Raw genomic sequence first — 57,671 nt, 5'->3', positions numbered from 1 at the left:
ATTCCACTGTCACTGCTATTTGCCTTTATCATCATGGACATCCGTGGCGTTTCCGCCAACCTGATTTCGCTGGGGGCAGTGGACTTCGGGATTATTATCGACAGTGCTGTGGTGCTGGTAGAAGCCCTCATGGTGCGCCTGGCAGCCGCACAGATAGACAAGCTGCCACAACAAGCCACCTTTGGCTGGCGTTTGCACACACTCAAGCAAACCGCGATTGAAATGGGCAGGCCCATTCTCTTTTCCAAGGCCATCATCATCCTGGCCTTCCTGCCCATCTTCACTTTCCAGCGGGTGGAAGGCAAGATTTTCTCGCCCATGGCGTTTACCTTGAGCTTTGCCCTGCTGGGTGCCATCCTGCTCACACTGACCCTGGTGCCAGCCCTGCTCTCCTACACCATGCGCCGCGAGGATATGGCGGAAAAGCACAGCGGATGGATGCACAAGATCCAGGAAGGTTATCGCAGCCTGTTGCTGCGCACAGTCAATATTCGCTGGCCACTGGTTGCAGGTTCGGTGGGCTTATTGATTGCCTCCCTGCTGCTCGCCCCCAGGCTGGGTTCTGAGTTCCTGCCCAAGCTGGATGAAGGCAATATATGGCTAACCATCAGCCTGCCACCTTCCACTGGCCTGGCCAAAACCAAGGAAGTAGAACGCCATGTGCGTACCATTCTTGAAGGTTACAAAGAGGTCAATCTGGTCGTCAGCCATGTCGGGCGGCCTGATGATGGCACTGACCCTAAAGGACCGAACAATATTGAGATTCTGGCTGACCTCAAGCCGCGCTCGGAATGGAGCTTCGCCAACAAGGAAGCACTCATAGAAAGCATCTCCGGCAAGATACATACGATTCCGGGCATTCCCACCAACTTCTCGCAAGTGATACAGGACAGTGTGGAAGAAGCACTTTCAGGCGTTAAAGGGGAAATCTCGGTCAAGATTTTTGGCCCGGATCTCGCCATTCTGGAAGACAAGGCAGACCAGGTGGTCGATGTATTGAATAGCATCAAGGGCGCTACCGATGTTGCTGCCATCCGCATCTCCGGTAACTCAGAGCTGAATATTGCCCTGGATAGAACAAAACTTGCGCGTTACGGCATGACGGTCAATGATGTTAACACCACCATACAGACGGCCATGGCAGGCAATGCTGCCAACACATTTTATGATGGGGATCGTCGCTTTGACGTGACCTTGCGCCTGGATCGCCAATATCGCGATGGGGTGGATGACATCGCAGAATTGCCTGTGGCACTGCCTGATAATGCCGGCACCATTCCACTGGGTGAAGTCGCAGACATCAGCATCAAGCAGGGGGCCTCCCGCGTCAGTCGTGAGGGAGTCTCACGTATCGTCGCCATCAAGGCCAACCTGATCAATCGCGATCAGGGTAGCTTTGTGGCCGAAGCCATGGACAAGGTCAAGCAACAGGTCAAACTACCGCCTGGTTATACCATCACCTGGGGCGGGCAGTTCGAGAACCAGCAACGCGCCATGAAGCGCTTGGAAGTGATTGTACCGCTGTCATTGATGATGATATTCGTGCTGCTATTCATGGCCTTCAAGTCTATACGCAATGCCTTGCTGGTACTGATGATGATCCCCTTCACGCTGATCGGGGGCCTGGCAGCACTTGGCCTCGCGGGCTTGCATCTCTCAGTCTCCGCCGCCGTGGGATTCATTGCGCTGGCCGGGGTGTCGGTGCAGAACGGCGTCATCATGGTGGAACAGATCAAGTACCTGATGCGAGAAGGGTATGCACTCAAGAAAGCCGTCGTTGATGGCGCTGTCGCACGCCTGCGCCCGATCATGATGACTGCATTGATGGCAGGTCTGGGATTATTGCCTGCTGCACTTTCACACAGCATAGGCTCTGAAACCCAGAGGCCATTCGCCGTCGTGATTGTCGGTGGCCTGGTGTCAGCCACCCTCTTCACTTTGCTATTGCTACCCCTGTTGTTCCCTTACTTTTCTGATGAACGCAGAGGCGAATAAGCCGCTGACAACAAAAAGCCCGGCATGCCGGGCTTTTTATCCATTCGTAAACTCAGCACTCAAATCTGGTAACGCTGAATCAGGCATACGGCCTGCGCTGCAATCCCTTCACCACGCCCGGTAAACCCCAGCTTTTCGGTTGTGGTGGCCTTTACATTGACACTGTCATCAGGGAGGCCACAGTCGTTGGCAATATTGCGACACATCTCAGCAACATACGGTGCCATCTTGGGCGCTTCTGCCATGATAGTCGCATCAATATTCACAATAGAATAATGCTTGGTTTTTAACAGATTGACGACATGCCGCAATAACACCCGGGAATCAGCACCCTTGAAACGCTCATCGGTATCAGGGAAATGCTTGCCGATATCGCCCATCGCAGCAGCCCCCAGCAATGCATCACTCACTGCATGCAGCAGCACATCTGCATCTGAATGGCCTTTCAGGCCTTTGGCATAGGGAATATCTACGCCGCCTATGATACAAGGACGTCCTTCCACCAATTGGTGAACGTCAAATCCATTGCCTACTCTGATCATATTGCTTCATTCTCCTTGGCATCCGCCAGCAGGATTGCCTCGGCAATCTTCAAGTCTTGCGGGTATGTGATTTTCAGGTTGCGCAACTGGCCCACCACCAACCTGGGCTTCAAACCCAGCGCCTCAACGGCCTGCGCTTCGTCGGTCGGTGCGCCACCTGCCAGTTGCAGTGCACGTTGCAGTATTTCATAGCGGAACATCTGCGGGGTTTGTGCTTGCCACAAGCCATCGCGTGGCTCGGTAGTGGCTACCCGCTGCTGCTCATCCGCACGCTTGAGGGTATCTGCCAACGGAATCGCCAGCAAGCCGCCCACCTCATCATGCTCCAATGCATCCAGCAAGCTGGCGAGCAAGGCTTGGCTCAAGCCTGGGCGCGCAGCATCATGAACGAGTATCCAGTCATCAGCCCTCACTTGACCAGCCATGGCATACAGTCCGTTCAAGACCGTTGCAGCTCGTGTCGCCCCCCCACTGCGATGCACCTGCACTTTGTTGCCATAATCCACCGCATGCTCATCCCAGCACGCATCATCAGCGCTAACCACCACATGCACCGAGGCAATACGAGGTGCTTGCGCCAACATGGCCAGCACATGGTGAATCAGCGGTTTGCCCAGTAAAGGCAGATATTGCTTGGGTAACTCAGACCCCATGCGGCTGCCAGAACCGGCAGCAGGGATCAGCACATGGAAAGTTGACATGGGCGGCATTCTAACATGCGGCCATCACGACCAAGCAAACCGCCACGGCACGGCTTCTCAACATTGTTCTGGTTCAGGTCGCAACCATAGCCAAAGTCCAACAGACGCCATGGTCAGGCTCACTGCCCATTTGGACCAGACTGGCGCAGGCGTGAACCAGAGCATGGTACCGCTGCATGTCATCATGAAAATAGCAAAGCTCTTGGCCCGGCGGGACACTGCACCATGTTCACGCCATTGACGGATATGACAGCCGTATTTGGGATGGTTTAATAAATATTGCTCCAGCTGGGGCCAACCATGTCCGCCAGCCCAGGCGGCGACCAGCACAAAAGGCACCGTAGGCATGATGGGCAGAAATGCCCCGATCACGCCTAGGATCAGCGCAAGCACTGCGATGGTACGCCAGAGGAAAATTTTGGTTTGCTGTAGCATGATGATGAGTGAATCGACAACAGCTCAAAGATACCACGCCCCAAGGCTTACCGCACAGCGCAAGGTAGGTTATTAACTTTATATTTCTGCTTTTATGCCTATCAAATACTGGCAATACTCGACGCGTTAAAAGACAAAAGCAAAAAAATGGCTTACCTCTTTGTTTTCGAGGTAAGCCTAGTGTGCAGAATTCCGGGCTATTTTAACGGTCAGCCCTTACACATGCTCAGGATCAACCCACGTATCGCTTGATCCTGAAGCCATTCTTGGGATGGGTAACGTAGACAAAATGCTTACCCATATTGCGTTCAGCTTTTTCAGCTGTGGTATTGATGCGATTGATATTGAAGCCATATTTTGGATGAGGTCGATTATTCATTGCCCGCTCTGCATCCTTCTGGCTAATCATGGCGTGTGTTTCTGCCACCCGCCCATCAAAAGTGGCGTTAAGCGGAGAAATATTGGCTGCAGCCAACACATGTCCGTCCAGCATTGCCTCATTATTTTGCGCATAGGCGGAAACGCCTGCAGCCGATGACAATACAACCGTGATTATCGATAAAACCTGTTTCATCATCATCTCCTAGTAGATAGTTAATATTGAAATTGTATGGATATTGCCTTCACAAACATTATTGCCAGCCACCTCCAAGTGCTTTGTATAAATTAACCATTGCCATGATTTGTTTTTGTTTGGTTTCAATCAGGTCCATCCTGGCTTCCAATGCATCGCGCTGTGTCAATAACACTTCCATGTAATCGGCGCGTGCAGATTTGAAGAGCTGGTTTGAGATTTCGATGGAGCTGGTCAGTGTGTCAACCTGATGATTTTTCAGCGCGTAGTTTTTTTCCAGATTATCGATATTGGAAAGCTGGCTTGACACTTCAATGTAGGCCTTGATAATCGTCTGTTCATATTCAAATGCTGCCTGAATTTGCTCCGCGCTGGCATTCTTGTAGGTCGCAACAATGGCATTGCGATTGATCAATGGCGCCATTACATCGCCAGCAAACGAGGTGGCCACAGACTCAGGCATATTGAACAGATATCGTGGATTGAAGGCCTGGAACCCCAGGCCCGCCTTCAGTGCAAAGGAGGGATAGAAATTGGCTTTTGCAACGTCAATATTGAGCTTGGAAGCTTCCAGCTCAAGCTGCGCTTTACGTATATCTGGCCGGTTCTCCAGCAGTTCGGAGGGAACTCCTGCTTGCAGTATCTTGGGATTGATCTCCATAAAACCAGCAGAGGCGCGTTCAATCGGCTGGGGGATACGTCCCAGCAAAAAATTGATCCGGTTTTCAGTCTCGACAATCCGTTGTTTTACCTCATAGCGCTGGCTCTGGTTTTTGTTCACCTCGGCTTCAAAGCGCTTTACGGCTAACGATGTAGTCCTCGCATATTGCTGAAGCTGCCTCACCACTTCTAGCGCCTGTTGTTGAATCTCGATATTCTTGTCGAGATTATCAAGCTCGTTATCCAGTGCCAGCAGTTCATAATAGGAGTTGGCCACTTCTGCCACCAGGTTGGTCACCAGGAAATGCTTACCCTCAATAGACGCCATATACTCCATGGTCGCGACCTTGGTCGCATTCCTGAGCTTTTTCCAGACATCCAGCTCCCACGACGCTACCAGGCCAAATTGATAGTTGCCCAGATATTTGGGGAAGGACTTGCCTTCCTTGATATCAAGGTTTTCTTCCACCGCACCATTGCGCGTATAGCGAGCAGCCTTTTCCACTTCAGCACCAGCGCCCACCCCAACAAATGGCATGTACTCCCCTTTTCTTGCCAGTACCTCATTCTCGGCAATACTGATGCGCTGCATGAGGATATTGATTTCCTTGTTATTGGCAACGGCGGTATCTATCAGCCCAGATAAATAGGGATCCTCAAAGAAATCCTTCCAATTCATGGTGGCAGTGCTATTCATGCCGTCACTACCAAGAGTGGTGAATGTGTCAGGCAGGTGCACCTCAGGGTCTTTTTTTGTAATCGCTGGGATAGCGCAGGATTGCACCATCAAGGCCAGGCTTCCCAATACGATCAGTTGAATGGCTTTATTCTTGGTCATCATCATTCTTACTGTAGTGATAGATTTCAGTTAATGGCTCAAACTCTTCATTCTTGATCAGTGACTTACCTTCAGACAGCTTGGCAAACACATAATACAAACCAGGAATCAGGATGACGCCAAACACGGTACCGAACAGCATGCCACCCAAGGCAGATGTACCAATGGTCCTGTTGCCTACTGCGCCAGCTCCAGTGGCAACGACTAGGGGAATCAAGCCAGCGATGAACGCAAACGAGGTCATGAGGATGGGACGGAAACGCACTTTGGCACTCTCGATCGCCGCATCCTTGATCGACATCCCCTGCTCATGTTTCTGCACGGCATATTCCACGATCAGCACCGCATTTTTTCCAAGTAGCCCGACCAGCATGACGAGTCCAACCTGGGCATAAATATCGTTTGCCAAACCCAAAACCTTAAGAAGAAAGAACGAACCAAATACCCCTGCTGGCAGCGACAACAACACGACCAAGGGCAGGATGAAACTTTCATATTGAGCAGCCAGCACCATGTAAACGAAGACCAGCACAACGGCAAAGATAATGAGCGCCTCATTGCCTCGGTGAGCCTCATCAAATGACAAGCCTTCCCAGCCGATATCGTATCCCTTGGGCAATGTTGCCTTGGCCACTTGCTCTACTGCTTTGATAGCATCATCGGTTGTATAGCCTTGGGCAGGCATGGCACGAATGGTGGCTGAGTTATAAAGGTTATAGCGGGTAATCTCGTTGGGCCCCTGCATCTTCTTCAGCTTCATGAAAGCTGAGTACGGCACCATTTCACCCTCTTCGTTCTTCACGTAATAACTGAGGATATCGCTTGGATAGCGGCGGAACTCTGGGCCAGCCTGGGTATAGACTTTGAAGAAGTTGTTAAAGCGGATAAAGCCCTGCTCGTAGGTACTCCCAATCAGGATATCGAGGTTATCCATCGCCTTGGCAATAGACACTTTCTTCTGCATGGCAAGATTGTTATCAATCTGAATTTCATATTGCGGATAATTCGCCGCATAGAAAGTAAACAGGCCGGTCAGTTCTTTACGTTTACCTAATGCCTTCAGGAAGTCCTGATTGATCTTGTCAAACTCGTGATAATTCGTGTTATCGGTTTTATCAAGCAGACGTAGTGCCAAGCCAGAAGCCGCACCATAGCCAGGGACAGGAGGCGGTTCAAAGAACTCGATCACTGCACCAAAGTCTTTGGTTTTTTCTTCCAGTTCAGCAATCACCTGATGCACAGAATGCTTGCGTTGGGACCAGTCTTTGAGGTTGATGATACAAGTCCCGGCATTCGAGCCTCGCCCTTCGGTCAGTACCTCATAACCGGCCAGTGATGACACTGACTGCACTCCTTCAACCTTGGAGGCGATGGTCTGCAACTGACGGGCAATCTTGTTGGTGACTTCCAGAGTAGAGCCTGGCGGTGTCTGGATAATCGCATAGACCATCCCTTGATCTTCCCCTGGAATAAACCCTGCAGGCAGGGATTTATTGACCAGAAACGTACCCAATGCAAACAAGCCCAACATCAGAAATGTCAGGAATCTCCTAGTCACGACAACATCAAGCAGCTGGGTGTAGCGACCGGTGATTTTTTCAAAAATACGATTGAATGCATTGATGAACACACTGATGGGAGTACGGCGTTTAGGCTGACCATGATTGCTCTTCAACAACATGGCGCAGAGCACAGGCGTCAGGGATAAAGCTACTACGCCGGAAATAATGATAGAAGCTGCCATGGTGATTGAGAACTGGCGGTAGAACACTCCTACTGGCCCTGTCATGAAAGCAACTGGCACAAACACCGCTGTCATTACCAATGTGATAGCGACAATGGCACCGCCGATTTCACCCAAAACCTTCTTCGTTGCCGGATATGGAAGAAGATGCTCACTTTCCATTTTGGCATGCACAGCCTCAACCACAACGATGGCGTTATCCACCACGATCCCGATCGCCAGTACCAGGGCAAACAGGGTAATGAGGTTGATGGAAATCCCGAACATCTGCATCACAAAGAATGTGCCTATCAATGAGACCGGCACGGCAAGTATAGGGATGAGGGTAGATCGCCAATCACCCAGAAAAATAAACACCACCAAGGCCACCAAGATAAATGCCTCGATCAGGGTATGAATGACTTTTTCGATGGAAGCATCCAGGAATTTGGAAACATCGTAATTAACTTCATAATCCATGCCCTCGGGAAAGGCCGCCTTCAACTCCTGCATTTTCTCCTTCACATGCTCGATCACCTCTGTCGCATTACTGCCGTAATTCTGCTTGAGCACGATCGCGGCTGAAGGAAAGCCATCCTTATTGGAATAGATATCGTAGAACTCACTACTTAACTCCACCTTGGCAATATCCTTCAAGCGCAGGATTCCGCCTTCCGAATTGGAACGGATAATGATGTCTTCATATTGCTCGGGCTTGTTGTAACGCCCCTGATACAACAGCACATACTCCTTGGATTGCGCAGCAATCCCGGAGCTTTGACCTAGTCGCCCGGCACGGCCAATCACGCTTTGGCTATTGATAGCCTCCATGACCTCTTCGGTCGATACCTTATAGGCACGCATACGATCTGGATTAAGCCAAATGCGCATTGCGTATTGACGGCTTCCCAAAATCTTGGCTTGCGCAATCCCATTGACCCGTTGAATCTCAGGAATAACATTGACATTGGCATAGTTGAAGAGAAATTTCTCGTCCGCATTCTTGTCTTTGCTGAACAAGTTGATATACATCAGCATGCTCGGCTGCACCCGCTCAACTACCACCCCTTCCATCTGCACCAGTTGTGGCAAGCGGCTCATCACCTGATCGAGGCGGGTCTTGACGTTGATCATGGCCTGGTTAGGATCTATGCCCAAGTCAAAAATCACTTGGATCGTCGCCTCCCCCGCACTGGTGGCATCAGAAATAATGTACTTCATCCCTGGCACACCATTGATCGCACGCTCGATAGTGATCAACGAAGATTGCACCAACACATCAGCACTGGAACCGGGATATGCCAGGGACACGATGACGCGTGGAGGCGCAATGTCAGGAAACTGTGAAGTGGGTAGCGCCTTGATGGCGAGAAACCCCATGAACACAATCAATAGCGATAACACAATCGCCATGACTGGTCGTTTGATAAATATGTTTAGCATGTCATCATCACCTGTCTGGTTATTCAGCGTAAAGGCTTAAATCGGAAACAGCCTGTTCAGGTTGGATGAAATTGGCCTTAATAACCTGGCCATTCTGGACTTTTCTCAAGCCATCAATGAGTATCCTTTCCCCATCTTGTATCCCGGATTTAACGATAAATAGATGTGGTAATTCTGCATCAATCTGAATTAACCTCTGCTCCAGTTTGTTGTCTTTACTTACAACATACACATACGTTTTATCCAGAATTTCAAACGTAGAATTTTGTGGAATCAACATGGCATTTTTATAAGGAACCGTCATCAATACATTACCCGTCTGACCATGCCTTAAAATCTTATCTGGATTAGGTACGGTGGCTCTGAATTGAATATTTCCTGTCTTGTTATCAAAATCCGCTTCAATCGCTTCAACCACCCCTTCCTGATCAAAAATGTCTCCATTGGCCATTTTTAATTTCACTTTCTCATGTTCACGGTTTTTCTTGTTTTTCATGTAATCAATGTATTCTGATTCCGGAACATTAAAATACACCCACATCTTGCTGACATCCGATAGCGTAGTAAGCAAATCCCCTTCATCAATCAGGCTGCCATTACGCACTTCAAGATGATCCATAATCCCGGTAAATGGTGCACTTATATTGGTAAACCCCAAGTGGGTTTCTGCTGCTTTTACTTCAGCACTTGCTTTATTTAATTTGGCTTTTGATAATTCAAGTTCATTTAAGGAAACAATATTTTTATCTGCCAATGCTTGAGTATTCTTATACTCAATCAATGACATATCAGCTTCTGCTTTTGCCTTCTGCAGATCAGCCTGATAAATATTAGGCATGATCTTGAACATCATCTGCCCCTGATTCACTTGTTGCCCCTCATCCACATAAATACTTTGAAGATAACCTCTCTCTAATGCCCTGATCTCAATATGTCTAATTGCATGTATCTGAGAAACATACTCCTTGACAATCGATGTATCACGACGGATAGGAGTGGTTACCTTAAATTTCGCCACATCTTCATGTTCCGTGGTTTCAACTTCATGGCATCCACCCAATAGCAATGCCGTGAGGCTTAAAGCAAAATAAACAATTTTTAACATAAGATAAGAATGCCTTAGCAACGAAGAAGACTGTTAAACCACGTTTCTATATGACAGGCGCAGGTAAGCTCACTGCAATCCTCAGCAAGGATCATGGTGTCTGCCAGATACAGCAATGTAGTTTGATTTAACGCCGATTATTGAGAGGATAACAATCAGATATATTCGCTTGCCATCTCAAAAAAATAGAAGGCATAAGCAATTTTTTCATGACAATAAGCAAAGCTATTCGAGGTATGAACTGCTTAAAATTGGCCAGCACCAACGCTCGTATCTCGCCTTGTTATCAGCATTAATACATCAGGTTGTAGCACTCAAAATCGGAAAAATATAAAGATGACGCTTAGGTCAAGGAGGGAGGATCGCGGGGTCGGACGTGGGTTGAGAAGATTAATCTATATACAAAGTTTTTATTCGCTCTATCCCAGACAAGTAGCACATTACCGACTGAGAATATCGTAGCGGCAAGGAAAGTGGAGATGAATAGATCAAGGGAAGAAGCTGGAGGTTCTCCGTCGTCAGAAAGCGATTCAGCAATAACTTGAAGCGGGGCAGTATCCCCTAAATATAAATCACCATCCTGATAATGAAGGATATTAACAATACCAAAACTGGCCAATGCCAATACAACGGATAATAAAAATATCCGCATTTGTATAGTTGCATGGGTGATTTTGGAAGACATACGTTTAAATTACCTGGCCATCATGCGATGGATTGGTGTGACTTACCATTCAAAATAAGAGGTTTTGATCTTAGCATATGCTTTAGTTTTTTTACAATATATAAAACTTCACTTTAAAAGACATATTGATTAACAATTATCAAAAATAATATTCAAACATCCTATTGCTAGTAATTACACAATGAAAATCACCCTAGAAAATTATTACTGGTCAGAGTTGAGTTATGTATATTAAGTTCAATCAATTAATAAATATTTAGCACTGTGAATATTGATCAAAATATAGTCATTCATCATGCGCGATAGATCAATGTCATTATCATATTTTAACTCCATTTAACATAGACAAATTTCATCTATTGTAAGGATTAATTAACATTGAATTAATATAGATCTAAAGATCATCTTACGCATCAATTTCGAAGCGGTGTTAAATATCCTGATAATTTCACTGCACCTATATGGATGCAGTGAAATCTTTACAAATAACGCCTAACCAACAACATCACTTGTAACAAAGCAGCTATTCATCCTGTCCTGCTGCAAGATTTGGTGTTGCTGCGATCTTGTGGATTGAGAGATCAGCACCGTCATACTCTTCCTCCGCATCCAGGCGTATCCCGACCACCAGCTTGATCAGGCCATAGACTGTAAAGCCTCCAATTAGCGCAATGGTGATACCGAGAGTAGTGCCGATCAACTGAGACACAATATGCACACCTCCCAGACCGCCCAGAGCTGTAGTACCAAAAATACCGGCAGCGATCCCGCCCCAAGCCCCACAAATACCATGCAACGGCCAGACACCAAGCACATCGTCAATTTTCCAGCGATTTTGCGTCAGGGTGAAAGTCCAGACAAAGACACTACCTGCCACCAACCCGATCACTAACGCCCCAAGTGGATTCACAATATCTGACCCTGCACAAATAGCCACCAATCCAGCCAGTGGGCCATTATGTACAAATCCAGGGTCATTCTTTCCAGCCAGTAATGCCGCCAGTGTGCCGCCTACCATCGCCATCAGGGAGTTGAGTGCTACCAGGCCTGTCACTGCGTTGACAGTCTGAGCTGACATTACGTTAAAACCAAACCAGCCTACGGTGAGTATCCATGCCCCAAGTGCCAGAAAGGGAATGCTGGAAGGAGGGAAAGCATGCAATTTTCCATCCTTGCTATAGCGGCCAATACGCGGACCGAGCAATAGCACAGCGGCAAGCGCAATCCAGCCCCCCATGGCATGCACCACCACAGACCCGGCAAAGTCGTGATATTGCGCACCGAACGTGGCAGCCAGCCATTCCTGGATGCCGAATTGTCCATTCCACGCAATGCCTTCAAAAAATGGATAGACCAGGCCAACAATGGCAAACGTCGCTGCCAACTGTGGATTGAATTTAGCGCGCTCTGCAATGCCCCCAGAAATAATGGCTGGAATCGCTGCCGCAAACGTCAGCAGGAAAAAGAACTTCACCAACTGATAGCCATTTTGCGCCGAAAGTGCTTCCGCCCCTTGCATAAAACCAATGCCATAAGCCAGGCCATAGCCAATGAAGAAATAGGCAATGGTCGATACTGAGAAATCCACCATGATCTTGACCAAGGCATTCACCTGGTTCTTGCGACGCACCGTGCCAACTTCAAGAAAGGCAAATCCTGCATGCATCGCAAGCACCATAATGGCGCCGAGTAATATAAAAAATACGTCATTTCCTGACTGTGTTGAGTCCATATTGTCTCCTCCATCTATTTTTATAGCGCCAATTTATTAGCAAAAACTGCGCCATATCTCATATTGTTGATTTATAAAACATTTAATATCAGGAAGGAGAAGCTATGCACAAAATAGGAACATCATCAGGTGCATTGCACCAATTTTGTGCAAATTCAGATGAATGATGTCCCGATTAAAAAATCCATTTTTTGTGTAGGATCTGTAGGATCAATTTCAACTTGTCATTTTGTTACCATAAGCTGTCACAGTAGTTTTCATTTAAATCATATGGTTAGAAGAATGTTGTTACCATAAGCTGTCGCACTTTTGCAGCTCATCCTATTTTCGCTGTATTCATCCTATTTTTTTCCGTAAGGCTACAAACGATTAATCTCTTGGCATTTCAAACAAAAAAAAGGCCACCATCGCGACCTGAGTTATCTAGAATCTATACGACCTGTTAGTGAGGCATGCTGTAACTCTTATCCCAGAAGTAAATTAGCCACGTCCATCATGAAGTAGCCTTGTTGCTTTTTCTGCCTCTTGCTGTCACCTTTTTGGGCACGGTATTCCCATATTCAGCCCACCAAGCAGCCAATGCTTCCATCGTTGGCCCTAGTCCTTTTGCCTTAAATGTAATCTCATACTCAACACGCGGAGGCACCTCTGCAAATACAGTTCTTGTTACAAGTCCATCGTCCTCTAACTCACGTAATTGAGCAGTTAGCATGTGTTGAGTGATGCCGGGAATTGCTTTCCTCAGCTCTCCGAATCTGTATATCCGCTGATTCAACAGCCACATGATTTCAAGTTTCCACTTTCCAGAAAGTAAGGAAAATGCACGCCTCATCTCGTCATGCATATTAATTTCCTGCTCATTAGTCACATTTTCCATACTAGGCACCATTAATTCATCCTACTTGCGAGAATTGATATTAAACGACATTCTTACCCCAAGTCGATAATTTAATACAAATAAGGATATGTTGATGACAATGCATTACATCTACTGGGTCAGTACATTACTTTTGGTTTTGTTGTATCTGGCATCTGCCGCGCTCTATATATTGAAAAGCGATTTTGTACGCAAAACGCAAGCCGATATGGGTTACTCCGCAGGCCACCTATTACCATTTATGGTGGTAATTAAAATCCTAGGGCCATTGGCTATTCTGTCCCGGTTTAACGTTGGACTTAGTGATCTCGCATATGCAGGAATGCTGTATCACTTAATACTTTCGACAATGGCACACTTTGGCGTTCGCAAGCCATTAGGTGCTATCCCAGCCTTGGTTGGCCTCCTGCTTCTATCTGTGTCGTTCACAACTCAAAACGCTGTGCGGGACACTCCATCACCTTATGTAGTTATTACTTCATTAGCGCAACATTAATTCACTGAAAGGAAATCAAATGGGAAAACTAGACGGTAAGGTTGCCATAGTCACCGGCGCTGGCCGAGGTATTGGTCGCGCAACCGCAAAGCTATTAGCTGCTGAAGGGGCAAAAGTGGCAGTTGTATCGCTAACACCTGGAAACGTTGACAAGGTAGTCGCTGAGATTGAGTCGGTTGGGGGATCTGCCCTCGGCGTTGTATGTGATATTGGTGATCAAGAACAGATACAAGCTGCTATCAATAACGTTGCGGCGATTTTTGGTCGCATTGATATTCTTGTAAACAACGCATTCGACTCAAGCGCTCCATTTTCCTCCATCCTTGATCTATCGGCTGAGCAGTTGCAGCGCAATTTTGATCTTGGACCAATTGCTTACTTACGGACAATGCAGGCTGCTTACCCCTACCTAAAGGCAAGTGGTGAGGGCCGAGTCATCAACTTTGGCTCACTGGCCGGCGTAATTGGTTTAGTGGGTTACGGTCCTTACAACATGGCAAAAGAGGCAGTCCGAGCTTTGACTAGGACAGCTGCTCGCGAATGGGGCGTAGATAAAATCACCGTGAACAACATTTTGCCAGTAGCAGAAACCTGGGGGCCAGAAGCTAATGTACCTCCCCCTAGCAACCCACTTGGCCGATATGGCTCACCAGAAGATGACATTGCACCTGTCGTACTATTCCTGGCGAGTACAGATAGTCAGTTCATTACGGGTACTAGCCTCACACCGGATGGCGGTTCGATTATTGATAGTGCACGCTAATCTTCACTAGCTGCCCAAAGTTTAAGTGAGGCTTTCGTCCTCAACCAATAGGATACGGACAGCTTATGCCAACATTTTCTAGGATATGGACAGCTTATGGCAACAAAGGGGGACAACTTATGCCAAAAATTTTCTTATAACTTATTGATTTTATTATACCAAAAGTGCCAAATTTACCTACCCCCTACAGGATCAATTTCAACTTGTCATTTTGTTACCATAAGCTGTCATAGTAGTTTTCATTAAAATCATATAGTTACAATATTGTTGTTACCATAAGGTGTCGCACTTTTGCACTCCATCCTATTTTCGATGTGTTCATCCTATTTTTTAAGCCTAAAACTCTTCCTCATCAAGTAACTGTGGAATCCCTCAGGTAGTAGGGCCGATTCAAGCAGAACATTCTGATAATTTACAAAAGATTGTAGGGCTATTCAAAGAAGGCTTACCTGATACTTCTAAAACAAATCCTTATTTGGGTGACAACTTCGAAGATTTTTTGAAAGATGAAGGTATTTATGATGAGGTAACGGCTGCAGCAATTAGACAGGTGAGAGCAGAAATTTTGAAGCAAAGTCGCAAGAAAGAGCGATGAAGATGAAATGTCCAGAATGTGGGGGGGCCAACTTAATGCATGATGTACGTGATACGGCATACACATATAAAGATAAGACTACCCAATCCCGACATCTGTTGGATTAGCTAAAATGCAAACGCCGAGTTATGCATGAAAAGCATTGGGACAGGCCGATTATCGCAAATGACCATAGAAATGTCGTCATTTCTAAAAGTTTGACTTAATCGTAGGCGAACTGGTCAATCAACCCCAGACGTGGAACGATGGTGTTTGGCCTTAGTAGCGCGCCGGGAGAGATGACTGCGTTTGCCCCAATTTTGCAACCGTCACCGATTAAGGCACCGAATTTATTCACTCCTGTCTCAATCACACTGCCTTCAAAGCGGATTTTGATATCGGCACCATCCAGTTCGTTTCGGTAATTGGCAATGATGGCTCCTGCCTCAATATTTACGCCCTCGCCAATCAACGTATCGCCGATAAAATTGAAATGTGCCAGCTTGCTTCCACCAAGCATGAAGCTGCTTTTTATTTCGCAGCTTGGGCCAACAATGCAATTGCGGCCGAGATAAACCCCTCCACGTAGATGATCCTTCACCGATGATAATTGCACCTTTCAGTACAGCCCCCTGCTCCACAACAGCACTTTCGTGGATGGCACAATTTCCATGGCGTCGATAACCCTCACCAAGACTAGCCTGCAAGGCCAAAACTTGGTTTTCGCAGTCTTGAGAAACCAGCCAAGCGTGAGGGGTTTCCAAGCCCAGCGAGGGCCATTGAGCAATAAACGTACTGATATAAGGCTGTTTCATAGAATATTATTCCATTACAGGTAAGGTGCGAATAGATCCTCACTCGCTGACTCTAGGACAATGGAGTCCCCCGAAAATTCAAGTGCACTGAACGTGATCGACCAGGAGTATACATTGAGGCTCGCCCATTTATCGAAGCCTTTCAGGTGCTGATTGCGGCACTATTGGCATTAGCAATCAACCTCAGCATTAGCAAATCGATCAACCTTAATTAGACGTGGGAATGCAGGCTGGATATGGATGCCGGTATTAGTCATGGCTGGTGTTTTGCTATTTGTAATCAGCTCCAAAATTTCCTCGATATTTACTCAATTTACCCAGGTCGGGCCGGCATTACCTGTTTATTTAGATTTTTGGTCTTCGCTCCGATTGTCGGAAGCTCGACGGCAAGGCTAATAAACTCACGGCACCCAGGCGAGCATAATTCGATCACGGGCGTTCGCTTAGGTTGGAGCTGGTGGCTGAACTTCGCCCGGATCTCAGCCCCCATGGCTCCCCAAGCGAAGATGGCGGTTAAAGCCAAGGGATTCAAAGTGCGTTGAGCAAAAAATTCAATTAAACTCTCCAGTTAGCTTAAATTTAAGATGGATGTTTCCGCGCAAGTTGATGGGGTGCAGATCGCGCTGAAAAGCACTCGTTCAGGCAGAAATTTCGTCCAACCACTCCAGCATCGTGCGAGGCGTCAATGCTAGTTGGCCTTGTGCACTTGTTTTATGGGCAATCACGTTCGCGGAGGCTTTCGCTAGCATCTGATAAACAGCGACAATCCCTGCCGTCGCACCCGCACCAAACAAGGGGACGATCATATCGCCAAAAGCCGCCGGCGCTACGCTGCTGAAGACCACTGGGCGACCCAGGTAGCGGGCGAAGCCTTCGGCTAGGTCCTGCCCGGTGATACCGGGCGACTGTCCGACGCCAATAATGCCGGTCACGGATGTGTCCAACAGCAGGCGCTCGGCGACTGCGGCGACGTCCAGGTGGGAACTCCATGATACTGGGTAGTCCGCCCGCAGGGGATAGCGAAGAACGCCCTCCGACTTTACCGGCCCCAGCACGACAGGGTTGAGTAGGTTTTCGAAGAACAGGCGCGGCGCCACGACCGCCAACGAAACCCCGGTTTGCTGAACCTCGCGAATGAGCGTTGCTATCGCACTTTCAGAAGGGTTCTGCAACGGGGAGTTGGGCTCGTCAATCACCCATCCGCTGGTCGAGATCACCACTCGCTGCGGCTTGACGCGGGCGATAGCTTGCGCGATGTTGCGAGCGTACTGAAGCCGATCCGTTTCAGCCCCCATCGGTAGATGGATGAAGACACCCTTGGCGCCTTCATAGGCAGCAGCCAACAAATCCACCGAAGTATTATCTATCGCGACAGTAGGCATACCCTTAACGGCAGCCGTGTTGCGTACAGCGGCTACTGCGTGGTGGCCTGAGTCGATCAGACGAGCCAGAAGAGGGGCGCCTTGGGCGCCGGTGGCGCCATGGATCACATAAGTCATGTCAGTTCCTAATATTAGTGCAGTTAAAAGAGTAATGATGGTGTACTATTTAAATCAGTTACGTCAAATGCACTAATGGATGACTTTCAGTTATGAATAAAAAAAATACACCATGTTGCGGAGTCGCTCGGTTCTTAACGCTCCTTGACGGTCCGTGGGCCACACTGATCGTGCGCGAGTTGCTTCATTTTGGGCCACGAAGATTCACGCAATTGAGGCAGGCGCTTCCCGGCATCAGCGCCCACACACTCACGCACCGGCTCAAAGGCTTCGAACGACACGGGCTTGTCACACGCACCGCGTACGCCGAGACCCCGCCGCGTGTCGTTTACGAACTCACGCCTTTAGGCGAGGGCCTGCGCGATGTGCTTGAGGCGATGCGAAAGTGGGGAGACGCAGTGCCGGATGCGGATCCTGAGGAAATGACCAATCTACACACGGCGGATGCTGCTGATTTCGGTACGAGCGCGGAATGCCCGTACAGCCAGCTAAGCAAGGGCGCACCAAAGCGCTAAAACTGAACGCTCAAATGTCATACATGCTTTGCCTTATGAACTGTAGAAACTTTTGTCTTTTACATTTGATCTTGTGATGCTTGGTAGAGTATGGGCAATTCACCAAGCCTGAAATAGTCCTCAACCAAAGTTGCCGATATTCGCATTACAAGTTTCTTTGAGTAAATGGAACGGCTTTTTCTTTTGATATTGATATGCATCTGGCCGCTCATTATTGAATATCTGCGCGAACAGGATTCCAAGCTCTGGCAGAAGCTAGCTCAAGCCCGGCAACAAGAAAATGCCAAAGCAGAGCTGGAGGGATTGGTGATTACATTGCTTGATGCCATTGCAGACAAGGACTTCAAAGGGTTCGCCTCTATCAATGCCGGGGTAGAATTTCCTCAATCAGACAACCCCGTTAACCAAACCTCGAAAGAGTTCTCCCGGCAACTACGAGAGCAAATAACTGAACTGGCCACTAAAGCGGGTATACAGCATGCTGCTGCCTTGGGATTGCAATTGGCGTTGGTGATCGAAGGCGCATCGATTACTCAAAGGAATCATCAAGCCAGTGAGTCGATCGCCCATGCCAAAACATTGGTACGCACTTTGATTAATGCTGTAACTTAAATGCATCTGTGTATCTAATACCCTTCATGTGACCAGCTCCGTTCTGTTTTAGACATTATGATTTTTCTAGCAGAGCGGGTGAAGTCCACACTGCGTCAAACTACCGGCTTCCCTACACCATCTTTGACACTCAGCAGAAGTTTATGCACCATGACTTATACCCTTAGTGAACGGTAGACAGCGTATGTTTGAATCCGCAGAACTTGGCCACACCGTTGCCGATGATGATTATAAAAAAGCAGTTCCTGCATTGCGCCAGGCCCTGCTGGATGTGCAATACGATTTGGCCCAGGCCAAGAATTTGCCTGTGCTGATCCTGATTGGTGGGGTGGATGGCGCGGGTAAAGGCGAAACCGCCAACTTGCTGAATGAATGGATGGATCCAAGATTGATTCACACCTGTGCATTTGGCCCAGCCACCCAGGATGAAGCGGAGCGGCCCACCATGTGGCGCTTCTGGAAAGAGCTCCCACCCAAAGGCAAGATTGGTATCTTTTTTGGTTCCTGGTACACGACGCCTATTCTCGACAACATGGATGGCAAGATCCGCAAGAAACTGGATAGCACGCTCAATGACATTGTGCGTTTTGAGCGCATGTTGACTGATGAGGGCACCCTCATCATCAAGCTATGGTTCCACTTATCGAAAAAACAGCAAAAAACGCGGATTGCCGCGCTGGAAGAAAACCCCAAGACCAGCTGGCGTGTCACTGAGCAAGATAAAGAGCATCTCAAGCATTACAACGAATTTCGTACTGTAACGGGGCATATCCTGCGTGAAACCAGTACAGCCAACGCACCATGGATGGTCATAGAAGGCTTTGATGCCAATTACCGCAGCCTGACAACTGGTCAATATATTCTCGACGCCATCAGGAAAAACCTGGACATCAAGACTGCTCGCCCACGTAAGGCAACCGCCCCTGCTCTGCTCCCACCTGCGGATGGCCTCAATGTGCTGAATGCACTTGATTTGACCAAGTCTCTGGATAAGTCAGATTACGAGAGTGAACTAGAGGAGTATCAAGGCAAGCTCAACCTGCTGACCAGGCATGAAAAATTCAAGGATATTGCCGTGATTACGGCTTTTGAAGGGGTGGATGCAGCGGGTAAAGGAGGGGCCATCCGGCGCATTACCCAGGCGCTTGATGCCAGACATTACAGCACCATCCCGATTGCCGCACCCACGGATGAGGAGCGTGCACAGCCTTATCTGTGGCGTTTCTGGCGCCAATTACCGCGCCGAGGGCGCCTCACTATCTTTGATCGCACCTGGTATGGCCGGGTATTGGTGGAGCGGGTGGAAGGCTTTTGCAGCGAGCAAGACTGGATGCGGGCGTATGCAGAGATCAATCATTTTGAAGAACAGTTGATAGGCCACAATATTGTCCTGCTGAAATTCTGGCTGCATATTGACCAGGAAGAGCAGCTAAAACGCTTTGAAGAACGAGAGAAAACGGCTTTCAAACGCTACAAGATTACGCCTGAAGACTGGCGCAACCGTGAAAAATGGGATGAGTACCAGACAGCGGTCTGCGACATGATAGATCGCACCAGCACTGAGTTATCCCCCTGGACACTGGTGGAATCGAACGACAAGAAATACGCCCGGATCAAGATATTGAAAACTATCTGTAAACAGTTAGAGAAAAAACTGTCTTCACTCTAGGAATTTCGCTTTAAGAATTGAAGTGATCAAGCATTAGCATGGGAACGGCGGCAACGCCATGAAGCCAGTCATCAGGCGATGTTTTCTATACGCTCGATCTGTATATGGCTCATGGCTTCTGGGTCGCCTATCCAGAAATAGTAGTATTCCCGCACCACCGAAAGAAACAGGCGCTGTGTGGGCTTCATGGAAAACAGCGCCACCGTTGCATCCACCGCAATCCGATATACCTTGGTATCTCGCTCCGGTACATCCTTCAGTTTAAGCAATAGTAGCTTGACCAGCCTGACACGAGTATCTACCAATGTCTGCTCAGCGCCTTCTTGCCTTAAAGCATGGGTGTAGGCTTTCAATGGCCAGGTGTCAGCCACCCCGAACTTTTCCTTGTCCAGCATATGCCAGAGTGTTTTCAAGTCATGCTCAACCGGTTGCCATTGCATGGGTGCCAGCTCAAACGCATGCTCTGCATTCAATGCAGCAATGGCCTTGATATCCTGGATCCAGAAGGGAAAATATTCACGCACGATAGCCAGAAAGAATGGCCACTGAGCACGATCCACCTGCTCAATCAGGCTTTCCACCGCTTCACGGTATACCAGGCCATCTGCAGGCTGGCCTGCTATCACGGGCAATAATTGCAACAACCATTGCTCTCGCTGATTGAGACCATCCTCACTTGCGCCTTTGCTTCTCAAAAGCTTGAGATAAGCGCTAAGTGCTTCACGCTCACGGGTATCGTTCATTACGTTTAGGTAACTCGAGTCTGGTCAAATACGCATACCACTATAACCGAATTCATCTATTTTCGTACAATCGATCATGGACTAATTCCCGCCATGTGCAATCGTCAGTTGAAGATGCCTGGCATCCTGATTAAGATGATGCCTGCTTGATCAGTCTTCTTTTACTTTTCCGATCGGACTTGCATGAACCCGGAACAGGCTTTGGCCTATATGCACACCCTGCTGCGCTCCATGCTGGAGAAAAAAGCCTCGGATTTATTTATCTCGGCCGACTTTCCACCTGCCATGAAAATTGATGGAAAAATGACGCCCGTCACCCAGCAGAAACTCAGTGGTGAACATACACGCGCGTTTGCCGACGCCTTGATGAACGACAAGCAGCGCGGTGAGTTTGAGCGGGACAAGGAATGCAACTTTGCCATCTGGCCGAGGGATATTGGCCGCTTCCGCGTGAATGTCTTTATTCAACAGGACAAGGTCGGTATGGTGCTGCGTACCATCACCACCAACATCCCGCGTTTTGATGATCTGGCCCTGCCTCCTGTCCTCAAGGACGTCATCATGTCCAAGCGCGGACTGGTCATTCTGGTAGGCGGTACCGGTTCCGGCAAATCAACCACGCTGGCAGCGCTGATTGATTACCGCAATGAAAACAGCTATGGTCACATCATCACCGTGGAAGATCCGGTGGAGTATGTGCATCCCAGCAAGAACTGCCTGATTACGCATCGCGAAGTAGGCCGAGATACCAAGGATTGGTTCAGTGCACTCAAGAACACCCTGCGCCAGGCCCCCGATGTCATCCTGATTGGTGAAATCCGTGATCGGGAGACCATGGAGTTCGCCCTGGCGTTTGCCGAAACCGGCCATCTGTGTATGGCCACCCTGCATGCCAACAGCTCAAACCAGGCCATAGACCGTATCATCAACTTCTTCCCTGAAGAACGCCATGCCCAGCTACATATGGACCTCTCACTCAATCTGCGGGCATTTGTCTCGCAACGACTGGTGCCGAAAAAAGGCGGAGGTCGCTGTGCTGCAATAGAAATCTTGCTTAACTCTCCGCTGGTTGCTGACCTCATCCTCAAGGGAGAAACCGGCATGGTGAAGGAAGCCATGGCGAAATCCGTGGAGCTGGGGATGCAAACCTTTGACCAAGCACTTTTTACACTGTGTGAAGAAGGCCGTATCACCGAGGAAGATGCATTGCGTAACGCAGATTCCATCAATGAGCTACGGTTGCGTTTCAAACTACACGGCAAAAATGCCGCAGCCCAGGATTCATCCTCCCGCATTGACCATCTATCGCTGCATGAAGATGAGCCAGAAGAATCACCAACCGACCAGCCTAATTGAGTTCATGATGGAAATTTACCTGTTAATTATTGTAGTAATCGCAGCCTGGTATTGGGTTGATAGCATCTCGAGCCGTGAGCAAGCCATTGCCACAGGCCGTGAACTGGCTGAACGTTTCAGCCTGCAGTTACTGGATGAAACTGTCGCCTGCAACAAGGTATGGCTGGGACGCAACCGCCGTGGCCGTGTGCAGCTGCAACGCACTTATCAATTTGATGTCAGTGCCAATGGCAGCGACCGGCTGTCCTGCGAGTTGGTGTTGCTCGGCAGGCATCTGCAATCCTGGCATATTCCTCCCTACCTGCAACCGGTTTCCATTAATCCGCTGTATTGATATTGCTGAATTAGTGCATGTATAGAGGACGTTTCGCCCCCTCGCCCACCGGACCCTTGCATTTCGGTTCCCTGATTGCCGCAGTCGCGAGCTACCTTGAAGCCAAAGTCCATCAAGGCCAATGGCTACTCAGAATCGAAGACCTTGACCTGCCACGACAAGTCCCAGGTGCTGCTGACCTGATTCTTCATACAATGCAAGCGTATGGGTTTGAATGGGATGGAGAAGTGGTATATCAGAGCAAGCGTGATGCTCTCTATGCAGAAGCGCTATATCAGCTTGAACAAGCAGGACTGATCTACCCGTGTGGTTGCTCACGCAAGGAAATTGCCGACTCAGCCATCCATGGCGTGGATGGCCTGGTATACCCAGGCACTTGCCGTCATGGACTGGCGCCAGGCAAGCAGTCACGTGCCTGGCGAGTGCGCGTCAATACCGAGCCCACCTCGCTTGTAGACAATATTCAGGGGCCAATACAGCAATCCCTCACCCATGACATTGGTGACTTTGTACTGAAACGTGCAGATGGGCTGTTTGCTTATCAGCTAGCAGTGGTAGTTGATGACCAGAATCAAGACATCAGTCATATTGTGAGAGGTGCGGATTTGCTGGATTCCACCCCCAGGCAGATATTCCTGCAACAGGCCCTGGGTTTCACGCAGCCTGGATATGCCCATGTTCCAGTGGCGACCAATCTGCAAGGTGAAAAACTTAGCAAACAGACACTGGCAACACCGTTAAACCCGCAGCATAAAAATGAAGAACTCTGGCAAGTGCTGGACTTTCTCGGCCAGACGCCACCAGCAGAACTGCGCAACGCTGGGCATGGCCCATTATGGCAGTGGGCTCACCTGCACTGGCGCATGAGCAACATCGCCAGGCAGCGGACTATTGCGATTGTTTAGTAGTTTGACTTGATTGAAACAGAATCTTTGACCCATGCCACTTCCAGGCGGTTACGACCTTCTGCCTTGGCACGATAAAGAGCCTTGTCAGCCAGCCTGAGCAACTCATCGCCAGAGCTGCCGTGTTGGGGAAAGAATGCCAGTCCGAATGAAGCTGACACCTGCCCCAGTGCACGACCAAAATGCTGCAATTGCAGGGCAAATATCGCCTGGCGTATTTGCTCTGTGCGCTGCTCTACCACTTCAGGCGCAGTCTCAGGATAAATCAACACAAACTCCTCGCCACCAAAACGACAGGCAATATCACTGGCACGAGAATGTGCAGTCAGCAGCGCGCCGACCTCACGCAAGAGGAAATCACCCGCATCATGACCAAACGTATCGTTGAATGTCTTGAAGTGGTCGATATCCAGAATCACAATGCCCAATGGGCGATTCTTGCGTTGTGCCGTTACCAGCTCACGCTGCAGTGACTCTTCCATATAACGGCGATTGAACAAGCCTGTCAGTGGGTCACGCACCGAGAGATTACGCAGGGTTTCACGCAATCTCATACTCGCCATCGCCAGGGCAATCTGGCTGGCAAGGTTGATCGCCAGGCGGCGCTGCACTTCCGTCATCTCATTACCATGGTGATTTTCCAGGTGCAGGATACCCAGTACATTGCCCTGAGCCACAATCGGGATACACAGGCTGATTACTGCAGGCTCGTGATGCTGGTGCCTACACCTTAATGAGTTATGCAAGCCTCCAGACAAATGTGGCTCACCACGTCGCAAAGCCCAGCAATCATCAGGCTGGAATACCAGGTCACTTTTTGCCGGATTTCCCCAGCTGGTCTTTTCTTCAATCTGATTGCGTGATTCACGGAATAAATAAATCACCCCAGCATCGACGTTGAGCAAGCGGATAGAGAACTGGCGAATGACATCCAGTGATTCCTCAATGCTGGAACAGGCTTGTAACAAGCTGCCCAGCTCCCCCATCAAAGAAAGGTTATACACCGTCACTTCGTTCTGGGCCTGACTCTCAATCAGGCCAGCCTCAATCGTGCGACGCTGAGTAATTTCCCGATACATATGTGCGAGCAAAAAGGCGATGAGCGACACAAAGCTGACGCCCATGATCATCAATATCAGCTTGAGTTCATGCTGCCTGCGTTCGCTGTTTTGCAAACGAGTGCCAAGCAATGCCTGTTCATTGGCCTGCATTTCGCCCAGCAGCAAGCGCGCATTTTCCATCAAGGGCAAGGCTTGCTCGTTATAGCTTTCGTACGACAGTCCAGTAGCACTTAACTTATTGATATCACTAGCAGTCTGTTTCAGCAGGAAAGCGATGACTTTTTTAAACTCTCTTAAATGTACCTGTTGATAATTATTAGTGATTGTCAGCTTCTGCAGCACTGTAATTGTCTCAGCGACATGCTGGCTCAACAGGTCCATCTGCTGTTTTTGGTTCAGCTTTCGATTGATGAAAGTCTCCTGACGGAAAATCTCCACTTCATCGATATCCGCCCGCAAGTCCTCCTGATGGCTAATGATGGTATAGGTATGCTCCAGCCAGGCGCGCGACTCCACCAGTTCTTTGGTTGCGTTATGTGAAAGCCACAAAAACAGCGGCACAATCGCAATGACAATCAGCAACACAAAAAAGCGGGACTTCAGCAAGACACTGAATCGAGACACTGGCTCTCCATCAAACTATCGGCAAGACGTTAAATTATATATAGCAATCATTATTTTACGAAATATTCATCACAAAAAGGTTGGATTGGGAAATTTTCCTATGCTGCCGTCAATGGTATGATGGCGCTTTATTCCAACAGCTTTAGTCACATGCAAATCAGCGACCAACTGCACCGTTTCCTTTTTGAAAACACACCTGTCCGTGGAAATATTGTGCATCTTGATGACACATTCCATAACGCCTTACAGCACCAACAATGCCCTTCTGTTTTGAGAAATGCCCTGGGCGAACTCATGGCGGCAGGGGCGCTGATTGCATCCACCCTCAAACTGCAGGGCGGCGCTTTGGTCCTGCAAGTGCAGGGCAAAGGCCCATTAAAGCTGCTGGTGGTGGAATGCACCTCGGACCTGGGTATGCGTGCGACGGCAAAATGGTCTGGCGATCTTGAAGGCTTGAGCTTTGCTGACATGGTCAGCAGTGGCAACTTTGTCATTACGCTGGATCCCCGCGATGGCGGGCAGCCATATCAAGGGATCGTGCCGCTGGAAGGCGACAGTATTGCCGAGATCCTGCAAAACTACATGCAGCGTTCTGAACAGATTGAAACCAGGATGTGGCTGGCTTGTGACGGCAAGAGTGCAGCGGGCATGCTGTTGCAAAAACTGCCAGACCAGCCAGAGCATGATGCCGATGCCTGGAACCGTGCCACCGTATTGGCGGATACCGTGAAGTCGGAAGAGTTACTGGGATTGGCTGCGATTTCGATTTTGAAGCGTTTGTTCAATGAAGAAGATGTGCGCCTGTTCAAGGAACAAGCCATCAAGTTTCACTGTACCTGCTCACGTGAAAGCGTCAGCAATATGCTTCGCATGCTGGGCCCAGAAGAAGTGGCTGACATCCTGGCAGAACAGCACAACATTGATATCAATTGTGATTTCTGTAACCGCGAATATCACTTTGACCAGGTGGATGCCGAGCAATTATTCAGCGCTGACATCATCATTCCAGGCAACGATATCCGCCACTAAATCCAGGCATTCAAACGGCACCTGCTCTGACACAGGTGCCGCCAACTCTATCCATCAAGCACTTTTCTGGCGGCTACGTTCAAACAGGCAAATGGCCGTGGCTGCCCCGGCATTCAATGACTCCACCTTGCCTAGCATGGGGATACTCACCTGCTGACTACTGGCCGCAATCAACGCCTGGCTCAAACCCGCCCCCTCATTACCAATCACAAACGCAGTCGGCTGGGTTAAATCCAGGCTGTAAAGAGATTCGCTCCCCAACGTGGTGGCCAGTGATTGGCCCTCAAACCCGGCAATCACCTCCAGCAAGTCGGCACGCTCTACCAGCGGCAAGACAAACTGGGCGCCCTGCCCGCCACGCAAAGACTTTGGTGACCAGGCATCGGTGCACCCTTCGGAGAGATACACGCCCTGCACTCCAGCGGCAGCGGCAGATCGCAACATGCTGCCAAGATTCCCTGGGTCCTGAATATCTTCCAGCAGCAGCAGAAAATCTGGCTGCTCTGGTATCGGCAGTTGGGGCGTTTTCACCAATGCCAGAATACCGGTAGGTGTGGCGACAGGCGACAGTTCGGCAAACATCAGGGTGGTGAACATCACCGTAGGCACATCCGACAATTCCTGCACCAAGCCCACCACTTCATGGGTCGATTGCCCCTCGGCAATCACCAACAATTCCGGCATACCAAACTGCTCAATATAGGCAGTGACAAGATGCACGCCATCCAGCAGTGTCTTGCCGGTTTTACGGCGCTCACGCGATGTATCAGCCAGTTTTTTCAATTCCTTGAACAGGCTGTTATCTCGGGAGGTGATATGTTTAAATGTCATGGAAAGATTAAAACCAGCATGGGGAAAGTCGCCAATTTTAACCGATTAGCGCAATCTCCTGCCCCAGAAAAATAATGAAGGAGAGAGAAAATGAATGACAAGGAACTGTTAGCCATCCAGGCAGCACGTCAGGTCAAGGATGGCATGACTGTCGGCCTGGGCACAGGCTCCACTGCCAACTTCTTCATCAAGGAACTGGCACGGAGACACCGTGAGGAAGGTCTGCGCATTACCGCTGCATCCAGCTCTGTTGCCAGCACCCTGCAAGCCGCTGAGCAAGGCTTGCCACTCGTAGCGTTAGAGCATCTGGGACGCATTGATCTTTACGTCGATGGTGCTGATGAAGTCACTACCAAAATGGCCCTGTTGAAAGGCCGTGGTTACGATCTTGTACGTGAGAAATTGCTGGCCCGTAATAGTGACCTGTTTATTGTGCTGGTAGACAAAACCAAGCTGGTGACCCGCCTGGGAGAGAAGTTCCCCATCCCCGCTGAGGTCATACCATTCGCCTGGCAAATGGCAAAAGCCACCCTGGAAGATCTGGGTGCCTCTGTCACATTACGCCAGAATGCGGCAAAAGATGGCTGGGCTATCACCTCACATGGCAGCCTGGTTCTGGATCTGCAATTCAAACAGCAGCTTGATAGTGCTGAACTTAACCAATTACTCAACAATGTGCCTGGCATTGTGGAACATGGTGTTTTTGATGAACTGGCCAATGCGGTATTTGTGGCCGACAACGGCAAGGTTGAAGAAATCTGGAAGAATTAGGGCATGAAAACCCTATTTATTCTTGAAGCAATGACTACGGTCAATCAGGCCATTCTTTCCAGTGAGAGCGAGCTGGAATCATTAGACCGGGCCATAGGCGATGGGGATCACTTTATCAATCTCAAGCGCGGCTGTGCTGCATTGCTTGCCATGCATGATGAGCTATCCCCGCTAGCGCCTGCCGAGGTATTGCAGCGCATGGGCATGAAGCTGCTTTCCACCATAGGCGGCGCTTCCGGCCCCCTGCTTGCCACTTTTTTCATGACGCTGGCGAAAGCGGAAAAAACATCAGACGTCAGCACACTTGCAGATATCGCGTCAGCCTTTCAGGCCAGTGTGGATGCGGTCAAACAGCGTGGCAAGGCAGACCGGGGGGAGAAAACCATGCTGGATACATTGATCCCAGTTGCCGAGACATTTACTCAGCTCACCCAGCAAGATACTGATCGCCTTCTCCTGCTCACAGCCCTGCAGCAAGCCGCGGAACAAGGCATGCAATCCACCAGGGAGATGATCGCCACCAAGGGACGCGCATCATTCCTGGGGGAACGTGCCATTGGTCATATAGACCCCGGTGCGCGTAGCAGCCAGATCATCATTCATACCATTTGTGAACTGGCTAAGACAAAAATAGCCTGAAACATGCAGGCAAAAGGAGGAGCGCATGAAGAAATTCATTAACAACGTAGATGACTTACTCGTAGAAAGCCTGTCCGGCTTTGCGGCGGCCCATGCCGACCTGGTGGAACTACACCTGGAACCGCACTTCATTACCCGAAAGAACAAGGCAGAAAATAAAGTCGCCATTATTTCCGGTGGCGGCTCAGGGCATGAACCCCTGCACAGTGGATATATAGGATACGGGATGCTAGATGCCGCCTGTCCAGGCTATGTATTCACCTCCCCCTCTCCGGACCAGATGCTGGCAGCCGCTGAGGCCGTGCATGCTGGAAAAGGTGTGCTATTCATCGTCAAGAATTACGCGGGTGATGTGATGAACTTTGAAATGGCCGCCGAAATGCTGCCTTTCGACAATGCCACCGTACTTACCAGTGACGATGTTGCCGTGGAAAACTCCACCTACACCACAGGCCGCCGTGGCGTAGCAGGCACGGTCATCGTGGAAAAAGCCGTTGGCAGCCTGGCTGAAACCGGGGCAGACCTCGCTGCCTGCAAAGCCTTGGGCGACAAGGTCAACAGCCGCACCGCCTCCATGGGTGTTGCCCTCACCAGCTGTACCGTGCCTGCCGCAGGCCGTCCCACTTTTGATATGGGCGAGCTGGAGCTGGAAATGGGCGTAGGCATCCACGGTGAACCCGGTCGCAGGCGTGAATCCATGCGCAATGCCGATGCGATAGTCGCCGACCTGGTCGCAGCCATCCTCGAAGACTTGAAACCAGCACGAGGCACTGAGGTATTGCTGCTGATCAATGGCTTTGCCGCCACCCCACTCATGGAGTTATACCTGCTTTACAACAGCGCAGCCAAATTGCTGCAAGCACAAGGCCTGGTCATCAGCCGCTCACTGGTAGGCAACTACACCACCGCCCTTGATATGGCAGGCGCCTCCATCACGGTGTGCCTGCTGGATGATGAAATCAGGCAACACTGGGATAGCCCTGTGCATACAGCGGCTTTGCGTTGGCAGCGCTAGAAGACAAAATACTGGGGGAATATTAAGTGAACTCAAACGACCAAGCGTTGATACGCTATCCCTAGCAGGGTAAGAATGACAATAATAATGAAGAGGCCTGGCCAATAACTTTCATTAGTTTTATATGGCTCAGATTGGGTTCGCTTACCTGCCATTTTTTGTGGTCGTGCATTGTGTGCATAACCTGAATTAAATGATCCAGCCTGTGAGTCTGCAAGCTCTTGCCCTGCATCTTCCCCAAACTCTTCACGGAACCAATCCTCATCAACTTCAAATTGTCCGGCTCGATATGCTTCAATTAGCTTAAGTGCATCATCCGCCTGTTGGGCATTGACCCTGATCGCTACTTTCGCGGGCACACTGGGAAATGGCGAGCTCATAGAGAACTCATCAGCACGCAACGCATCAGTATCAATCCCCGTCGACTGCAAAACCCCCACCAAGAGTTTAGCTTCAATGAGTCCAGCCTGGGCAACTTCAGTCATCTTTACTTGAAGCGCAAGATCATCGGGTGGATCAGCGAAATCATTCGCCCCACCATCAAGGATTATTCGACGATGCCTGAGCTCACTCTTGGCAACGGACAAGGCCAATTCAGTCAAATTACCTGACCTGACCAGGCGAACAACTTCCTCATCAGAGTAGGAATCATAAAGGACAACCAGATGGTCACGGGTAGTTTCCATGCCTGCCTTGCTTTTGTAATCAACACCTAGTTCAAAGTAGCTTCGTGCCCTTGGATACTGATTTATCCGGCACACACAACACTACGGCACCATGTTCGTCATGAAACCCAGTCACCAGGCATTGCGACTGGATCGGGCCGATCTGCTTGGTGGGGAAATTCACCACTGCCACCACTTGCTTGCCTATCAATTCATCAGGCTGGTAATGCGCAGTGATCTGGGCGCTGGACTTCAATATGCCGATCTCAGGACCAAAATCCACATGCAAGATGTAGGCAGGCTTCCGGGCCTGGGCAAATACCTCGGCAGATACGACCTCCCCCACCCGAAGGTCAACCTTGAGAAAATCCTCGAAATTGATCTCGTTCAAAGCCTTACGCCTTCTTCACAAACTCTGACTTCAGCTTCATCGCGCCAATGCCGTCAATCTTGCAATCAATATTGTGGTCACTATCCACCAGGCGGATGTTTTTTACCTTGGTACCGACCTTGACCACCAGTGAGGAGCCTTTTACTTTCAAGTCCTTGATCACGGTGATCGTATCGCCATCCTGCAGCAGATTGCCATTGGCATCTTTCACAACCAACTCACTGCTGACAGATTCAGCTCCTGCGGCTGTCCATTCATGCGCGCATTCAGGACAGATATATACATTGCGGTCCTTGTAGGTATAGCTTGAACTACATTGAGGGCAATGGGGTAATTCACTCATATTGAAGACTCTATTCAAATAATGTTCATATTCGGTCAGCCTTCCGGCTTGATGTGTTTCAAGCCCTAAACAGGATGCCACTCAGGCAGGATTATCTCAAAATCGCTGCCGACAATCCCAACAATTATGGAAATCGCCAATCACTAGCAAGGCTTCACTGTACTGTTACTTCACTCACAACAACATTAACCTGCTTTACCATTTTCATCACCAGAAGATCATCACGCTTGGGCACGCTCCTCAATGACAACGGCATGACCAGCCTAATGCAGCATCAATCCGTGTATCAACATACTTCATGCGGCATATCATGATGCTGCAGAATAAACGGCCTGGCTCTCTGCAGGGAAAAGGCTTCTCATCCTTATTTTGTCGCAATCACCTGCACTACCGCGCCAAGACCAGTGTGATAAATCCCCTCAATAACCTCCCGCTCAAGTTCAATCAGATGCTGAAACTTTAACCCCGCCAACTCGAGACTCAATGTCTCTTTCGTTTGCATGGTATCTGCTGAACTTCCTCCACCAGTGCCATGCTTTAACTGATTCGGCGTGTAAGCCTCCAATAAAAAGACCCCATTACGCTTCAGCCCGGCTATTACTCGATGGTAGAGAGATTTTCTCAATGCAGAGGGTAGCGGACAAAAGATGGAGACAACCCCATCCCATTGATTCTCACCCAGCTCAAAATCGGCTAAATCAGCATGAATGCATTCAATCACCACACCATTCTCTTCAGCCAATTTCCTAGCCTTGTTCAACCCCACCAGAGAGGCATCTACAGCAGTAACCGCATAGCCCTGCTTCGCCAGAAAAACCGCATTCCGTCCCTCTCCTTCAGCCAGGCTCAGTACCTTTCCCTTGGGAATATAACTGAAATTCTCCTCCAAAAATCGGTTGGGCTTGACGCCATATGCATACTCATCTGCACTATATCTTTCATCCCACATCATGTTTCTCCAGCGGTTTCCGCCATATTCAATAATGGTTCAATTAGGACACATTATTATGTTAATGCGTCAGAAAATAACTTCGGACTGATTATTTATTATGCCCTCATCAATTAGTTTATTGATGGACAATTACTTTATCTCGCTCAAACGCTGAGTAAGACAAATCATTATTTACTGCATAACTCGATAAACAATCCCCACGCCACTCCAGGCCATTAACAGAGTCGCCCGATCATCGAGTGTTATACTTCGTTATTCATTGTTGGAATCCCGATCTTCATGCACAACCGTATTGTCATCCTGTTTTTATGTGTACTCTCCACCATATCCCTGCCTGTGTTTGCGATTGAGCAGATCAAGGCAGGTCAGTGGGAAACCTCGGTTAAAATGCAGATGCAAGGCTTGCCAGAGATTGCGCCGGAGCAGTTGGAACAATTGAAGCAGTTCGGTATTGAGCTGCCCATCGGTGGCAATGCAATGGTGACACAGCAATGCATTACGCCTGAACAGGCCAAACTCAAGCAGCCGCTGTTGCCGCAAACTGAGGATGGCTGTAGCGTGCGCAATTACCATCACAACGGCAACAAGGTGACAGGGGATGTATCCTGTAATGGGGCAATCAAGGGCAGTGGCAAGTTTGATATGACACTGCTGAGCGAGACCGCTTTTCAGGGTAATCTTTCGATGCAAGGCACGGCCCAGGGCATGCCGATCAACCAGAATTCAGACATCAGCGGCAAATGGGTCAAGGCGACCTGTGATGCCAATACTCCCAGCTATCAACCATAAGTCTCCTATGCAACTAGAACGTATCCTGCACTCTCAGGGCTTCGGCTCACGTAAAATCTGTCGTGGCCTGATCCGCCACGGTCATGTCTCTGTCAATGGTGAGGTCTGCGACCAGCCTTTTACTGAATTCGAGACGGAAAACCTGCAATTCAACGTCCGTGGTGAAGATTGGCAATTCCGCACCCAAGCCTATCTGATGCTGCACAAGCCTGCGCATTATGAATGCTCGCACAAGCCACAGCATCATCCGAGTATTTTCAGTTTGTTGCCGCCAGAGCTGATGGAACGTGGCGTGCAATGTATTGGGCGACTGGATGAAGACACCACAGGCCTGCTGATGCTGTCTGATGATGGGCAGTTCATCCACCGCATGAGTTCGCCAAAATGGAAGGTGCCTAAAATCTATGAAGTCACCACCAAGCACGCGGTGGATGCTGAGCAAATCAACACCCTGATGACGGGCGTGCAATTGCTGGATGAGCCTGCCCCGATTGCGGCGCTGGCGTGTGAGCTGATCAGCGAAAACGTGTTGCACCTGACACTGGCTGAAGGCAAATATCACCAGGTGAAGCGCATGTTAGCCGCAGTGAGTAACCGAGTGGAAGGCTTGAAGCGCATCCGTATCGGACAACTGGAGCTGCCGGATGACCTGGCTCCTGGTGAGTGGCGCTGGCTGGATGACGTGATGCTGGAACGCATTGCCCCGACGCGAAATAATTCTTAACATCACGCGAGTGTTTTTTACCGTATAATCTGCAATCCCTGCGCCAACTCCAATCGGCGCAGCGGTCTACCTGATTTTGTTTCTTCTTGCCGTCAGCCTTGATTGGAGTTATGTCACCACGTAACAGGCCGACCCAAATATCCTTGAATATACTGGAGTTTTAGTTTGTCTTCTGAAGTGATCACTACCCAATCGAACACCCAATTTTCTGACCTCGGCCTGGCGGAACCCATCCTGCGTGCCATTGCAGATGCGGGTTATACTCACCCGACCCCCATCCAGGCCCAGGCCATTCCGCTGGTACTCAGTGGTGGCGACCTGATGGCAGGTGCCCAAACCGGCACAGGTAAAACGGCAGGCTTTACCCTGCCGTTGCTGCATTTGCTGCAAAAAGAATCGATCCAGAACAAGCCTGGTCAGCCACGCTGTCTGATACTGACACCGACCCGCGAGTTGGCGGCACAGGTAGAAGAGTCGGTGCAAACCTATGGCAAACATCTCAAGCTCACCTCCATGGTGATGTTTGGTGGTGTAGGCATCAACCCGCAAATCGCGCGTTTGAAAAAGCCGATAGACATCCTGGTGGCAACGCCTGGTCGCCTGCTGGATCATGCTACCCAAAAAACCATAGACCTATCCGCGATTGAAATTCTGGTGCTGGATGAAGCTGACCGCATGCTCGACATGGGCTTTATCCGTGATATCAAGCGTGTACTCGCCTTGTTGCCAAAGAAGCGCCAGAACCTGCTGTTCTCTGCCACCTTCGCCGACGAAATCAAGGACCTGGCTGACAGCCTGCTGCACAACCCTGGCTTTGTCGAAGTTGCTCGCCGCAACACCGCTTCTGAATTAGTGGAACAAACAGTGCACCTGGTGAGCCAGGGGCATAAGCGTGAATTCATGGCCCACCTGATTCGCCAGAACGAGTGGAAACAGGTGCTGATTTTTACCCGCACCAAGCATGGCGCCAACCGCCTGGCCGAAAAACTCAGCAAGGACGGTATTGCCGCTGCCGCGATTCACGGCAACAAGAGTCAATCTGCACGCACCAAGGCGCTGGCAGACTTCAAAGATGGCACATTGCCAGTATTGGTAGCAACCGACATTGCAGCGCGTGGCCTGGATATCGATCAGCTGCCACAAGTAGTCAACTTCGAGCTGCCCAACGTGCCTGAAGATTATGTACACCGCATTGGCCGTACTGGTCGTGCAGGCAGCACCGGCGCTGCTGTGTCATTGGTCGACAATGAAGAGCTTAAGCTGCTGAAAGGTATTGAACGCCTGATCAAGCGCGAGATTCCACGTGTAGCAATTGAGGGCTTTGTGCCAGTAGAAAAACCATCCACCGAGACACGTCCACCACGTCCTCCACGTCCGGCCCAGCAAAGTAAACCAGCACCAAGAAACGGTCAGACAGCCAAAGAACACCAAGGAACAAGAACTGGTCAGCCTGGCAGAAATGGCCAGGCGGCGAATGGCGAACCACGTCAAGGCAGGAATCAGAACCGTCCAGGCCAGCAACAGCCTCGCCAGCAGGATAATCGTAACAATGCTGCATCTCAAGGCAACCAGGATAACCGGGCTAAAAAGAAGCCAGCGGAAGATCAATTCCTGTCTGAAGCTGCACGTCATCAGGCCATGCCACAAACCGGCCTGTTTGTACCACCACAGCCGCCAAGACGTCAGTTCAACCCAAACAACCAGGGCACCAAGCCTAACCGCGGCCGTCGTTAAAACAGGCTGCAAATGGCAGCACTTAATGCCCACGCAGTACTGCAGGACACTTTCGGCTATAGCGCTTTCCGGGGCCAGCAACAGGCCATTGTCGAGCACGTAGCCGCAGGCGGCGACGCCCTGGTGCTGATGCCCACCGGCGGCGGCAAGTCTTTGTGTTATCAGCTTCCTGCATTATTGCGGGAAGGCATAGGCATTGTGGTTTCCCCGCTGATCGCCTTGATGCAGGATCAGGTGGATGCATTGCTGCAGCTCGGCGTCCGCGCTGCCTTTCTCAACTCCAGCCTGGATGCCGAGACCTCCCGCAGCATTTATCAAACACTGATGCGTGGCGAGCTGGATATGCTCTATATCGCACCGGAACGCTTGATGGCACCGGGATTTATCAGCACGCTGGAACAGGTACAGCAACGCTTCGGCATTGCGCTTTTCGCCATTGATGAAGCGCATTGCGTGTCTCAGTGGGGCCATGATTTCCGCCCGGAATATCGTCAGCTGACCGTATTGCATGAGCAGTTCCCTGATGTGCCGCGCATTGCACTCACGGCCACCGCCGACACTCCCACCCGTAATGAAATTGTCGAACGGCTTGGACTGGAACAGGCGGAACAGTTTGTATCCAGTTTCGATCGGCCGAATATCCGCTACCGTGTTGCCCTCAAGGACAACGCCCGCAAGCAGTTGCAGGCTTTTCTTGAAACCGAACACAGCAACGATGCGGGCATTATCTATTGCCTGTCCAGACGCAAGGTAGAAGAAACTGCTGCCTGGCTAAAGGAAAAAGGCTGGGATGCCCTGCCTTACCATGCCGGACTCGATGCGAGAACGCGGCAAACCAACCAGCAGCGTTTCCTGCGCGAGGAAGGCATTGTGATGGTGGCCACTGTCGCTTTCGGCATGGGTATAGATAAACCTAACGTGCGTTTTGTCGCGCATCTGGACCTGCCCAAAAGCATGGAAGGCTATTATCAGGAAACAGGCCGGGCCGGACGTGATGGTCTGCAAGCCAATGCCTGGATGGTCTATGGTCTGGGCGATGTCGTCAGCATGCGGCAATTGCTGGACGGTGGTGACACTCCCGATGAGCGCAAACGGCTGGAGCGGCAAAAACTCGATGCCCTGCTCGGTTACTGTGAATCCACTGCATGCCGCCACCAGGCCATCCTGCGTTATTTTGGCGAACAACATCCCGGCAACTGCGGACAATGTGACAACTGCCTCAATCCGGTCGATACCTGGGATGGCACCGAAGCCGCCCGTATGGCACTCTCCTGCGTCTACCGTACCGGCCAGCGCTTTGGCGCCGGCCACCTGATCGACGTATTGCTAGGCAAATCTTCTGCGCAGGTAGAACGTTTCAACCACACATCGCTTTCCACTTTCGGTATCGGCAAGCAACTCAGTCAAACCCAATGGAGCAGCGTATTTCGTCAACTGGTGGCAGGAGGCGTACTGGAAGCCGATATGGAAGCCTACGGCGGCCTCAAGCTCACAGATGAAGCCAGGCCCCTGTTGCGCGGAGAATCTGAAATCTGGTTCAGGCGCGATGCTGAAGTGAGCAATATCAGTAAGGCGGAACGTGCCAGCCGTAGCAAGGAAGCTTATGCTGGTGTCAATGATGACCCGCTCTGGTTGGCACTCAAGGCTAAACGGCTGGCACTGGCACGAGAGCAGGAAGTCCCGCCTTATGTCATCTTCCATGATAGTACCCTGCTGGAGATTCTCAACCGGCGCCCCACAACCCTCATTGAAATGGGCCGCATCAGCGGCGTGGGTCAGGCCAAGCTGGCCCATTACGGCGATGAATTTCTCCAGGTACTGGAAGAGCATGCAAACGGAGCATAGGGCTTAGGCACCATGATACAAATTTGGGTAGACGCTGATGCCTGTCCGGTAGTCATCAAGGAAATTCTGTTTCGCGCAGCTGATCGCAGCGGCATGATGGTGACACTGGTGGCCAACAAGTTACTGCGTGTACCGCCCTCACCTTATATCCGTGCATTACAGGTACCCGGCGGGTTTGACGTTGCAGATAATGAAATTGTACAAAAACTGGCACCTGGTGATTTGGTCATTACCGCCGATATTCCGCTGGCAGCTGACGTGATTGCCAAAGGTGGCCACGCACTGAACCCGCGTGGAGAGATGTATGATAAAGGCAACATAGGTGAGCGCCTGGCCATGCGCCACTTTATGGAAGACCTGCGTAGCAGTGGCGTCGAGCTAGGTGGCCCTGCCTCGTTCAGCCAGTCAGACCGACAAGCATTTGCGGCTGAACTTGATCGCTTTATCGCGCGTCACAGCTCATCAACCCTGAATACCATTAAGAAAGCATGATCATGAAGCGTCTATGCTGGTTGGCTTTATCCCTCGCCCTCATCGCTTGCAGTGGCACCGAAACCCCCAAGGGCATTCAGCCTGTCAGCGATTTCAAGCCTGATCAATATTTAGGCACGTGGTATGAAATTGCCAGGCTGGATCACTCATTTGAGCGGGGGCTGGATCAAGTGACTGCCACTTACAGCAAGGCGGACGATGGCAGTATCAAAGTCATCAATCGTGGCTATAACGCCAAGAAAAAACAGTGGGATGAAGTGGAAGGCAAAGCATATTTTGTAGAAACGCCAGATATAGGCAAACTCAAGGTATCGTTCTTTGGCCCATTCTACGGCGCTTACAACATTTTTGTGCTGGACAAGGTGAACTACAACTTTGCGATGATTGCCGGCCCTGACCGTGACTACCTATGGATACTCTCACGTTCACCCCAGCTATCCTTCCCGGTCAAGGCGGAGCTGGTCTCCCGTGCACAGGCCTTAGGGTTTGACACCAGCAAACTGATTTATGTGAATCATGGCGGGCTGGAATCAATAAAAATCCCGCATGGTTCAACCATGCGGGATTGATGTATCACCTTAACCTAGGTTAGCTCTTGACGATCAGGTTGTTCTTGACCGACTTCACGCCCTCAATAGACTTGGCAATTTCACCTGCCTTGGTAATTTGAGCCTTGTTGTTCACAAAGCCGCTCAACTGCACCACACCCTTGAAGGTTTCTACGCTGACCTGCAGGCCGCTGAACCCCTCTTCCTTGAGAATGCTGGCTTTCACCTTGGTAGTGATGGTGCTGTCATCCACTACGCGCCCCACTTCTTTCTTTTGCTGAGCGGATTTGTAATCGGAATATTCTGCCTGGGTCAGCTTGGCATCCTTGTTCTTGTCTGCAGCATTAAAGTGCTGCTTGCTATAAAAACTGTCTTTGCTGGCTTCGGTATAATTCAGATGACCATCACCATTGGTATCCAGTTCATTGAACTGCTTGACGTCAGGGCTTTGGCTTGCTTCATCCGAAATCGATACGGCCATTGCACTGCCTGCTGACAGACTGAAAGCAACCACCGAGAACAGGGCCAGAGATTTTAGTTCTTTAATTTTACGCATGTTTAGTTCTCCATGATGTTGATTGAAATTCTGATGCTATCGTACCTGTGCCAGGTTAGATGCACCGTCATCCCCTCTCTGGTTCTGCTGTCAGAGAGCGCTGACTGTGGAGCCCAGTACCATCAGAAGGTCTGCATGACACTTGTTTTGTTGTCTGGATTATTTAAGTGTATTCAGGTTAATATCGCGGCCTTTGCTTTTGACCGATCCTCATAGCGTTCTGGTCATGCACTGGATATAACTTTCATCACAGAAAAGGTAGTTTCATGAAAATTGTGCTCTCCTCAGCCTCCTTGCTACTCTCCATAATCGCCTCTGCTCTGCCCTTGCATGCCTATGCTGACACAGAGGAAGATGGGCGGCTCTGGTTGAACCTGACCATGGAGGGAACCTTATCTCAGGAGCATAAACTGGGCTGGTACGTGGAGCTGCAACCACGCTGGAAAGAAGAGCTCAATCACTTTGATCAATACCTGATCCGCCCGGCGATCAATTACAAGCTATCAGACCGGGCCAGCATCTGGCTGGGTTATGCTGATGTGCGGACCAATCTAGCCAAGGGAACCTCGCATGAACAACGCTGGTGGCAGCAGTTCATGTACACCTTCCCGACTTTCGATAATGGCATTACGCTGACTAGCCGTACTAGACTGGAACAAAGGAATCTGGACACTGGGGATGACACTGGCTACCGCGTCCGGCAATTGTTGCGTGCCAGTAAAAAGCTGGAGTCCAACGCAGACCTCAGCCTATTGTTATGGAATGAATTATTTGTGAATACCAATAATACGGATTGGGGCGCTCGTAGCGGCTTTGACCAGAACCGGGCATTTGCCGGGATTGCCTGGCAAGCCCAAGCAAATGCCAGACTTGAAGTAGGCTATATCAACCAGTTTATCCGTGGGCAGAACAGCGACCGTATGAACCACATACTGTCGACTTCATTATTTATCCGCTTCTAAGAGCGGCTAACAAAACTCTCCTGGCGTTGTGGCTTTGCCTTGTCGTATACCTTGTACTGCCAGCGGCAAAACCTAGCCAGGAGACCACTGCGCTGAGTTTTGTAAACGCTCTAAAGAGGCCTAAGCTACATCCACCTGCATAGGCACAATCGCCAACAGGTGTACGCCCTTCCCAGGCTGGCTGCTCAGTTCTATGCGTCCACCAATCGCCATAATACGATTACGCATACCAGCCAGGCCATGCGTAGTCTCCTGTTCAATATCCATGGTCATGCCTACTCCGTTATCCTCAATTTCCAGCTTGAGATAATCGAGTGCCACCACCATTTGCACTGACACCTTGGTGGCCTGGGCATATTTACTTGCATTATTCAGCGTCTCTTGCACCACGCGATAGGCAATCAGATTAACCGGCTCGTTCAACTCAGTAGTATCGTCAGGCAGGATGACATCCATCTCCCACTGATTGCGTTCTCCCATGTCATCGATCAATGAACGCAGTGCTGGCCAGAAGCCAAAGGTGGTAATCATGGAGGGATGCAGGTTCTGCACCACTTGGCGCTTGAACTGAATACCCTGGTCCAGATAACGCATGGTCTTGCCCAGCTTTTCCGTAATATCTGGATCTGTCGTCTTGAGTTTGCGCATGGTCCAGGAAATATCCATCTTGGTCGCGGTCAATATCGACCCAAGCTCATCGTGCAGCTCCCGTGCCAGCTTTTGCCTGTCGCGCTCTACATCAGCCTGGTAATCAAGCGCCATGGTCTTGAGCATACGCGTACTGGACTGGAGGCGCTCTTCATAGACATCACAATCCCGTATCAATTGTTGGCGCAACAAATCCCGATTGGTCATTTCATGTACCAGCTGACGAATCACCATAATCACCAGCAGCAGCAAAATCACTGCACTGCCGATAATCGCGGCACGCGTGACCGCGGTAGTGGTGCGACGTTTTGCAATCAGGGTCACCAGCGCCTCATTCTGCTGGTCAAGCAATAGCTGGGTGTATTGCATGAACTTGGCCATATCCAGAATGCCTTGATCCAGATTGACCAGATGCCTGGCCTCATCCTCCTTGCCGGACTTGAAGAATGACAGTGAAAGCCGCATTTCTGCCGCCTTGGCTTCAAGACTCGAGTTCAAGGCAATCAGCCAGCTTTGCTCTTGCTTGCCCTCCATGACCAAGGTTTTGCTGGTGACCAGTCCTTCAATTTTCTTGATATTGCGCCTTGCGTCATCCACAGCGTGTGTAAACGCTTCAGAAAAGTCATCACGGCGGCTCAGTAGAAATCCACGTTGCGCACTTTCCGCACTGATAAGGCTGCTACGCAATTGTTCCAGCGCCACCACGTTCTTCTCAATCTGATCAATCTGCCGACCTTGCTGCTCAATGGAGACAACCCATGCATCGGTAAAAACGACGGAAAGCAATGCCAGCAGCATAGAGGCGGAAAGCACCGCAATCACCCTGCCACCGAGGCGGTTGACGATTTTCTCGCTCAATCGTTTGATCCAACTGATCTTATCTTCCATGTATCCCAATTCTGGCTTGTCAGCCTTATCTTACAAGCGATTCAGCTCTTGTCCGCTAATTGCCTAGCTCCTGACAGCCTACAGTGTAACCCGTACATTACGCAAATATAGGAGAAGGCAATGCTTCACTACACCGTCATATTTTTTGTGATCGCCCTGATCGCAGCTTTCTTTGGATTTAGTGGTATTGCAGCAGGCGCAGCAGAAATTGCCAAAATACTCTTTTTTGTCTTCCTCGTGATTACCATTATTTCACTTGTGAGCGGCATATTCAGCTCCAGGTAAGCCATTTCGGATTCATCAATTTTTATCATTCATCATGGAGCACAATATGTTCAGTATTAATAAAGAATCAGATATTAAGGAAAAAGCAGAGAACCTGGTTGAAGCCACTCAGGATGCTGCCAAGGAAGTCATTGATGATACCAAGGTATCAGCCAAGAAAATTGGCCGCAAGGTGCAAGAAAAGTCTCGCGACAGCAAAAAAGAAGCACTCGCTTTGCTGGAAAGCTTGAAGGATGTGCTGGATCCAGATACGCACGGTTCCACCACTGAAAATATCATCAAGCAATTGTCAGAGAACTTTTCCGACTGGTCGGAATCACTTGAACATGAGCTTTCAAATGCACTCAGCACCAGCCGCAAAACATCTAACAGGTGGTTGCGCAAGCGCTCATTACTGACTCTGTCACTGGCAGTCGGCGCTGGTGTACTAGTTGGATATGCTTTAAGTGGTAACTCTGAAGATTAAGCAATATCTGGCCTTACGCTTCTTCTGCATATGCTGGAAAGTAAGGCCAGACTTGATGATTTGATCAGGTCGCCGTAGTATCCATGATTATAAAATTCAATAAAGGCATACTGACCTTCATGAAAAAAATACTGCTGGTTGATGACCACAATATTGTCCGCCAAGGCCTGCGTAACCTGATTGCATTAGAATCAGACCTCGAAGTCACTGGTGAAGCGGCCTCTGGCCTTGAGGCCATCAAGCTGGTAAGAAGTAACCAATACGATGCGGTGGTGATGGATATTGCCATGCCTGATAAAAATGGCGTGGATACCCTGCACGACCTGCGACATGTATCTCCCGACCTGCCAGTGTTGATATTAAGTGGTTATGGTGAAGAGCAATACGCGCTTAACCTGATGCGTAGCGGCTGTAAAGGCTATCTATCCAAGGATGCCGACTCCGACGAAATCATCAAGGCCATACGCACGATTGCCAATGGCAAGCGCTACATTTCCTCCCAGCTGGCTGAGCTGATGACCAATGAACTCAGCAACCCCTCAGAGAAACAGCTACATGAAACCTTGTCAGATCGTGAGTTTCAGGTGTTCTTCAAGCTCGCCAGTGGCATGAGTGCGACTGAAATTGGTGAAGAACTATGCATCAGTGTCAAAACGGTCAGCACCTACCGCACACGGATCATGGAAAAAATGAGCTTGAAAACCAATGCGGATCTCACTTATTACGCCATCAAAAACCAATTGATTTCTTGAGTGTAATGCGTCAGATGATGTAGGACATTCAGGGATATAAAGAAACCTTAAAGCACTATAAGATGATGCGTAATGATTACTCCATGGAAGCACTAATGTCACGTTCCCGTTCTAATGCAGAACCAAACCCCAGACTGATGAAAGTCTTGCTGGTTGAGGACTCTGCATTATTGCGGGAGGCTATTATGGACATTCTTTCCAGCTGTACCTCGCTGACATTTGCAGGTATTGCTGTGACGCAAAATGAAGCAATTGATAAATTACACCAAGAGCAGTTTGACCTGGCGCTGGTAGATATTGAGCTGGCACAAGGCAATGGATTTGAAGTGATCCGCGCAACGCAGACAGACGATTTTCCCTTTCCACGCCCTACCTATCTTATCCTGACCAATCACGCTTACCCGCAATATCAGGAGCGCGCCCAAGAACTGGGGGTGGAATACTTTTTCGATAAATCCATGGATTTTGACATTGCCATTGATACGATAGAGGCAGAGGCGGCGAAGTTTCAAAATAAGCTGATCGACTGAGCTTCATCCTTCTTCCCATGCTTTATTTCAGCCAGCAAAGTATTTAAAGCGCAATACATCGCAGATGATGTCGTGCAATCTGATACGGGTTTTATCTGGAAATCTGCACCTGTTTACAATCTTCGGTGAACAGTATGCTTAGCAGTTTCGTCACAGAGGCATCTCACAAGTATGCTGCCTCTGGCTTTAGGCTTACAGCCTAGAAAGCCATGAAGGAACCAAAAGGCTCGCTATGTTTGATATTTCCGCCCTAGATCTTGCCCGTGTGCAGTTCGCATTCACGGTGTCCTTTCATATCATTTTTCCCTCCATCACCATCGGGCTTGCCAGTTACCTGGTGGTGCTGGAAGGCATGTGGCTGAAAACCGGGCACTCCGTATACAAGGATCTTTATCACTACTGGCTCAAGATATTCGGCGTCAATTTTGGTATGGGCGTAGTTTCTGGCCTGGTCATGGCCTACCAGTTTGGTACCAATTGGAGCGGATTCTCCGCCTTTGCTGGCAGCGTGACCGGTCCCCTTCTCACCTATGAAGTCCTCACCGCATTTTTTCTTGAGGCTGGGTTCCTCGGTGTCATGATGTTTGGCTGGAGCCGGGTGGGGCCTGGACTGCATTTTTTCTCCACGCTCATGGTCGCGATTGGCACCTTGATTTCCACCACCTGGATACTGGCATCCAATAGCTGGATGCAGACCCCACAAGGATTTGAAATTGCCAATGGGGTGGTCATTCCAACCGACTGGTGGCAGATCATCTTCAACCCATCGTTTCCTTATCGCCTGGTGCACATGAGCATCGCCGCATTCTTGGCGACGGCGCTCCTGGTAGGCGCAGCCGGAGCCTGGCATTTACTACGTAAAAACGATAGTCCAGCGGTGCGCACCATGCTTTCCATGGCTATGTGGATGCTGGTCATTGTTGCCCCCATTCAGGCCATAGTCGGCGATTTTCATGGCCTTAATACACTGGAGCACCAGCCTGCCAAAATTGCTGCCATGGAAGGCCACTGGGAGAATCATGATGGAGAGGGTTTTCCATTGATATTATTTGCCGTACCCGATATGGCGCAGGAGAAAAACCACTATGCACTGGAAATCCCCCGTCTGGGCAGCTTGATCCTCACCCACAGCTGGGATGGCCAAATCGCCGGACTCAAGGAATTCGCAGCAGAAGACAGGCCAAATGCGACCATTATTTTCTGGTCTTTCCGTATTATGGTGGGTCTGGGCATGCTGATGATTCTGCTCGGTCTGTGGAGCTTGCTGTTGCGCAAGCAGGGACGACTATATCAACAACGGCTGTTCCTACAATGCACCCTATGGATGGGCTCTGCGGGTATCATTGCCATTCTGGCAGGCTGGTTTACCACTGAAATTGGCCGTCAGCCATGGGTGGTTTATGGCATCATGCGCACCACGGATGCAGTTTCACGACACGACATATCTTCCCTTGCTGTTTCACTGGCATTGTTTATCGTGGTCTACTTCTTTGTGTTTGGGATTGGCATAAGCTATCTATTCCGCCTGATCAGGCAACCTGTGATCAAGGCAGACCATGGAGAAGACGGTGGCCCCGGCGAACATAAACAAGCCATGCGGCCCTTGTCAGCTACTGATACATCCTTCTCGATTGAGTCACCCTTATCCAACCCTAAGGAATAGCATTTCTATGGACTTTGATTTACCTGTTATATGGTTGATAGTCATTCTGTTCTCTATCACCATGTATGTGATTATGGACGGCTTTGATCTGGGCATTGGCATCCTGTTTCCATTCGTGCAGGATAAACATGATCGCGATGTGATGATGAATACCGTAGCACCGGTCTGGGATGGCAATGAAACCTGGCTGGTACTTGGCGGTGCCGGCTTGATGGCGGCATTTCCCCTGGCTTATGCCATTGTATTGAGTGCACTGTATCAACCGATTATTCTCATGCTGCTAGGCCTGATTTTTCGTGGGGTAGCATTTGAGTTCCGCTTTAAGGCACCTGAAAAAGAACAGCATATCTGGGATAAGGCTTTCATTGGTGGCTCTGTCATGGCCGCCTTTTTCCAGGGCGTGATATTGGGTGCTTACATCAATGGCATTCCGGTTGAGAACAAGGAATTTATCGGTGGCGAACTGGACTGGCTGACGCCATTCTCGATTTTTACCGGCATTGGCGTCCTGATTGCCTATGCTTTGCTGGGCAGCACCTGGTTGATCATGAAAACGGAAGAGCAATTGCAACAACGCATGCTGGCACTCACCCGTCCCCTGATCGCGATGGTCGTCATGGCATTGGCCATTATCAGCATCTGGACCCCACTGGCGCATGCAAACATTGCAGATCGCTGGTTCAGCCTGCCCAACTTCTACTTCCTGGCTATAGTGCCCGTACTGGTGGCCATAAGCATTTACTCCCTGATGCGCGAGCTAAAATCCGGCTATGACATGCAACCCTTCATTTCTGCGCTGATCATCGTGCTGTTGGGGCTGGTGGGCTTAACCATCAGTATCTGGCCGAATATCATCCCACCATCGGTTTCAATCTGGGATGCCGCAGCCCCTACGCAAAGCCTGGTATTTGCCTTAGTCGGCACGTTGTTGATCATCCCTGTCATATTGATCTATACCGTCTGGTCATATCGGGTGTTCAAAGGCAAGGTTCGCCACGGCGATGGCTATCACTAATCCTGCCAAACCGCGCGCCTTGTGGCTAAAACGCCTGCTCTGGCTTATATCAATATGGACGGCGAGTGTGCTCGCCATGCTCGCTGCGGCCTATCTGATGCGGCTTTTCATGCATGCCATCGGACTGCACTCCTGAACTCGGCATTTGACAGCCAAACTTGGGCGTGAAAAAATCAGGCTAATCACTCAATGGCAAAGTATCTTGCTATTATCGACATAAGGGGAACGACCCCATTATGGTCATTACATCCGGGACGACCCGATCTGCACGAAAGGGAACAATATGTCCTGGATATACCTAGTACTCGCTGGCCTGCTTGAAATCGGCTTTACCACCTGCCTGAAGATGTCTGAAAGCTTCAGCAAACCCTTACCCTCTATCGGCTTCCTGATTTTTGCCTTCCTGAGTTTCTTCATGCTGACAAAAGCGCTGGAGGGCATACCACTAGGCACCGCTTATGCAGTCTGGACCGGCATCGGTGCATGTGGCACCGCCATCATCGGTATCTGGCTGTTTGGCGACCCAGCCGGTACCTTGCGCTTACTGTTCCTGCTGTTATTGATAGGCTCGATTATCGGCCTGAAAGTGGTGTCTTAACTGCAATAGCGAATGGCAAGCTCACTCGTCTTGCCATTCGCGCAATACGGATGCATCGACCGGGGCCGCGCCCACATGGCGCAAATAATCTCCTTGCAGCAGCCTCATGCGCAGAGCATCACGATAGGATCCGTTGGAAAAGAATTCTTCCTTCAAGTGCCCCTCCACCTCAAACCCACAGCTTTCATAAATATGAATCGCGGCCAGGTTATCCTGATCGACAACCAGATAGACCTTATGCAGATTCAGTACGCGGAAAGCATAACCCACCGCAATGCGTGTCGCTGACTTGGCCAGACCCCGTCCCTGATAATCCGGAGCGACGATAATCTGGAACTCTGCCCGTCTATGAATATAGTTGATCTCCACCAGCTCGACCAAGCCCGCTAACTCTCCTGTCTCCAGCTGGATGATGAAACGCCGCTCATTCTGCTCATGAATATGTCGGTCATACAGTGCAACCAACTCGTCATACGCCTCGTACGGCTCCTCAAACCAGTAGCGCATGATGGTGTCATTATTATTGAGCTTGTGCACAAAATGCAGATCGTTACGCTCCAGGGGGCGAAGATTGATACGGTCAGCCATAAGCTGTGATCCTGAGGATGAGTGTAGATAGATTATAGCCTGCGTGCCTGCAGGCAAGTGGTCTGAAGCAAATGCATTGCGTAGCCATCATGATATTCGCTAAAATTAGTAACGATTCTTATTTAATTATTTTCCATGTCAAGTTTTGACCTAGCAGCCCAACAGCAACTCCATTCGTTATATAGCGACCATCATGGCTGGCTGCACGGTTGGCTACGCAAGAAACTGGGTAACTCATGGGATGCCGCTGACCTGGCCCATGACACGTTCATGCGGCTGATGGATAAAGAGCGGCTTCAGCATATTGGGCACGAGCCACGTGCCTTGATCACACATATTGCAAAAGGCCTGATTATTGACCACTGGCGCCACCAGGAAATTGAACGCGCTTATCAAGCCACCATTGCCCTGCTGCCGCCAACCCATGTGCCCTCCCCAGAAAGCCGCCTATTGATTCTGGAGTCCTTGGCACGGATTGATCAATTACTTCACGGGATGTCAGGCAAGACCAGGAAGATTTTCATGCTGGCACAGCTTGAGGGAATGAAATATCAGCAGATTGCCGATCAACTCGGCATCTCGTTGATCACCGTCAAGCGCCATATGCAACAAGCGTTTGTCACATGCCTGATCGCACTATGACTCCCGCCATTCTCGATCAGCACATACTGGAACAAGCCGCCGAGTGGCTGGTACTCCTCCAATCGGGCGAGATCAGCCCATCCAGTCACCAAGCCTTTGAAGCCTGGCGTCAACAAAGCTTGCAGCATGACCAGGCCTGGCAACGTGCAGAACGGCTGCTGACTACTTTTGAGCAAGTGCCTGTCGATATTGGGCATCACACACTCCAGCGCCTGCACCGTCAGCAGCGTCGTAAACTGATACACGGCTTGGGTTTATTGCTGGCCGCAGGTCCAGGTGCGTGGATTGCTTACAAAACCCTGCCCTGGCAAGACTGGCAAGCAGATTATCATACCGCCACTGGTGAACAACATGCCTTGCAACTGGCCGACGGTACCACACTCATACTCAACACGGCTACCAGCCTGGATATTCGATATACTCCCCGGCAACGAGAGCTCATTCTGCATCATGGCGAGATTCTCATCGAAACAGGTCATCAAGACCCGGCACAACGCCCTTTCATCGTCAGTACGCCCCATGGCAAGCTGACTGCACTTGGCACCCGTTTTAACGTCAGAAATCATGCTGACCATACCTTGCTGGGGGTTTTTGAAGGCGCTGTGCGCATTGAATTGCCTCAGCGCCAGACCAGCGTGATTCATCACGGTGAACAAACTATATTCAATGCCAATAGCATCCAGGGCCCGCAAACGCTGGATCCCGCACTAGCCCTGTGGAATCAAGGCATGCTGCTTGCCCAGGACATGCGGATGGGAGACCTGGTCGCTGAACTGTCACGTTACCGCTCAGGAATAATGCGTTGTCATCCCGCCATTCAAGACATGCGTGTATCAGGCGCTTTCCCACTTTTGGATAGCGATGCTAGCTTGGAGTTGCTGAAAAAAACCTTACCAATCCAGATCCACTCCATGACCCGATATTGGGTCAGCATCGAACCACTGCAGACCTAGCCCACATTTAATTCTCTCAACCTGATACTTTTTTCCCGCTCATCCGGTGTACATGATGAAACCCTGATTCACAGGGAAACCCGATACCAATACACAAGGGAGTACATCGTGTCATCCGCACCAACACTTCATACCAGGCGCCTGCGTCCAGCCATTCAATATGCGCTTCTCAGCCTGGGAATTGCCACCAGCATACTGAGCACGCCAGTACTGGCAGAAGTACAAGCTGCCTTAAGTGACAAAAAACCATATGAGCTGGCTGCAGGGCCACTGGGACATATCCTAGCTGAATTTGCAGCCATCACGGGCACCAAGCTATCATTTGACGCTACATTACTCGCAGGCCTGAAAAGCCCAGGACTGAAAGGTATTTACAGTATTGAGGAAGGCTTTGAACAACTGTTAAAAGGCAGTGCTTATAGCCTGGAAAATCGTGGAGGAGGCGCTTATTCATTACGCAAGATCAAGCTATTAAAGGAATCCCCTGACGACAATAGCGCGACAAGATTGCCTGAAATGAGTGTTCACGCTACAAAAAATACGGCATCAGAACCCGTACAGGGATATCTGGTAAAAAGCAGCCGAACGGCCACCAAGACAGATACTGCATTGATGGAAGTCCCGTCTTCCATCCAAATTGTCACAAGAGATGTGCTGGATGAGCGGCAGACCATCCGGCTGCAGCAGGGCCTGGAAATGGTCAGTGGCATCATCCCCTCATACAACGGCGGCAATACCATACAGCAGTACTATGCACGCGGGTTTTTAAGCAGCATCGTCTTGCGCGATGGCTATAGAGGACGATCACTTGGCAGTTTCCTGCAAGGCACGGCCCATATTGAGCGTATTGAAGTGTTAAAAGGCCCTGCCTCCGTCCTCTATGGTCGAGGTGAGCCTGGCGGCATTATCAACCAGGTGTCCAAGCAGCCGCTGAGCACTCCTTACCACGCCATCAAGCAACAGTTCGGTTCCAATGATCTTTATAGAACCACACTGGATAGCACGGGCCCGCTTAACGAAGATCAGTCCGTGCTATACCGTATCAATGCCGCTTACGAGAATAGTGACTCCTTCCGCGACTTTATTGATAGCGAAGGTAGTTATTTTGCCCCCGTATTAACGTGGAAAATCAGTGACTCGACACATATCAACTTTAATCTGCAATATGAAAAAACCAAGCAGGAGCTAGACCGAGGTGTCGTTGCCATCGGTCAACGTCCAGCATCCGTTCCTATCAGCACCAATCTTGCCACACCCTTTGCCGGACAATCGAATGAATCAACCCAGGCGGGCATCACATGGTCACACGATTTCACCCCAGGCTGGACATTGCGGCATCAATTTGTCTCAGAACAAACAAACCGCCATGCAATACAAGTCAATCCATCGGGGACACTTAATAGTGATAGGCGTACGATGAGCCGAACTTATTTTGAGCAAAAGGAGAATTTCCGGGCAAATTTCAATGCGCTGGAGCTTGAAGGCAAATTCAAGACTGGTAGCCTCGCACACAAAACACTGATTGGCGCCGATTACTATTCGGCATCTAACCATGCCCCTTTTGCTTTCACTGCCTTTCCTGCTGTGGATGTGTTTAATCCCAGCTATAACCTCGCAAAACCTAATGCGGCATTCAGACATAACAGCGCCAAAAATGACTGGCATGGAATTTATATACAGGACCAGATTCAACTGTCTTCCAGAGTGCATGTGCTGTTTGGAGGTCGGTATGACCAGGCAAAAACCGTGAGCGAATCCAGTACAGCCAGAACCAAAACCGATGATGAAGGCTTCTCACCTCGTACAGGGATCGTATTTGCGCTAACGCCCGCACTATCGGTCTATGGAAGTTATACCGAATCATTCGGCGCAGCCAACTCGGGCACGTCATTCAATAGCAAGGCATTCAAGCCAGAAACCGCACAGCAATATGAAACAGGCTTTAAAAGTGAATTGCTGGATGGCCGTGTTGCAGCCAATCTTGCGCTCTACCACCTGACCAAGCAAAACGTATTGACCGCAGACTCAATCAATACAGGATTCAACGTTCAATCAGGAGAGGCCCGCAGCCGTGGTGTCGAAATTGATATTACAGGGCACATAAGCCCCCATCTCAGTCTGATTGCCAATTACGCTTATACCGATGCCACCTTGACCAGAGACAACAATGGCAACCAAGGCAACCAGCTCTCAGGAACACCGAAACATGCCGCTAGCTTGTGGGGGAAATATAAGCTGACAGGGACACTAGATGGCCTAAGCCTGGGCGGCGGTATTGTGGCTCAAGGCCAGCGTCAGGGAGACAATGCGAACTCATTCATGCTGCCCGGTTTTATGCGTACCGATCTGTACCTGTCATACCAGTGGAAAACCAGCCAACATAGAATCACCACACAACTAAACACTGAAAACCTGCTGGACAAGGAATACTTCAATGCGTCATCCACACGCGGCGAAATACATCCTGGCTACCCTCGCCGCATCATCGGCTCGATTGGTATAGAGTTCTAAGCCACTATCACATGTCGACCAGAGGGGTCCTGCTGGCTATACACCGTTATGGTGGGCTGGCCATCGCTGCTTTTTTAGCGATTGCCGCCCTGACTGGCAGCATCATTGCATTTGAGCATGAGCTGGATAGCTGGCTTAACCCGCACCTATTCAAGGTCCTGCCAACGGGAAATGAGCCGCTTTCCCCTTATAAGCTCCGGGACATAGTTGCCTCGCGCCACCCACAAGCCCGAGTAAACCAGATCAACCTGAACGCACAGCCAGATCACAGCGCAATATTCTATTTGCAATCATGGCCAGGCGACGATGCCGTGACGCATAACAAAATATTTATTAACCCATACACTGGCCTCGAACTTGGAAAACGCAATACACGAGATCCAGCGTTCACTCGCGACAATCTCATTCCCCTGATTTACAAGCTGCACTACTCATTACTTTTACCTGGAAAATGGGGCATCTGGCTACTCGGCATGGTCGCTATATTCTGGACGCTTGATTGTTTTATCGGCTTGTACCTAACCTTACCACGTAAACAATTTTCTTGGTCGTCATGGAAACAAGCCTGGCTAATCAAACGTTCCACAGGATCAATTCGCATGAATTACGACCTACATCGCGCAAGTGGACTATGGCTATGGATGCTGCTGCTTGTGTTGGCTGTATCGTCCGTGCGCCTCAATCTTTATGAGGAGGTATTTGCCCCAGTCGTCAACATATTCTCTCCCATTTCAGTTCGACTGCCTGCGGCGACTGATACTGAGCTGACACTGTCAACAGAACAAATTACATTTCAAGACGCGGTGCTCATCGGTAAACGATACTTAGAAGAAAGTCATATCAAGGCTCAGGTGCAGAGTGTGTATTACGCTGCAGAACTGCATCAATTTCATGTCTCTTTTAGCGCCAAAGGCATCTGGCTCGATATCCTGGGATACTCTTATGTCGTCATTGATGCCAGGACTGGCCTAGCCAATAGCATTCAGTGGGAGACAGGGAACACAGCGGGGGACACCTTCACGGCATGGATGTTTCCCCTGCATTCAGGCAAGGCTTTTGGACTCGCTGGCCGCATCATGATTGCGGTGAGTGGCATTGCAGTGACCATGCTGATTATTACCGGTATTCTTATCTGGTGGAAAAAACGCCGCGTCTATCAGTTTGCTATCAAACGGCAAAAAAACACTGGCCTCCACCGAAGCTGACTATTTGAGATGATGGAGGCAATGTCCTCCTAGTGAGAAAGCAATTGAACCGGGCTGATTTTGAAACCTTTTTGCCTCATGCGCGTGATCAACCCGCCCTCTCCTGGCAGATGCGCCGCCCCCACTGCGGCAAACACCGCCTTTTTCATGGCGGCACTTTCAATCCTCTCAGCCATCAGCACATTGCGCTCATCCAGCAATTTCACCCTGAGCTTGTCCCACAAAGCTTTAGGCAGGGTATCTCCTGTCATCTGCTCATCCAGCTCGCCAACTTTACGCAAATCACCAGCCTCGTAGGCACTGATCAGGCGCTCGAAATCCGCCTCTTTCTCTTCCTGGCTGCGTGCCAGCACACTGCGTAGCATCAATAACTGTTCTTCTCTGCTGATATTCTCCAGTGCACCAAAATGCTCACTGGCACTTTCCAATGCCTGTACCTTTTTCCCCGCCCGCTGCGCTTGCATATACAGCTGCACATCCAGGGTATAAGGAGATTGCGAGCTAGGCAGATCAAATACCATGGCAAGCAGCCAGGGCTTCATGCGCAAGACCAGATCGCGGTCAATCACATGAAAATCGGCAAGCTCAAAGACTTTTTCCAGCTCCTGCTGATTCACCAACTGGTCCAGGCTGATATCACGCATAAAATAAGGCGCCGTGTCACTGGAAGGCAGTATTTCCATCAAGAACACGTCACTCCCTTCGAGCGCCCTGGTCACGGACTCAGTCAGGTTGGTCACTCGTGGATCATCGGTGTGTATCGTGCCAAACAAATAACTGATGGTGCCTTGCCTGGATTCCAGCTTCCATAGCATGCCATTTTCAGTCACCGGGATATTGGGTATATCGCGCGCAATGGCTGACTGAGATAGCAGCAGCATTGCCAGCACAGAAAAAAAGCCTCGCAAGAGGCTTTTAAAAGAAAATAGTTGATCCACCTGGTTTCCCTAGCGATGTGGGCGGTTGTTTTTCTTGACCGGTTTACCCTGGCTCGGCTTTGCGGCCACCGGCTTGCCTAAAGCCGGTCTGGAAACACCAGGCTTACCATTCCCGGGCTTGCCACTCCCAGCAGCAAACGGCACCTTGGCCGGACGGCGACTGCCATTGGCAGGCACAGGCTGCTTGGCGACAATCGGTTGCCAGGCTGGAATCAAGTGTTTCTTGCTATTCCCGATCAGGTCTTCCCTGCCCATATTTTTCAGTGCCTCACGCAGCATTGGCCAGTTGTTGGGGTCATGATAGCGAATAAACGCCTTATGCAGGCGGCGCACATTACCCGCTTTGGGGATAGGCACATCTTCACTATCCTCAGTCACCTTGCGCAACGGGTTTTTGCCGGAATGATACATGGCCGTCGCCATTGCCATCGGCGTGGGCGTGAATGTCTGCACCTGATCGAGCTTGAAATCATACTTCTTGAGCCAGAGCGCCAGATTCAGCATGTCTTCATCTGTGGTGCCCGGGTGTGCCGCAATGAAGTAAGGGATCAGATACTGCTCCTTACCTGCTTCACGCGAGAACTTCTCGAACATGGCCTTGAATTCGTCATAGGCATCCATGCGCGGCTTCATCATTTTGTTGAGCACATTTTCTTCAGAGTGCTCAGGCGCTATCTTGAGATAACCGCCCACGTGATGCTGCACCAGCTCCTTGACGTACTCGGGTGATTTCACCGCCAGGTCATAGCGCAAACCAGAACTGATCTGGATACGCTTGATGCCTTTAATGGCGCGCGCCTTGCGGTAAAGCTGGGTCAAGGCGGAATGGTCGGTATCAAGATTTTCACAAATGCCGGGGAATACGCATGACAGCTTGCGACAGGATTTCTCGATTTTTTCACTCTTGCAGGCCAGTCGATACATATTGGCTGTAGGGCCACCAAGATCAGAGATTGTGCCAGTAAAACCCTCGACTTTATCGCGAACTTCCTCGATCTCCTTCAGAATAGACTCTTCAGAGCGACTCTGGATGATACGGCCTTCATGTTCCGTGATCGAGCAAAAAGTACATCCGCCAAAACAACCGCGCATGATATTGACCGAAAAGCGGATCATCTCCCAGGCAGGGATTCGGGCTTTTTCATAAACCGGGTGCGGCGTACGCGCATAGGTCAGGTCGTAGACGTAGTCCATTTCCTTGGTGGTCAAAGGAATCGGCGGCGGATTCAGCCACACTTCTCGGTCACCATGGCGCTGAACCAGCGCGCGCGCATTGCCGGGATTGGCTTCCAGGTGCAATACGCGTGAGGCATGCGCATACAGCACTGGATTGCGCGCAACTTCCTCAAAATCAGGCAAGCGAATGAATTGTTTGCTGCGGTCTGCCTTCGGCTTGCGCACAATGGTAATGGCCTGCACTCCAGGGCCCAAATCAGCCGCAGCAGCTGCAGCCGCGGAAGTCGATGCACAAGAGGCACCGGTTTTTTCCATCGCAGGTTCCATGGCATAGGGGTCAACCGGGGTATCCACTTTTCCTGGGCGATCCAGTGCCGTGGATGCCACCTCTTGCCAACCTTCTGGCAGGACTTTGCGTAAAAACGCGGTACCACGAATATCCGTAATGTCGCTGAGAGTTTCACCCTTGGCAATGCGGTGACTGATTTCCACCAAGGCACGTTCAGCATTGCCATAAATCAGGATATCAGCCTTGGAATCGACCAAGACCGAGCGACGGACTTTGTCTGACCAGTAATCGTAATGGGCAATACGGCGCAAAGATGCCTCAATACTCCCAATCACCAGCGGCACTCCAGGAAAGGCCTCACGACAACGCTGCGAGTAGACCAGGATGGCACGATCAGGACGCCTGCCCGAAACCGCATCTGGAGTGTACGCATCATCAGAACGTATCTTGCGGTCAGCCGTATAGTGGTTGACCATGGAATCCATATTGCCAGCGGTAATACCAAAATAGAGGTTGGGTTTACCCAAGGCACGGAAAGGATCTGCTGACTGCCAGTCCGGTTGTGCAATAATTCCTACACGAAAGCCTTGGGCTTCCAGCAGACGGCCGATCAAGGCCATACCAAAGCTTGGATGATCAATATAGGCGTCGCCCGTGACCAGAATAATGTCGCAACTATCCCAACCCAAAATATCCATTTCAGCGCGACTCATGGGTAAAATGCGGGATGTGCCGAAACGCTTGGCCCAATAGGGGCGATAGGCGCTTAATAAACGAGGTGATTCCATAGGGGGTGCATTTTACCTTGGAATGCCAGCCCTATGATAAAAGTACAGTAAAAATTTCTAAAATCAATTGATAAATCAGGCAATTACTCAATGACTACCAGACTCATGCGCCTGACAGCGCAACAAGCAGGCCGGGGAGCGGCAACCTTGTTACTCAGCCTGGCGCTACCTGCGCATGCCACCAATGGCTTCAACCTGATTGGTTTCGGCGGTGAATCCCTGTTAATGGGCGGGGCCGACGTGGCAGTTGCCCGTGATTCATCTGCGATCAACACCAACCCGGCAGGCCTGGCGCAAATTCACGGCAAGGTATTCAATGGCTTCGGTAGCTTGCTGCGCACATTGGATCTCTCCCACGAAGACCAATATGGTAACGATGTCCATGCATCCAACCGTTACACTCCTCTGGCAGGAGGTAGTTACGCTCAGTCACTGAATGACCTGCCATGTACTGCGGGTATTGGAACCTTTGTGCAAGGGGGAGCTGGTGGTGTGTTCCGCAACATCAATACCTCATCGGGCACCCAGGATAATTTTTCTGCAAAATTCGGTATCGCCAAGATTGCCATGGGCATGGGCTGCCAGGTAACAGACAATCTGTCATTGGGCGCAACCATTGGCCTTACTTACGCCAGCCTCCAGCAATCGCTCTATCGTGACACGCCTAGTACCACAAGCGGTGTCAAAATTGCGGATGTAGATGGCATACGCCCCAATTTCAAGTTGGGCCTGCAATACAAACTCAGCCCCACGCTTACATTTGGCGCAGCTTACACAGAAAAAACCAAGCTGCCACTGACTGGTGGAACGTTTGCACTTAACATTGGCCCACAAACCGTCCATTACGATGATGCAAAGCTGGAAGGGTTTGCCACGCCACGGGAAGTAGCAGTCGGTTTGGCGTGGAAGCCTGACACTGACTGGCTCCTGGCGGTGAAGATTAACTGGATTAACTGGGCAGATGCTTTGAAAGCGACCACCCTAAGCGCCAAGAATCCAGATAGTGCTTTTGTCCCACAACAACTGTCAAATATCAATCGCCTGGATTGGCACAACCAGGTCGTGATCGCAATGGGCCTGGCATATGAGCTCAATGACAAAACAACGCTATATGCGGGCTACAACTACGGAAAGAACCCGATTCCTCGGGCGACAACCACACCGTTCATTGCAGGCATACTCGAACATCATTACACGGCAGGGGCAGCTTATAAATTCAGTCCGGAATGGACCTTCACCGGCGGGTTTGAATACTCGCCTGTGGTCAAGGTCAACTATAACAACCCCGAACTGCCCTTTGGCAATGCCCAACTAAGGAATGAGGCTTTATTCCTGCATTTCATGCTCAGCCGCCAGTGGCAATAAAGGTAAATTGATTTCACACATAAAAAGGCCGGCATCCGCCGGCCTTTTTACTTCCTGATGATTACGCTACTACTTTTGATCCAGGTCTATACTGGTATCGAAACCGAGAAGATTTCCCGCCCAGATAAAGACCACCCAGACCAGCACCCCGAACGGCAGGTACCCAAAGAAACCTTCTATCGGCATTTCGGCGAAAATATGGATCACATTGACATACGGGATGTTGTAGATCCAGTAGTTAGGGTTAGTTGCCAGCTCCGGCATCGGATGAGCACTACCGTAATTCCAGACCTCCCAGAAGAAGCCATTAAATAACGAGGCCAGTGCCACCAATATCATGGGTGCCCAATTACCTTGAGCCAAGGCACTGAAGGGGTTCCAGATATTGAGGCGAATCAGCACGCCAGACACGACCATCATCGGGCCTACCCACACCACCCAGAACAGCGGATAAGGCAGGAATGTCATCAGGAAGATCAGCGCAAAACCACCCAAGATCAACAAATTGGATGGCAATGCCAGCTTGGGCCCCTGACTGTAGCGTACAGAGAGCTTGGGGCAGGTCTTGAGCAGTGTGTACCACTCAAAGATCGCAGGCCAGACTGTGGTGTAGGCAATCAGGAACAGAGCGACGATCAACTCGTGCGACAGGCCGGGAATATGCGTATTGGGGTAGTACCAGTTGCCGAGTACGAAGTAATCGTAATACTCGAAGAACAGCCAGCCAAATACCGAGACCAAGGCACTGATGGCAAACGTTTTGGGCTTGCTGGACACCAGCGAAATCCCATTGTTCCGACGATAAACCA

At 50.0% G+C, this 57,671-nt stretch carries 59 protein-coding genes (2 of these 59 cut by a window edge); 34 read left to right on the top strand and 25 right to left on the bottom strand.

The features are described from left to right. Positions 1-1,995 carry the 3' portion of an efflux RND transporter permease subunit gene (locus LG201_RS01955; RefSeq protein ID WP_226770500.1) on the top strand. It extends 1,095 nt beyond the left edge of the window, so 1,995 of the gene's 3,090 nt are visible here — the last part of the coding sequence; its start codon lies off the left edge, out of view; its stop codon occupies positions 1,993-1,995. Positions 1,996-2,054: 59 nt separating this feature from the next. Here the strand turns inward: LG201_RS01955 and ispF are convergent, their stop codons facing one another. The 10 genes from ispF to LG201_RS01905 all read right to left on the bottom strand — a co-directional run bounded on the left by ispF (position 2,055) and on the right by LG201_RS01905 (position 13,310). Beyond that, a complete protein-coding gene (gene ispF, locus LG201_RS01950) occupies positions 2,055-2,537 on the bottom strand; it encodes a 2-C-methyl-D-erythritol 2,4-cyclodiphosphate synthase (RefSeq protein WP_226770499.1) in 483 nt (160 codons plus the stop codon). Beyond that, a complete protein-coding gene (ispD, locus tag LG201_RS01945) occupies positions 2,534-3,238 on the bottom strand; it encodes a 2-C-methyl-D-erythritol 4-phosphate cytidylyltransferase (protein WP_226770498.1) in 705 nt (234 codons plus the stop codon). Before ispD ends, ispF begins: the two co-directional genes overlap by 4 nt. Before the next feature lie 57 nt (positions 3,239-3,295). Then, complete coding sequence (locus LG201_RS01940) at positions 3,296-3,673, bottom strand: YbaN family protein (RefSeq protein ID WP_226770497.1); 378 nt, start codon at positions 3,671-3,673, stop codon at positions 3,296-3,298. A gap of 232 nt (positions 3,674-3,905) precedes the next feature. Further along, positions 3,906-4,247, bottom strand: coding sequence for a hypothetical protein (locus LG201_RS01935; protein WP_226770496.1), 342 nt, complete (start codon positions 4,245-4,247; stop codon positions 3,906-3,908). A 58-nt stretch (positions 4,248-4,305) separates the two neighbouring features. Next, a complete protein-coding gene (locus LG201_RS01930) occupies positions 4,306-5,748 on the bottom strand; it encodes a TolC family protein (RefSeq protein WP_226770495.1) in 1,443 nt (480 codons plus the stop codon). Beyond that, the gene (locus LG201_RS01925; protein WP_226770494.1) at positions 5,732-8,911 is read right to left on the bottom strand and encodes an efflux RND transporter permease subunit; all 3,180 of its coding nucleotides are present in this window, start codon (positions 8,909-8,911) and stop codon (positions 5,732-5,734) included. The genes LG201_RS01930 and LG201_RS01925 overlap by 17 nt, the downstream gene beginning before the upstream one ends. Positions 8,912-8,930: 19 nt before the next feature. Next, a complete protein-coding gene (locus tag LG201_RS01920; protein WP_226770493.1) occupies positions 8,931-10,016 on the bottom strand; it encodes an efflux RND transporter periplasmic adaptor subunit in 1,086 nt (361 codons plus the stop codon). A gap of 343 nt (positions 10,017-10,359) precedes the next feature. Beyond that, the gene (locus LG201_RS01915) at positions 10,360-10,701 is read right to left on the bottom strand and encodes a hypothetical protein (RefSeq protein ID WP_226770492.1); all 342 of its coding nucleotides are present in this window, start codon (positions 10,699-10,701) and stop codon (positions 10,360-10,362) included. A gap of 523 nt (positions 10,702-11,224) precedes the next feature. Next, the gene (locus LG201_RS01910) at positions 11,225-12,433 is read right to left on the bottom strand and encodes an ammonium transporter (protein WP_226770491.1); all 1,209 of its coding nucleotides are present in this window, start codon (positions 12,431-12,433) and stop codon (positions 11,225-11,227) included. Between the two features lie 493 nt (positions 12,434-12,926). Next, positions 12,927-13,310 carry a winged helix-turn-helix transcriptional regulator gene (locus LG201_RS01905; RefSeq protein WP_319006031.1) on the bottom strand — a complete coding sequence of 128 codons (384 nt, stop codon included), beginning with the start codon at positions 13,308-13,310 and terminating at the stop codon, positions 12,927-12,929. A 94-nt stretch (positions 13,311-13,404) separates the two neighbouring features. On the opposite strand from LG201_RS01905, the gene LG201_RS01900 reads away from it, so the two are divergent. The 3 genes from LG201_RS01900 (at position 13,405) to LG201_RS14465 (ending at position 15,271) form a co-directional block, all read left to right on the top strand. Continuing rightward, the gene (locus LG201_RS01900; protein ID WP_226770490.1) at positions 13,405-13,806 is read left to right on the top strand and encodes a DoxX family protein; all 402 of its coding nucleotides are present in this window, start codon (positions 13,405-13,407) and stop codon (positions 13,804-13,806) included. A gap of 19 nt (positions 13,807-13,825) precedes the next feature. Continuing rightward, positions 13,826-14,569, top strand: a complete 744-nt coding sequence (locus tag LG201_RS01895) for an SDR family NAD(P)-dependent oxidoreductase (protein WP_226770489.1) — start codon at positions 13,826-13,828, stop codon at positions 14,567-14,569. A 591-nt stretch (positions 14,570-15,160) separates the two neighbouring features. After that, entirely contained in the window at positions 15,161-15,271 is a 111-nt protein-coding gene (locus LG201_RS14465) for a type II toxin-antitoxin system MqsA family antitoxin (RefSeq protein WP_404809706.1), read from the top strand. 95 nt (positions 15,272-15,366) lie between these two features. On the opposite strand, the gene LG201_RS01885 is transcribed toward LG201_RS14465, so the two are convergent. Next, positions 15,367-15,663, bottom strand: a complete 297-nt coding sequence (locus tag LG201_RS01885) for an LbetaH domain-containing protein (protein WP_226771901.1) — start codon at positions 15,661-15,663, stop codon at positions 15,367-15,369. 933 nt (positions 15,664-16,596) lie between these two features. Continuing rightward, complete coding sequence (locus LG201_RS01875) at positions 16,597-17,457, bottom strand: SDR family oxidoreductase (protein WP_226770487.1); 861 nt, start codon at positions 17,455-17,457, stop codon at positions 16,597-16,599. A gap of 92 nt (positions 17,458-17,549) precedes the next feature. On the opposite strand from LG201_RS01875, the gene LG201_RS01870 reads away from it, so the two are divergent. The 3 genes from LG201_RS01870 to pap all read left to right on the top strand — a co-directional run bounded on the left by LG201_RS01870 (position 17,550) and on the right by pap (position 20,253). Next, complete coding sequence (locus tag LG201_RS01870) at positions 17,550-17,972, top strand: winged helix-turn-helix transcriptional regulator (RefSeq protein WP_226770486.1); 423 nt, start codon at positions 17,550-17,552, stop codon at positions 17,970-17,972. 165 nt (positions 17,973-18,137) lie between these two features. Beyond that, the gene (locus tag LG201_RS01865) at positions 18,138-18,584 is read left to right on the top strand and encodes a TetR family transcriptional regulator (protein WP_226770485.1); all 447 of its coding nucleotides are present in this window, start codon (positions 18,138-18,140) and stop codon (positions 18,582-18,584) included. Between the two features lie 184 nt (positions 18,585-18,768). After that, positions 18,769-20,253 carry a polyphosphate:AMP phosphotransferase gene (gene pap / locus LG201_RS01860; RefSeq protein WP_226770484.1) on the top strand — a complete coding sequence of 495 codons (1,485 nt, stop codon included), beginning with the start codon at positions 18,769-18,771 and terminating at the stop codon, positions 20,251-20,253. A gap of 71 nt (positions 20,254-20,324) precedes the next feature. Here the strand turns inward: pap and LG201_RS01855 are convergent, their stop codons facing one another. Then, a complete protein-coding gene (locus LG201_RS01855; RefSeq protein ID WP_226770483.1) occupies positions 20,325-20,996 on the bottom strand; it encodes a hypothetical protein in 672 nt (223 codons plus the stop codon). Positions 20,997-21,179: 183 nt separating this feature from the next. On the opposite strand from LG201_RS01855, the gene LG201_RS01850 reads away from it, so the two are divergent. Genes LG201_RS01850 through gluQRS form a run of 3 tightly spaced genes read left to right on the top strand, consistent with a single transcriptional unit; the run spans position 21,180 to position 23,591 of the window. Further along, positions 21,180-22,352: a PilT/PilU family type 4a pilus ATPase gene (locus LG201_RS01850; RefSeq protein WP_226770482.1), complete on the top strand. Its 1,173-nt coding sequence runs from the start codon at positions 21,180-21,182 to the stop codon at positions 22,350-22,352. Positions 22,353-22,359: 7 nt separating this feature from the next. After that, a complete protein-coding gene (locus tag LG201_RS01845) occupies positions 22,360-22,686 on the top strand; it encodes a DUF3301 domain-containing protein (RefSeq protein WP_226771900.1) in 327 nt (108 codons plus the stop codon). Positions 22,687-22,703: 17 nt separating this feature from the next. Continuing rightward, positions 22,704-23,591 (top strand): tRNA glutamyl-Q(34) synthetase GluQRS, encoded by an 888-nt coding sequence (gluQRS, locus tag LG201_RS01840; protein ID WP_226770481.1) that lies wholly within the window; start codon positions 22,704-22,706, stop codon positions 23,589-23,591. On the opposite strand, the gene LG201_RS14410 is transcribed toward gluQRS, so the two are convergent. Next, positions 23,588-25,276 (bottom strand): GGDEF domain-containing protein, encoded by a 1,689-nt coding sequence (locus LG201_RS14410; protein ID WP_226770480.1) that lies wholly within the window; start codon positions 25,274-25,276, stop codon positions 23,588-23,590. The two genes, gluQRS and LG201_RS14410, sit on opposite strands and share 4 nt — an antisense overlap. Before the next feature lie 150 nt (positions 25,277-25,426). Here LG201_RS14410 and hslO point away from each other — a divergent pair, with 150 nt between their 5' ends. Further along, complete coding sequence (gene hslO / locus LG201_RS01830) at positions 25,427-26,305, top strand: Hsp33 family molecular chaperone HslO (protein ID WP_226770479.1); 879 nt, start codon at positions 25,427-25,429, stop codon at positions 26,303-26,305. 54 nt (positions 26,306-26,359) lie between these two features. Here hslO and LG201_RS01825 read toward each other — a convergent pair whose 3' ends face one another. Next, complete coding sequence (locus tag LG201_RS01825) at positions 26,360-27,136, bottom strand: TrmH family RNA methyltransferase (RefSeq protein ID WP_226770478.1); 777 nt, start codon at positions 27,134-27,136, stop codon at positions 26,360-26,362. 90 nt (positions 27,137-27,226) lie between these two features. On the opposite strand from LG201_RS01825, the gene rpiA reads away from it, so the two are divergent. The 3 genes from rpiA to dhaK are packed head-to-tail and all read left to right on the top strand — an operon-like array spanning position 27,227 to position 29,561. Further along, positions 27,227-27,907: a ribose-5-phosphate isomerase RpiA gene (rpiA, locus tag LG201_RS01820; RefSeq protein WP_226770477.1), complete on the top strand. Its 681-nt coding sequence runs from the start codon at positions 27,227-27,229 to the stop codon at positions 27,905-27,907. A 3-nt stretch (positions 27,908-27,910) separates the two neighbouring features. Further along, positions 27,911-28,546 carry a dihydroxyacetone kinase subunit DhaL gene (dhaL, locus tag LG201_RS01815; RefSeq protein WP_226770476.1) on the top strand — a complete coding sequence of 212 codons (636 nt, stop codon included), beginning with the start codon at positions 27,911-27,913 and terminating at the stop codon, positions 28,544-28,546. A gap of 25 nt (positions 28,547-28,571) precedes the next feature. Next, the gene (dhaK, locus tag LG201_RS01810) at positions 28,572-29,561 is read left to right on the top strand and encodes a dihydroxyacetone kinase subunit DhaK (RefSeq protein WP_226770475.1); all 990 of its coding nucleotides are present in this window, start codon (positions 28,572-28,574) and stop codon (positions 29,559-29,561) included. A gap of 32 nt (positions 29,562-29,593) precedes the next feature. On the opposite strand, the gene LG201_RS01805 is transcribed toward dhaK, so the two are convergent. From LG201_RS01805 to LG201_RS01790, 4 genes are all read right to left on the bottom strand, one after another. Beyond that, positions 29,594-30,247, bottom strand: coding sequence for a hypothetical protein (locus tag LG201_RS01805; protein ID WP_226770474.1), 654 nt, complete (start codon positions 30,245-30,247; stop codon positions 29,594-29,596). Positions 30,248-30,278: 31 nt separating this feature from the next. Continuing rightward, positions 30,279-30,617 (bottom strand): tRNA-binding protein, encoded by a 339-nt coding sequence (locus LG201_RS01800; protein WP_226770473.1) that lies wholly within the window; start codon positions 30,615-30,617, stop codon positions 30,279-30,281. A gap of 4 nt (positions 30,618-30,621) precedes the next feature. Next, a complete protein-coding gene (locus LG201_RS01795; protein WP_226770472.1) occupies positions 30,622-30,960 on the bottom strand; it encodes a zinc ribbon domain-containing protein YjdM in 339 nt (112 codons plus the stop codon). A gap of 364 nt (positions 30,961-31,324) precedes the next feature. Beyond that, positions 31,325-31,912, bottom strand: a complete 588-nt coding sequence (locus tag LG201_RS01790) for a class I SAM-dependent methyltransferase (protein ID WP_226770471.1) — start codon at positions 31,910-31,912, stop codon at positions 31,325-31,327. A 279-nt stretch (positions 31,913-32,191) separates the two neighbouring features. On the opposite strand from LG201_RS01790, the gene LG201_RS01785 reads away from it, so the two are divergent. The 6 genes from LG201_RS01785 (at position 32,192) to LG201_RS01760 (ending at position 38,065) form a co-directional block, all read left to right on the top strand. Continuing rightward, a complete protein-coding gene (locus LG201_RS01785) occupies positions 32,192-32,701 on the top strand; it encodes a DUF3617 domain-containing protein (RefSeq protein WP_226770470.1) in 510 nt (169 codons plus the stop codon). A 7-nt stretch (positions 32,702-32,708) separates the two neighbouring features. Further along, positions 32,709-33,425, top strand: a complete 717-nt coding sequence (locus tag LG201_RS01780; protein WP_226771899.1) for a pseudouridine synthase — start codon at positions 32,709-32,711, stop codon at positions 33,423-33,425. Positions 33,426-33,590: 165 nt separating this feature from the next. Next, positions 33,591-35,159 (top strand): DEAD/DEAH box helicase, encoded by a 1,569-nt coding sequence (locus LG201_RS01775; protein ID WP_226770469.1) that lies wholly within the window; start codon positions 33,591-33,593, stop codon positions 35,157-35,159. Between the two features lie 12 nt (positions 35,160-35,171). Beyond that, positions 35,172-37,004, top strand: coding sequence for a DNA helicase RecQ (recQ, locus tag LG201_RS01770; protein WP_226770468.1), 1,833 nt, complete (start codon positions 35,172-35,174; stop codon positions 37,002-37,004). Between the two features lie 15 nt (positions 37,005-37,019). Next, entirely contained in the window at positions 37,020-37,496 is a 477-nt protein-coding gene (locus LG201_RS01765; RefSeq protein WP_226771898.1) for a YaiI/YqxD family protein, read from the top strand. 2 nt (positions 37,497-37,498) lie between these two features. Next, positions 37,499-38,065, top strand: coding sequence for a lipocalin family protein (locus LG201_RS01760; protein WP_226770467.1), 567 nt, complete (start codon positions 37,499-37,501; stop codon positions 38,063-38,065). A gap of 19 nt (positions 38,066-38,084) precedes the next feature. Here LG201_RS01760 and LG201_RS01755 read toward each other — a convergent pair whose 3' ends face one another. Next, entirely contained in the window at positions 38,085-38,600 is a 516-nt protein-coding gene (locus LG201_RS01755) for a BON domain-containing protein (protein WP_226770466.1), read from the bottom strand. Positions 38,601-38,866: 266 nt separating this feature from the next. Here LG201_RS01755 and LG201_RS01750 point away from each other — a divergent pair, with 266 nt between their 5' ends. Beyond that, positions 38,867-39,562 (top strand): DUF2490 domain-containing protein, encoded by a 696-nt coding sequence (locus LG201_RS01750; protein ID WP_226770465.1) that lies wholly within the window; start codon positions 38,867-38,869, stop codon positions 39,560-39,562. 120 nt (positions 39,563-39,682) lie between these two features. On the opposite strand, the gene LG201_RS01745 is transcribed toward LG201_RS01750, so the two are convergent. Further along, the gene (locus tag LG201_RS01745; RefSeq protein WP_226770464.1) at positions 39,683-41,098 is read right to left on the bottom strand and encodes a sensor histidine kinase; all 1,416 of its coding nucleotides are present in this window, start codon (positions 41,096-41,098) and stop codon (positions 39,683-39,685) included. A gap of 120 nt (positions 41,099-41,218) precedes the next feature. On the opposite strand from LG201_RS01745, the gene LG201_RS01740 reads away from it, so the two are divergent. From LG201_RS01740 to LG201_RS01705, 8 genes are all read left to right on the top strand, one after another. Beyond that, on the top strand, positions 41,219-41,383 hold the full coding sequence (locus tag LG201_RS01740) for a DUF1328 domain-containing protein (protein ID WP_226770463.1): 165 nt from the start codon (positions 41,219-41,221) through the stop codon (positions 41,381-41,383). Between the two features lie 46 nt (positions 41,384-41,429). After that, positions 41,430-41,849 (top strand): hypothetical protein, encoded by a 420-nt coding sequence (locus tag LG201_RS01735; protein WP_226770462.1) that lies wholly within the window; start codon positions 41,430-41,432, stop codon positions 41,847-41,849. A gap of 119 nt (positions 41,850-41,968) precedes the next feature. Then, a complete protein-coding gene (locus LG201_RS01730; protein ID WP_226770461.1) occupies positions 41,969-42,601 on the top strand; it encodes a response regulator in 633 nt (210 codons plus the stop codon). A gap of 95 nt (positions 42,602-42,696) precedes the next feature. Beyond that, positions 42,697-43,131 carry a response regulator gene (locus tag LG201_RS01725; RefSeq protein ID WP_226770460.1) on the top strand — a complete coding sequence of 145 codons (435 nt, stop codon included), beginning with the start codon at positions 42,697-42,699 and terminating at the stop codon, positions 43,129-43,131. Positions 43,132-43,363: 232 nt separating this feature from the next. After that, the gene (locus LG201_RS01720) at positions 43,364-44,794 is read left to right on the top strand and encodes a cytochrome ubiquinol oxidase subunit I (RefSeq protein WP_226770459.1); all 1,431 of its coding nucleotides are present in this window, start codon (positions 43,364-43,366) and stop codon (positions 44,792-44,794) included. 7 nt (positions 44,795-44,801) lie between these two features. Next, positions 44,802-45,809, top strand: coding sequence for a cytochrome d ubiquinol oxidase subunit II (cydB, locus tag LG201_RS01715; RefSeq protein ID WP_226770458.1), 1,008 nt, complete (start codon positions 44,802-44,804; stop codon positions 45,807-45,809). Continuing rightward, a complete protein-coding gene (locus tag LG201_RS01710) occupies positions 45,796-45,945 on the top strand; it encodes a DUF2474 domain-containing protein (RefSeq protein ID WP_226770457.1) in 150 nt (49 codons plus the stop codon). The genes cydB and LG201_RS01710 overlap by 14 nt, the downstream gene beginning before the upstream one ends. Before the next feature lie 147 nt (positions 45,946-46,092). Next, a complete protein-coding gene (locus LG201_RS01705) occupies positions 46,093-46,407 on the top strand; it encodes a DMT family transporter (RefSeq protein WP_226770456.1) in 315 nt (104 codons plus the stop codon). 21 nt (positions 46,408-46,428) lie between these two features. On the opposite strand, the gene speG is transcribed toward LG201_RS01705, so the two are convergent. Then, positions 46,429-46,995 (bottom strand): spermidine N1-acetyltransferase, encoded by a 567-nt coding sequence (gene speG, locus LG201_RS01700; protein ID WP_226770455.1) that lies wholly within the window; start codon positions 46,993-46,995, stop codon positions 46,429-46,431. Positions 46,996-47,130: 135 nt separating this feature from the next. On the opposite strand from speG, the gene LG201_RS01695 reads away from it, so the two are divergent. From LG201_RS01695 to LG201_RS01680, 4 genes are all read left to right on the top strand, one after another. Next, complete coding sequence (locus LG201_RS01695) at positions 47,131-47,637, top strand: sigma-70 family RNA polymerase sigma factor (RefSeq protein WP_226770454.1); 507 nt, start codon at positions 47,131-47,133, stop codon at positions 47,635-47,637. After that, entirely contained in the window at positions 47,619-48,590 is a 972-nt protein-coding gene (locus LG201_RS01690) for a FecR domain-containing protein (protein ID WP_226770453.1), read from the top strand. The genes LG201_RS01695 and LG201_RS01690 overlap by 19 nt, the downstream gene beginning before the upstream one ends. 108 nt (positions 48,591-48,698) lie before the next feature. Beyond that, complete coding sequence (locus LG201_RS01685; RefSeq protein WP_226770452.1) at positions 48,699-51,101, top strand: TonB-dependent siderophore receptor; 2,403 nt, start codon at positions 48,699-48,701, stop codon at positions 51,099-51,101. A gap of 11 nt (positions 51,102-51,112) precedes the next feature. Then, positions 51,113-52,306 carry a PepSY-associated TM helix domain-containing protein gene (locus LG201_RS01680; protein WP_226770451.1) on the top strand — a complete coding sequence of 398 codons (1,194 nt, stop codon included), beginning with the start codon at positions 51,113-51,115 and terminating at the stop codon, positions 52,304-52,306. A 29-nt stretch (positions 52,307-52,335) separates the two neighbouring features. Here the strand turns inward: LG201_RS01680 and LG201_RS01675 are convergent, their stop codons facing one another. Then, positions 52,336-53,244: a TraB/GumN family protein gene (locus LG201_RS01675; protein WP_226770450.1), complete on the bottom strand. Its 909-nt coding sequence runs from the start codon at positions 53,242-53,244 to the stop codon at positions 52,336-52,338. 9 nt (positions 53,245-53,253) lie between these two features. Continuing rightward, a complete protein-coding gene (locus LG201_RS01670; RefSeq protein ID WP_226770449.1) occupies positions 53,254-55,497 on the bottom strand; it encodes a YgiQ family radical SAM protein in 2,244 nt (747 codons plus the stop codon). A gap of 90 nt (positions 55,498-55,587) precedes the next feature. On the opposite strand from LG201_RS01670, the gene LG201_RS01665 reads away from it, so the two are divergent. Further along, on the top strand, positions 55,588-56,862 hold the full coding sequence (locus LG201_RS01665) for an OmpP1/FadL family transporter (protein ID WP_226770448.1): 1,275 nt from the start codon (positions 55,588-55,590) through the stop codon (positions 56,860-56,862). A 69-nt stretch (positions 56,863-56,931) separates the two neighbouring features. Here the strand turns inward: LG201_RS01665 and LG201_RS01660 are convergent, their stop codons facing one another. Beyond that, positions 56,932-57,671, bottom strand: the 3' portion of a protein-coding gene (locus LG201_RS01660) for a DUF4175 domain-containing protein (protein ID WP_226770447.1). The gene runs 406 nt beyond the window's last position; the window shows 740 of its 1,146 coding nt (coding positions 407-1,146); its start codon lies beyond the right edge, outside the window — the gene reads right to left on this strand; its stop codon occupies positions 56,932-56,934.

The sequence above is a fragment of the Methylobacillus gramineus genome, from assembly GCF_020532675.1.
GTDB lineage: Bacteria > Pseudomonadota > Gammaproteobacteria > Burkholderiales > Methylophilaceae > Methylobacillus > Methylobacillus gramineus.
The sequence above is the reverse complement of the archived record's forward strand: the minus strand, read 5'-3'. Positions and strand labels throughout refer to the sequence as shown.

What these genes read in the sequence shown, in the direction of transcription:
- ispF (WP_226770499.1), bottom strand. Translation starts at nt 2,537, where the DNA reads ATGATCAGAGTAGGCAATGGATTTGACGTTCACCAATTGGTGGAAGGA.
- ispD (WP_226770498.1), bottom strand. Translation starts at nt 3,238, where the DNA reads ATGTCAACTTTCCATGTGCTGATCCCTGCTGCCGGTTCTGGCAGCCGC.
- LG201_RS01940 (WP_226770497.1), bottom strand. Translation starts at nt 3,673, where the DNA reads ATGCTACAGCAAACCAAAATTTTCCTCTGGCGTACCATCGCAGTGCTT.
- LG201_RS01935 (WP_226770496.1), bottom strand. Translation starts at nt 4,247, where the DNA reads ATGAAACAGGTTTTATCGATAATCACGGTTGTATTGTCATCGGCTGCA.
- LG201_RS01930 (WP_226770495.1), bottom strand. Translation starts at nt 5,748, where the DNA reads ATGATGACCAAGAATAAAGCCATTCAACTGATCGTATTGGGAAGCCTG.
- LG201_RS01925 (WP_226770494.1), bottom strand. Translation starts at nt 8,911, where the DNA reads ATGCTAAACATATTTATCAAACGACCAGTCATGGCGATTGTGTTATCG.
- LG201_RS01920 (WP_226770493.1), bottom strand. Translation starts at nt 10,016, where the DNA reads ATGTTAAAAATTGTTTATTTTGCTTTAAGCCTCACGGCATTGCTATTG.
- LG201_RS01915 (WP_226770492.1), bottom strand. Translation starts at nt 10,701, where the DNA reads ATGTCTTCCAAAATCACCCATGCAACTATACAAATGCGGATATTTTTA.
- LG201_RS01910 (WP_226770491.1), bottom strand. Translation starts at nt 12,433, where the DNA reads ATGGACTCAACACAGTCAGGAAATGACGTATTTTTTATATTACTCGGC.
- LG201_RS01905 (WP_319006031.1), bottom strand. Translation starts at nt 13,310, where the DNA reads ATGGAAAATGTGACTAATGAGCAGGAAATTAATATGCATGACGAGATG.
- LG201_RS01900 (WP_226770490.1), top strand. Translation starts at nt 13,405, where the DNA reads ATGACAATGCATTACATCTACTGGGTCAGTACATTACTTTTGGTTTTG.
- LG201_RS01895 (WP_226770489.1), top strand. Translation starts at nt 13,826, where the DNA reads ATGGGAAAACTAGACGGTAAGGTTGCCATAGTCACCGGCGCTGGCCGA.
- LG201_RS14465 (WP_404809706.1), top strand. Translation starts at nt 15,161, where the DNA reads ATGAAGATGAAATGTCCAGAATGTGGGGGGGCCAACTTAATGCATGAT.
- LG201_RS01885 (WP_226771901.1), bottom strand. Translation starts at nt 15,663, where the DNA reads ATGCTTGGTGGAAGCAAGCTGGCACATTTCAATTTTATCGGCGATACG.
- LG201_RS01875 (WP_226770487.1), bottom strand. Translation starts at nt 17,457, where the DNA reads ATGACTTATGTGATCCATGGCGCCACCGGCGCCCAAGGCGCCCCTCTT.
- LG201_RS01870 (WP_226770486.1), top strand. Translation starts at nt 17,550, where the DNA reads ATGAATAAAAAAAATACACCATGTTGCGGAGTCGCTCGGTTCTTAACG.
- LG201_RS01865 (WP_226770485.1), top strand. Translation starts at nt 18,138, where the DNA reads ATGGAACGGCTTTTTCTTTTGATATTGATATGCATCTGGCCGCTCATT.
- pap (WP_226770484.1), top strand. Translation starts at nt 18,769, where the DNA reads ATGTTTGAATCCGCAGAACTTGGCCACACCGTTGCCGATGATGATTAT.
- LG201_RS01855 (WP_226770483.1), bottom strand. Translation starts at nt 20,996, where the DNA reads ATGAACGATACCCGTGAGCGTGAAGCACTTAGCGCTTATCTCAAGCTT.
- LG201_RS01850 (WP_226770482.1), top strand. Translation starts at nt 21,180, where the DNA reads ATGAACCCGGAACAGGCTTTGGCCTATATGCACACCCTGCTGCGCTCC.
- LG201_RS01845 (WP_226771900.1), top strand. Translation starts at nt 22,360, where the DNA reads ATGGAAATTTACCTGTTAATTATTGTAGTAATCGCAGCCTGGTATTGG.
- gluQRS (WP_226770481.1), top strand. Translation starts at nt 22,704, where the DNA reads ATGTATAGAGGACGTTTCGCCCCCTCGCCCACCGGACCCTTGCATTTC.
- hslO (WP_226770479.1), top strand. Translation starts at nt 25,427, where the DNA reads ATGCAAATCAGCGACCAACTGCACCGTTTCCTTTTTGAAAACACACCT.
- LG201_RS01825 (WP_226770478.1), bottom strand. Translation starts at nt 27,136, where the DNA reads ATGACATTTAAACATATCACCTCCCGAGATAACAGCCTGTTCAAGGAA.
- rpiA (WP_226770477.1), top strand. Translation starts at nt 27,227, where the DNA reads ATGAATGACAAGGAACTGTTAGCCATCCAGGCAGCACGTCAGGTCAAG.
- dhaL (WP_226770476.1), top strand. Translation starts at nt 27,911, where the DNA reads ATGAAAACCCTATTTATTCTTGAAGCAATGACTACGGTCAATCAGGCC.
- dhaK (WP_226770475.1), top strand. Translation starts at nt 28,572, where the DNA reads ATGAAGAAATTCATTAACAACGTAGATGACTTACTCGTAGAAAGCCTG.
- LG201_RS01805 (WP_226770474.1), bottom strand. Translation starts at nt 30,247, where the DNA reads ATGGAAACTACCCGTGACCATCTGGTTGTCCTTTATGATTCCTACTCT.
- LG201_RS01795 (WP_226770472.1), bottom strand. Translation starts at nt 30,960, where the DNA reads ATGAGTGAATTACCCCATTGCCCTCAATGTAGTTCAAGCTATACCTAC.
- LG201_RS01790 (WP_226770471.1), bottom strand. Translation starts at nt 31,912, where the DNA reads ATGATGTGGGATGAAAGATATAGTGCAGATGAGTATGCATATGGCGTC.
- LG201_RS01785 (WP_226770470.1), top strand. Translation starts at nt 32,192, where the DNA reads ATGCACAACCGTATTGTCATCCTGTTTTTATGTGTACTCTCCACCATA.
- LG201_RS01780 (WP_226771899.1), top strand. Translation starts at nt 32,709, where the DNA reads ATGCAACTAGAACGTATCCTGCACTCTCAGGGCTTCGGCTCACGTAAA.
- recQ (WP_226770468.1), top strand. Translation starts at nt 35,172, where the DNA reads ATGGCAGCACTTAATGCCCACGCAGTACTGCAGGACACTTTCGGCTAT.
- LG201_RS01760 (WP_226770467.1), top strand. Translation starts at nt 37,499, where the DNA reads ATGAAGCGTCTATGCTGGTTGGCTTTATCCCTCGCCCTCATCGCTTGC.
- LG201_RS01755 (WP_226770466.1), bottom strand. Translation starts at nt 38,600, where the DNA reads ATGCGTAAAATTAAAGAACTAAAATCTCTGGCCCTGTTCTCGGTGGTT.
- LG201_RS01750 (WP_226770465.1), top strand. Translation starts at nt 38,867, where the DNA reads ATGAAAATTGTGCTCTCCTCAGCCTCCTTGCTACTCTCCATAATCGCC.
- LG201_RS01745 (WP_226770464.1), bottom strand. Translation starts at nt 41,098, where the DNA reads ATGGAAGATAAGATCAGTTGGATCAAACGATTGAGCGAGAAAATCGTC.
- LG201_RS01740 (WP_226770463.1), top strand. Translation starts at nt 41,219, where the DNA reads ATGCTTCACTACACCGTCATATTTTTTGTGATCGCCCTGATCGCAGCT.
- LG201_RS01735 (WP_226770462.1), top strand. Translation starts at nt 41,430, where the DNA reads ATGTTCAGTATTAATAAAGAATCAGATATTAAGGAAAAAGCAGAGAAC.
- LG201_RS01730 (WP_226770461.1), top strand. Translation starts at nt 41,969, where the DNA reads ATGAAAAAAATACTGCTGGTTGATGACCACAATATTGTCCGCCAAGGC.
- LG201_RS01725 (WP_226770460.1), top strand. Translation starts at nt 42,697, where the DNA reads ATGTCACGTTCCCGTTCTAATGCAGAACCAAACCCCAGACTGATGAAA.
- LG201_RS01720 (WP_226770459.1), top strand. Translation starts at nt 43,364, where the DNA reads ATGTTTGATATTTCCGCCCTAGATCTTGCCCGTGTGCAGTTCGCATTC.
- cydB (WP_226770458.1), top strand. Translation starts at nt 44,802, where the DNA reads ATGGACTTTGATTTACCTGTTATATGGTTGATAGTCATTCTGTTCTCT.
- LG201_RS01710 (WP_226770457.1), top strand. Translation starts at nt 45,796, where the DNA reads ATGGCTATCACTAATCCTGCCAAACCGCGCGCCTTGTGGCTAAAACGC.
- LG201_RS01705 (WP_226770456.1), top strand. Translation starts at nt 46,093, where the DNA reads ATGTCCTGGATATACCTAGTACTCGCTGGCCTGCTTGAAATCGGCTTT.
- speG (WP_226770455.1), bottom strand. Translation starts at nt 46,995, where the DNA reads ATGGCTGACCGTATCAATCTTCGCCCCCTGGAGCGTAACGATCTGCAT.
- LG201_RS01695 (WP_226770454.1), top strand. Translation starts at nt 47,131, where the DNA reads ATGTCAAGTTTTGACCTAGCAGCCCAACAGCAACTCCATTCGTTATAT.
- LG201_RS01690 (WP_226770453.1), top strand. Translation starts at nt 47,619, where the DNA reads ATGCCTGATCGCACTATGACTCCCGCCATTCTCGATCAGCACATACTG.
- LG201_RS01680 (WP_226770451.1), top strand. Translation starts at nt 51,113, where the DNA reads ATGTCGACCAGAGGGGTCCTGCTGGCTATACACCGTTATGGTGGGCTG.
- LG201_RS01670 (WP_226770449.1), bottom strand. Translation starts at nt 55,497, where the DNA reads ATGGAATCACCTCGTTTATTAAGCGCCTATCGCCCCTATTGGGCCAAG.
- LG201_RS01665 (WP_226770448.1), top strand. Translation starts at nt 55,588, where the DNA reads ATGACTACCAGACTCATGCGCCTGACAGCGCAACAAGCAGGCCGGGGA.